This is a genomic window from Xylophilus sp. Leaf220, assembly GCF_001421705.1.
GTDB lineage: Bacteria > Pseudomonadota > Gammaproteobacteria > Burkholderiales > Burkholderiaceae_C > Xylophilus.
In genome coordinates this window covers 228,056-284,365 of the sequence record NZ_LMKO01000023.1, presented here as the reverse complement: position 1 = coordinate 284,365, position 56,310 = coordinate 228,056, and the positions used below count along the sequence as shown (strand labels likewise).

General features: G+C 70.5%; 47 protein-coding genes and 2 riboswitches (2 of these 49 only partly in view). Of the genes, 21 read left to right on the top strand and 26 right to left on the bottom strand.

What is annotated here, in order from left to right; translation table 11 throughout:
• The 3 genes in view from ASE76_RS15150 to ASE76_RS20895 are tightly spaced (at most 16 nt apart) and all read right to left on the bottom strand, a layout consistent with a single transcriptional unit that may run on beyond the window.
• Positions 1-645, bottom strand: partial view of an NHLP family bacteriocin export ABC transporter peptidase/permease/ATPase subunit gene (locus ASE76_RS15150; protein WP_055841143.1) — the 5' portion only. It extends 1,539 nt beyond the left edge of the window; the window shows 645 of its 2,184 coding nt (coding positions 1-645); its start codon is at positions 643-645; its stop codon lies beyond the left edge, outside the window.
• A 16-nt stretch (positions 646-661) separates the two neighbouring features.
• Positions 662-1,942, bottom strand: coding sequence for an NHLP bacteriocin system secretion protein (locus ASE76_RS15145; protein ID WP_055841140.1), 1,281 nt, complete (start codon positions 1,940-1,942; stop codon positions 662-664).
• Complete coding sequence (locus tag ASE76_RS20895) at positions 1,939-2,265, bottom strand: hypothetical protein (RefSeq protein ID WP_055841137.1); 327 nt, start codon at positions 2,263-2,265, stop codon at positions 1,939-1,941. Before ASE76_RS20895 ends, ASE76_RS15145 begins: the two co-directional genes overlap by 4 nt.
• Before the next feature lie 336 nt (positions 2,266-2,601).
• On the opposite strand from ASE76_RS20895, the gene ASE76_RS15135 reads away from it, so the two are divergent.
• Both ASE76_RS15135 and ASE76_RS15130 read left to right on the top strand, forming a co-directional pair.
• Positions 2,602-2,952, top strand: a complete 351-nt coding sequence (locus ASE76_RS15135) for a Nif11 family protein (RefSeq protein ID WP_055841135.1) — start codon at positions 2,602-2,604, stop codon at positions 2,950-2,952.
• A 55-nt stretch (positions 2,953-3,007) separates the two neighbouring features.
• Complete coding sequence (locus tag ASE76_RS15130; protein WP_055841132.1) at positions 3,008-3,367, top strand: Nif11 family protein; 360 nt, start codon at positions 3,008-3,010, stop codon at positions 3,365-3,367.
• 114 nt (positions 3,368-3,481) lie between these two features.
• On the opposite strand, the gene ASE76_RS15125 is transcribed toward ASE76_RS15130, so the two are convergent.
• Complete coding sequence (locus ASE76_RS15125) at positions 3,482-4,369, bottom strand: GNAT family N-acetyltransferase (RefSeq protein ID WP_055841129.1); 888 nt, start codon at positions 4,367-4,369, stop codon at positions 3,482-3,484.
• Between the two features lie 187 nt (positions 4,370-4,556).
• Positions 4,557-6,131, bottom strand: a complete 1,575-nt coding sequence (locus tag ASE76_RS15120) for an FAD-binding oxidoreductase (RefSeq protein ID WP_055841127.1) — start codon at positions 6,129-6,131, stop codon at positions 4,557-4,559.
• 273 nt (positions 6,132-6,404) lie between these two features.
• On the opposite strand from ASE76_RS15120, the gene ASE76_RS15115 reads away from it, so the two are divergent.
• A complete protein-coding gene (locus ASE76_RS15115) occupies positions 6,405-8,711 on the top strand; it encodes a bifunctional diguanylate cyclase/phosphodiesterase (RefSeq protein ID WP_055841124.1) in 2,307 nt (768 codons plus the stop codon).
• Between the two features lie 161 nt (positions 8,712-8,872).
• On the top strand, positions 8,873-10,321 hold the full coding sequence (locus ASE76_RS15110; RefSeq protein WP_055841122.1) for a sensor domain-containing diguanylate cyclase: 1,449 nt from the start codon (positions 8,873-8,875) through the stop codon (positions 10,319-10,321).
• A gap of 17 nt (positions 10,322-10,338) precedes the next feature.
• On the opposite strand, the gene ASE76_RS15105 is transcribed toward ASE76_RS15110, so the two are convergent.
• From ASE76_RS15105 to ASE76_RS15095, 3 genes are all read right to left on the bottom strand, one after another.
• Positions 10,339-11,139, bottom strand: coding sequence for an enoyl-CoA hydratase/isomerase family protein (locus ASE76_RS15105; protein WP_055841119.1), 801 nt, complete (start codon positions 11,137-11,139; stop codon positions 10,339-10,341).
• Positions 11,140-11,200: 61 nt separating this feature from the next.
• The gene (locus ASE76_RS15100; RefSeq protein WP_055841115.1) at positions 11,201-12,451 is read right to left on the bottom strand and encodes a CaiB/BaiF CoA-transferase family protein; all 1,251 of its coding nucleotides are present in this window, start codon (positions 12,449-12,451) and stop codon (positions 11,201-11,203) included.
• Complete coding sequence (locus tag ASE76_RS15095) at positions 12,448-13,428, bottom strand: tripartite tricarboxylate transporter substrate binding protein (protein WP_055841112.1); 981 nt, start codon at positions 13,426-13,428, stop codon at positions 12,448-12,450. Before ASE76_RS15095 ends, ASE76_RS15100 begins: the two co-directional genes overlap by 4 nt.
• A 170-nt stretch (positions 13,429-13,598) precedes the next feature.
• On the opposite strand from ASE76_RS15095, the gene ASE76_RS15090 reads away from it, so the two are divergent.
• Positions 13,599-14,297 (top strand): GntR family transcriptional regulator, encoded by a 699-nt coding sequence (locus tag ASE76_RS15090; protein ID WP_055841109.1) that lies wholly within the window; start codon positions 13,599-13,601, stop codon positions 14,295-14,297.
• A gap of 158 nt (positions 14,298-14,455) precedes the next feature.
• On the opposite strand, the gene ASE76_RS15085 is transcribed toward ASE76_RS15090, so the two are convergent.
• A complete protein-coding gene (locus tag ASE76_RS15085) occupies positions 14,456-15,340 on the bottom strand; it encodes a ChaN family lipoprotein (protein ID WP_082448597.1) in 885 nt (294 codons plus the stop codon).
• Between the two features lie 174 nt (positions 15,341-15,514).
• Here ASE76_RS15085 and ASE76_RS15080 point away from each other — a divergent pair, with 174 nt between their 5' ends.
• The gene (locus tag ASE76_RS15080) at positions 15,515-16,666 is read left to right on the top strand and encodes an AbrB family transcriptional regulator (RefSeq protein WP_055841101.1); all 1,152 of its coding nucleotides are present in this window, start codon (positions 15,515-15,517) and stop codon (positions 16,664-16,666) included.
• A 52-nt stretch (positions 16,667-16,718) separates the two neighbouring features.
• Here ASE76_RS15080 and ASE76_RS15075 read toward each other — a convergent pair whose 3' ends face one another.
• Together ASE76_RS15075 and ASE76_RS15070 are read right to left on the bottom strand one after the other, a co-directional pair.
• Positions 16,719-17,000: a DUF3567 domain-containing protein gene (locus tag ASE76_RS15075; RefSeq protein WP_055841097.1), complete on the bottom strand. Its 282-nt coding sequence runs from the start codon at positions 16,998-17,000 to the stop codon at positions 16,719-16,721.
• 170 nt (positions 17,001-17,170) lie between these two features.
• Positions 17,171-18,454, bottom strand: a complete 1,284-nt coding sequence (locus ASE76_RS15070; RefSeq protein ID WP_055841094.1) for a DUF3108 domain-containing protein — start codon at positions 18,452-18,454, stop codon at positions 17,171-17,173.
• On the opposite strand from ASE76_RS15070, the gene ASE76_RS15065 reads away from it, so the two are divergent.
• From ASE76_RS15065 to ASE76_RS21245, 3 genes are all read left to right on the top strand, one after another.
• Positions 18,453-19,490, top strand: coding sequence for a fumarylacetoacetate hydrolase family protein (locus ASE76_RS15065; protein ID WP_055841090.1), 1,038 nt, complete (start codon positions 18,453-18,455; stop codon positions 19,488-19,490). The genes ASE76_RS15070 and ASE76_RS15065 overlap by 2 nt on opposite strands.
• Before the next feature lie 67 nt (positions 19,491-19,557).
• Positions 19,558-20,418, top strand: a complete 861-nt coding sequence (locus ASE76_RS21250) for a helix-turn-helix domain-containing protein (protein ID WP_236698473.1) — start codon at positions 19,558-19,560, stop codon at positions 20,416-20,418.
• Positions 20,394-21,197, top strand: a complete 804-nt coding sequence (locus ASE76_RS21245) for an ATP-binding protein (protein ID WP_236698472.1) — start codon at positions 20,394-20,396, stop codon at positions 21,195-21,197. Before ASE76_RS21250 ends, ASE76_RS21245 begins: the two co-directional genes overlap by 25 nt.
• Before the next feature lie 162 nt (positions 21,198-21,359).
• On the opposite strand, the gene ASE76_RS15055 is transcribed toward ASE76_RS21245, so the two are convergent.
• Positions 21,360-22,547 (bottom strand): toxin-antitoxin system YwqK family antitoxin, encoded by a 1,188-nt coding sequence (locus tag ASE76_RS15055; RefSeq protein WP_168389264.1) that lies wholly within the window; start codon positions 22,545-22,547, stop codon positions 21,360-21,362.
• Positions 22,548-22,749: 202 nt separating this feature from the next.
• Between ASE76_RS15055 and ASE76_RS15050 the strand changes: the two genes are divergently transcribed.
• Together ASE76_RS15050 and ASE76_RS15045 are read left to right on the top strand one after the other, a co-directional pair.
• Positions 22,750-23,790 (top strand): PhaM family polyhydroxyalkanoate granule multifunctional regulatory protein, encoded by a 1,041-nt coding sequence (locus ASE76_RS15050; protein WP_055841084.1) that lies wholly within the window; start codon positions 22,750-22,752, stop codon positions 23,788-23,790.
• Positions 23,787-25,079: an FIST N-terminal domain-containing protein gene (locus ASE76_RS15045; protein WP_055841435.1), complete on the top strand. Its 1,293-nt coding sequence runs from the start codon at positions 23,787-23,789 to the stop codon at positions 25,077-25,079. Before ASE76_RS15050 ends, ASE76_RS15045 begins: the two co-directional genes overlap by 4 nt.
• A 66-nt stretch (positions 25,080-25,145) precedes the next feature.
• Here the strand turns inward: ASE76_RS15045 and ASE76_RS15040 are convergent, their stop codons facing one another.
• Positions 25,146-26,066, bottom strand: a complete 921-nt coding sequence (locus tag ASE76_RS15040; protein WP_055841081.1) for an isopenicillin N synthase family oxygenase — start codon at positions 26,064-26,066, stop codon at positions 25,146-25,148.
• Positions 26,067-26,218: 152 nt separating this feature from the next.
• Here ASE76_RS15040 and ASE76_RS15035 point away from each other — a divergent pair, with 152 nt between their 5' ends.
• The gene (locus tag ASE76_RS15035) at positions 26,219-27,685 is read left to right on the top strand and encodes a hypothetical protein (RefSeq protein ID WP_156362797.1); all 1,467 of its coding nucleotides are present in this window, start codon (positions 26,219-26,221) and stop codon (positions 27,683-27,685) included.
• On the opposite strand, the gene ASE76_RS15030 is transcribed toward ASE76_RS15035, so the two are convergent.
• Positions 27,636-28,943 (bottom strand): D-amino acid dehydrogenase, encoded by a 1,308-nt coding sequence (locus tag ASE76_RS15030; protein WP_055841075.1) that lies wholly within the window; start codon positions 28,941-28,943, stop codon positions 27,636-27,638. The two genes, ASE76_RS15035 and ASE76_RS15030, sit on opposite strands and share 50 nt — an antisense overlap.
• Positions 28,944-29,028: 85 nt before the next feature.
• Positions 29,029-29,148: riboswitch (glycine riboswitch) on the bottom strand.
• Positions 29,149-29,161: 13 nt separating this feature from the next.
• Positions 29,162-29,266, bottom strand: a riboswitch (glycine riboswitch).
• A gap of 86 nt (positions 29,267-29,352) precedes the next feature.
• Positions 29,353-30,084: a helix-turn-helix transcriptional regulator gene (locus tag ASE76_RS15025; RefSeq protein WP_055841071.1), complete on the bottom strand. Its 732-nt coding sequence runs from the start codon at positions 30,082-30,084 to the stop codon at positions 29,353-29,355.
• A 121-nt stretch (positions 30,085-30,205) separates the two neighbouring features.
• Here ASE76_RS15025 and ASE76_RS15020 point away from each other — a divergent pair, with 121 nt between their 5' ends.
• Positions 30,206-32,161, top strand: a complete 1,956-nt coding sequence (locus tag ASE76_RS15020) for an MFS transporter (RefSeq protein WP_055841066.1) — start codon at positions 30,206-30,208, stop codon at positions 32,159-32,161.
• Positions 32,162-32,185: 24 nt separating this feature from the next.
• Here the strand turns inward: ASE76_RS15020 and poxB are convergent, their stop codons facing one another.
• A complete protein-coding gene (gene poxB, locus ASE76_RS15015) occupies positions 32,186-33,925 on the bottom strand; it encodes a ubiquinone-dependent pyruvate dehydrogenase (RefSeq protein WP_055841063.1) in 1,740 nt (579 codons plus the stop codon).
• A gap of 196 nt (positions 33,926-34,121) precedes the next feature.
• On the opposite strand from poxB, the gene ASE76_RS15010 reads away from it, so the two are divergent.
• From ASE76_RS15010 to ASE76_RS14995, 4 genes are all read left to right on the top strand, one after another.
• Positions 34,122-34,628 (top strand): YiaA/YiaB family inner membrane protein, encoded by a 507-nt coding sequence (locus tag ASE76_RS15010; protein ID WP_055841060.1) that lies wholly within the window; start codon positions 34,122-34,124, stop codon positions 34,626-34,628.
• Positions 34,629-34,708: 80 nt separating this feature from the next.
• The gene (locus ASE76_RS15005) at positions 34,709-35,185 is read left to right on the top strand and encodes a hypothetical protein (protein WP_055841057.1); all 477 of its coding nucleotides are present in this window, start codon (positions 34,709-34,711) and stop codon (positions 35,183-35,185) included.
• 17 nt (positions 35,186-35,202) lie between these two features.
• Positions 35,203-36,006, top strand: coding sequence for a DUF2145 domain-containing protein (locus ASE76_RS15000; protein WP_055841055.1), 804 nt, complete (start codon positions 35,203-35,205; stop codon positions 36,004-36,006).
• Positions 36,007-36,129: 123 nt separating this feature from the next.
• Positions 36,130-37,209: a serine endopeptidase gene (locus ASE76_RS14995; RefSeq protein ID WP_055841052.1), complete on the top strand. Its 1,080-nt coding sequence runs from the start codon at positions 36,130-36,132 to the stop codon at positions 37,207-37,209.
• Between the two features lie 9 nt (positions 37,210-37,218).
• On the opposite strand, the gene ASE76_RS14990 is transcribed toward ASE76_RS14995, so the two are convergent.
• Entirely contained in the window at positions 37,219-38,385 is a 1,167-nt protein-coding gene (locus ASE76_RS14990) for an ATP-binding protein (protein WP_055841049.1), read from the bottom strand.
• Positions 38,386-38,458: 73 nt separating this feature from the next.
• Positions 38,459-39,427 carry a tripartite tricarboxylate transporter substrate binding protein gene (locus ASE76_RS14985; protein WP_055841046.1) on the bottom strand — a complete coding sequence of 323 codons (969 nt, stop codon included), beginning with the start codon at positions 39,425-39,427 and terminating at the stop codon, positions 38,459-38,461.
• A gap of 156 nt (positions 39,428-39,583) precedes the next feature.
• Here ASE76_RS14985 and ASE76_RS14980 point away from each other — a divergent pair, with 156 nt between their 5' ends.
• The 4 genes from ASE76_RS14980 (at position 39,584) to ASE76_RS14965 (ending at position 43,588) form a co-directional block, all read left to right on the top strand.
• Positions 39,584-40,570, top strand: a complete 987-nt coding sequence (locus ASE76_RS14980) for a DUF4434 domain-containing protein (protein ID WP_055841043.1) — start codon at positions 39,584-39,586, stop codon at positions 40,568-40,570.
• An 84-nt stretch (positions 40,571-40,654) separates the two neighbouring features.
• Entirely contained in the window at positions 40,655-41,827 is a 1,173-nt protein-coding gene (locus ASE76_RS14975) for an acyl-CoA dehydrogenase family protein (protein WP_082448594.1), read from the top strand.
• A 64-nt stretch (positions 41,828-41,891) separates the two neighbouring features.
• Positions 41,892-42,125, top strand: coding sequence for an acyl carrier protein (locus tag ASE76_RS14970; protein WP_055841040.1), 234 nt, complete (start codon positions 41,892-41,894; stop codon positions 42,123-42,125).
• Between the two features lie 23 nt (positions 42,126-42,148).
• Entirely contained in the window at positions 42,149-43,588 is a 1,440-nt protein-coding gene (locus ASE76_RS14965; RefSeq protein WP_055841037.1) for an AMP-binding protein, read from the top strand.
• On the opposite strand, the gene ASE76_RS14960 is transcribed toward ASE76_RS14965, so the two are convergent.
• The 8 genes in view from ASE76_RS14960 to wecB are tightly spaced (at most 52 nt apart) and all read right to left on the bottom strand, a layout consistent with a single transcriptional unit that may run on beyond the window.
• Positions 43,578-44,273, bottom strand: coding sequence for an alginate O-acetyltransferase AlgF (locus ASE76_RS14960; RefSeq protein WP_055841034.1), 696 nt, complete (start codon positions 44,271-44,273; stop codon positions 43,578-43,580). The genes ASE76_RS14965 and ASE76_RS14960 overlap by 11 nt on opposite strands.
• Positions 44,273-45,856 (bottom strand): MBOAT family protein, encoded by a 1,584-nt coding sequence (locus ASE76_RS14955; RefSeq protein WP_055841032.1) that lies wholly within the window; start codon positions 45,854-45,856, stop codon positions 44,273-44,275. The genes ASE76_RS14960 and ASE76_RS14955 overlap by 1 nt, the downstream gene beginning before the upstream one ends.
• A gap of 6 nt (positions 45,857-45,862) precedes the next feature.
• Positions 45,863-46,990, bottom strand: a complete 1,128-nt coding sequence (locus tag ASE76_RS14950; RefSeq protein WP_055841029.1) for a cell division protein FtsQ — start codon at positions 46,988-46,990, stop codon at positions 45,863-45,865.
• A 3-nt stretch (positions 46,991-46,993) separates the two neighbouring features.
• A complete protein-coding gene (locus ASE76_RS14945; RefSeq protein ID WP_055841027.1) occupies positions 46,994-47,980 on the bottom strand; it encodes a twin-arginine translocation pathway signal in 987 nt (328 codons plus the stop codon).
• A 46-nt stretch (positions 47,981-48,026) separates the two neighbouring features.
• A complete protein-coding gene (locus ASE76_RS14940; RefSeq protein WP_055841024.1) occupies positions 48,027-51,266 on the bottom strand; it encodes a hypothetical protein in 3,240 nt (1,079 codons plus the stop codon).
• Positions 51,263-52,963, bottom strand: coding sequence for a glycosyl transferase family protein (locus ASE76_RS14935; protein WP_055841021.1), 1,701 nt, complete (start codon positions 52,961-52,963; stop codon positions 51,263-51,265). The genes ASE76_RS14940 and ASE76_RS14935 overlap by 4 nt, the downstream gene beginning before the upstream one ends.
• Positions 52,964-53,005: 42 nt before the next feature.
• Positions 53,006-55,210, bottom strand: coding sequence for a cellulose biosynthesis cyclic di-GMP-binding regulatory protein BcsB (locus ASE76_RS14930; RefSeq protein ID WP_055841018.1), 2,205 nt, complete (start codon positions 55,208-55,210; stop codon positions 53,006-53,008).
• A gap of 52 nt (positions 55,211-55,262) precedes the next feature.
• Positions 55,263-56,310 carry the 3' portion of a non-hydrolyzing UDP-N-acetylglucosamine 2-epimerase gene (gene wecB, locus ASE76_RS14925; RefSeq protein WP_055841014.1) on the bottom strand. The gene runs 86 nt beyond the window's last position, so only the last 1,048 of its 1,134 coding nucleotides appear in the window; the start codon falls outside the window, past its right edge — the gene reads right to left on this strand; its stop codon occupies positions 55,263-55,265.

Sequence of the window (56,310 nt, the reverse complement as noted above, 5' to 3'; positions counted from 1 at the left end):
GGCCATGGCCACCAGGAGCCATGGCACCCAGTCCTTCTGGCCGTCGACCAGGTACTGGTCGATGAAGACGCTGGAGAAGGCCGGCACCACCACGCCGGGGATCACCAGGAAGCAGCCTGCCATGATGACAAGCGCGAGCGCGGAACGCGCGCCATCGAGCCAGCTCAGCAGCCGCTCGCGCACCGGCGGCGGCTGGCCGCCGGGTCGGAATTCGGGCTCGGGCACGAAGGTGAGCACGATGCCGGAGTAGTAGCGGTCGAACTCCGCCTCGTCCACCAGGCGGCGGCCGCCCGCGGGATCGTTGACGTGCACCTTTCCGCCGACGAATCCCTCGACCACCACGAAGTGGTTCATGTTGACGAAGGCGATCGCCGGCATCGGCACGGTGCGCAGGCGCTCCATGTCGTAGCGGTAACCCTTCGCGGCCATGCCGTAGCGCCGCGCGGCCCGCACGATGTTGCCGGCCCTGCTGCCGTCGCGCGAAACACCGCAGGCCACGCGCAGTTCGTCGAGCGGCACCCACAGCTTGTGGCCCGCGAGCACCATCGCCAGCGAGGCGGCGCCGCATTCGACCGCCTCCAGCTGCAGGATGGTGGGTGTCTTGACCCGGCGAGCCGGGGTGGAGGCGGCGGTGGTGCTCGTCATCGGGCGGGCCACCGGGTCACAGGCCGATGCGCGCGAGGATGCGCTCGGCCTGCGGGAAGACCAGGGCGATCAGCGGAATTTCGCTGGTCACGATCTTGGCCTCGGCGGTGGTGCCGTTGCCGACCGGCTGCGCCGGCCCGGTGCCCGACGACCAGCGCATGCCGGTCGGGGTGGCGGCGTCGGGCATCAGCCGCACCGTGATTTCCTGGGGTGCGCCGCTGCGCGTCAGTTGCTCGACCAGGGCCGAGTTCTTGAGCACGCGCATCATGCTTTCGCGGGTGGCCGGAATGGTCGAGACATTGGTCACCTCGCCGAAGATGTAGCCGTCGCGCTGCACCCGCACCGTCGACGGGATCACCTGCACCGACATGCCGACGCGCACCTGCTTGCCCGCGCCGGGCGGCAGGTAGATCAGCCCGACGAGGCCGGTCTGGTCGGCCGCGCCGGGCAGCATCCGCATCACCGGCGCGCCCATGCCGACGATCTCGCCCGGGTTGGCCGCCAGCTCGGCCACCAGGCCGTCGCTCGGCGCCAGCACCTCTGTCTTGCGGCCGAGCTCCTCCTTGGCCGCGCCGATTTCCCGCTCGAGTGCCGAGCGGCGGTTGTCCAGGTCGAGCAGTTCGCGTGCGGAGCGGGTCGCGTGCGTGTCGTTTTCGGAGCGCAGCCGTGTGATCGCGGTGGCGGCCTCGGCCCGGTCGGAGCGGACTTGCTGCAGTTGGTTGCGAACCTGCAGCAGCCGTTCCTGCGAGACGAAGCCCTGGCTTGCAAGACGCTCGTTGGCGGCCACCATGTCGCGCAGGGTGCGCTCCTGCTCGGTCAACGAGGCCACGCGGGCCTGCAGCATCGTGTTCTGCTCGGCATCCACCCGTGCACGGGCGCCGGCCTCCGTCTGCAGGAAGGCGCGAATGCGGCGCTGCTGGTCGTCGAGCTTGCCCAGCTCTAGGCGGCGGCCGGCCAGCTGGGCATCGAGGTCGGATTGCGCCAGCGTGGCCACCACCTGGCCTGCACGCACCCGGTCGCCCGGACGCACGGCGATGTCGACGAGCCGGCCCGATGCCGGCGCGGCTACGTCGGCCACGCCGCTGGGAGTGAGCAGGATGCCGTCGGCCTTGGCGGTCACCGGCGCGGTGGCCACGATGCTCCAGACGAGCGCTCCCGCCAGGGTGAGTCCGAGCACGCTCAAGGTGAGCCAGGAGGTCGAGGGGACCACCTGCAGCATGCTGTCGAGCTGGTCTGGGCTCGGCGGCCGGATCAGTTGCTGCGAGGCAGGTACGGCCTGCGTGGTGGTGGCGTTCATGCCGAAGCTCCGGGAAGGGGAAGGCCGGGCAGCAGCAGGTCGAGCAGCAGCGCCGGTCCGGGGTCGCCGCGACCGGCCGAGACCAGGTCGAGCGATGCGTCGTTCAATTCGCCGGCCATGCTGCCGGTGGTGCCGCGCTGCACCATGCTGCGCACGTAGCTGCGGATCTCCACCGGATTGGCGGCGATGCCGTTCTCCGCGCCGATGCGGGCCAGCGCCTCCGCCGCCGCCGACAGGTCGGCACTGCTGCGCAGCCGCTGCGCCAGTTCCGGGCGCCTCGCAAACAGCGTGCGGAACGACGTGATCACGGTTTCGGTATTCATGGTCCGCGAGGGGTGGGCGGTGGGAGGAAGGCGTCGCGCGGGCGTGCCGGGCAACCGCATGGCCGCGGTTACGGGCGGATACTAATGTAGGTTCCAGGTCCGTGTCTGCACCTGTTTTGGCGAACCCGGTGGCATTGTCTCCGGAGCACGTCAATCGGAGCATCTCAAGGAAAACCCTAGCCGGCCAGTCTGGGACGGCGCATCATGCATTTGGAACCCACGGCACAGACGGACCCCTCCGATGCCCTTACAGTTCGTTTCGCCGCGATACCGAACCCTCGGGATCGACAGCACAGTCCCTTACTCGATCGTTTCCACACATCACCAGGAATCGCCATGTCGCAAGCACACATCGAAGAGTTCTATTCCAAGGTCAGCTCGGATCCTGCCCAGATCAACGAACTGCTGAACGGCGCCAGCGGCCCGGACGAGTTCATCGACCGCGCCGTGGCCAAGGCCAAGTCGCAGGGCTACGACATCTCCCGCCCTGAAGCCGAGGCGTGGATCAACAAGCAGAAGGAAGTCGCTGCCAGCGGCGAACTGTCCGACGTGCAGCTCGAGGCGGTGGCCGGCGGCAAGTCCAGTGGCGCCAAGGCCGGCGCCAAGATCGACTCGGCTGTCGGCACGGTCTCCGGCGGCATCAACTACGCCGGCGACAAGTTCAAGGACTTCTTCTCCGGCTGGTAATTCGAACCCGCCGCACGACATTCCCGCTTTCTCCCCTCATTCAAAGGAAACCACCATGTCGCAAGCACACATCGAAGAGTTCTATTCCAAGGTCAGCTCGGACCCCGCCCAGATCAACGAACTGCTGAACGGCGCCAAGGATCCGGACGAGTTCATCGACCGCGCTGTGGCCAAGGCCAAGTCGCAGGGCTACGACATCTCCCGCCCTGAAGCCGAGGCGTGGATCAACAAGCAGAAGGAAGTCGCCGCCAGCGGTGAGCTGTCCGACGTGCAACTCGAGGCGGTGGCCGGCGGCAAGTCGGCCCAGAAGGTCGGCAGCCAGATCGATTCGGGCATCACCACCGGTGCTCACGCTGTCAACAGCGGCGTCAACTACGCCAGCGACAAGTTCAAGAACTTCTTCTCCGGCTGGTGATCGGCCGCCGGCCCCGGGCCGGCCGACCGCACCCCTTCAAAAAGCTGCCGATGGCAGCTTTTTTCGTTTCGGCACCGTCCGCGCCCGCCCGCGGTGCCGGCGGTGACGCTTCGATCAGACAGCTGCCAGCGACTTGCCAGCGCCGCGCGTCTCGTCGAACCGGGTGGCGTGCGGCGCCATCCAGCGGCGCGCGAAGTCCGCCATCCGGGGATGCCATACCGGCACGGTCCACATGCCGGTGTCGAAACCGGCGGCCGGCATCCGGGCCACCGCCGCCTGGTAGAGCAGCACGATGCGCCCGAGGCGCTGCAGACGCGGATGCATGAAGCTGCAGGTAAAGCGCAGCACGCCGTCGACCGCGTGGTTGATCACCCAGCCGACGACGTCGCCTTTCCAGACGAGGGCGCAGCTGGTGTGCGGCTCGCATCTCGCCTCATGGTCGAACGGCACCAGGTCGGGCGCGATCCAGGGGTTTTCGGCGTGCGAGGCGCGCAGGGCGGCGCGGGCCTCGGCATCCACTGCCTGCCAGGGCAGGATGCGCATGTCGGCAGGCAGCGCCTGCGGACGGATCCAGGGCGCGTCGGCGATCGACCCGAGCGTGGCCACCACCACCAGCATCCGCGGCTGCGGCGCGCTCCAGCCGGCACGGGCCAGCAGGGCCTCGACGGCGGCCGTGGTCGGCTGGCCGCTGCGCCAGGTGGCCTGCAGCGCGGTGGCGCCGCTCTGCGCGGCCTGCCGGCTCCAGTGCGCCAGCAGTGCGGTGGCGCCGCCCTGCCCGCGGTGCTCGGGCAGCACGAAGACCGAGGCCAGCGTGGCCTGCCCGTCGTCGGCCACCCATCCCAGTGCCAGCCCGGCCGAGGCGCCGTCCACCCGCAGGCCGACGGCCACCAGGCCCGGATCGGAAGGTGTATCGAGCCAGCCGCGGAAGGCGGGGAAGGTCAGTCGCCGGTACAGCCAGAAATCGTGCGGTTGCAGGACGAAGCAGTCGGCGGGAGGTGTCATGGCGGCGGCAGAAGGGAAGGGGCGATGCGCCGGATGCTAATGCGGCGGTCGGCACACCGCGCGGTCCGGGGCCGGCGCCCGGCGGTGTCTGGGACGGCCGGTGCGCAGCATGGGACGGCTGGCACAGGTGCGTCGCGTGCCCGCCCGGCCGCCGAGGGCGCCGCACCGACAGGGCCTGCCGGCGCCGCTACAGGTAGCGGCCCGGCGCCAGGATGCCGTCCGGGTCCAGCACGCCCCGCACCCCGCGCAGCACCCGCTCGAACGGCCCGTCGCGCTCGCGCAGCCAGTCCATCGACTGGATGCCCAGGCGGTAGGGCGGCAGGCCTTCGGCCAGCAGCCAGGCGAGCATCGCGTCGTGGCAGGCCATGGCGCGCGCGTCCTCGCCCTCCACGTCGCGGTCGTAGACCAGGCTGACGAACGCATGCAGCAGCCGGGGCGTGACGGCCGAGAGCCCCACCTGCATCTCCAGCCGGTGGTCGAAGCCGATCTCGCCGAGCGCCTGCAGCATCCGCGCCACGGTGGCGCCCTCGAAGGGCAGGGCCGGGCAGAGCCAGAGCACGCCGCAGCGGTCGGCCTCCGGGTCGGGGCCGGCCGCGACCGCGGCGGGCTTGCGCCAGTAGGCGGTGCGCAGGTTGACCGGGTGGGGGGTGCCGGGCACGGCGGTGGGGTCGGCCGCGCGCAGTGCGTCGTCGATCGTCTGCAGCCGCAGCGATTCGGCGCTGGCCGCCAGGCCGCGGGTCAGCGCGTCGCCCAGCGCCTCGCCGATCGCCGGCGTCGCCGCGCCCAGCAGGCCGGTGCAGAAGGCCGGCTCGGGCGCGCCCTGCGGCACCAGCCGGAACGGGGTGGCGCCGCCGGTCCTGGCCCAGGGGTAGCGGCCCTGCAGGGCCAGGTACTTGTAGACGTTCCAGACGGTGAAGCCGCAGTCGGTCAGCACCCGCTGCTGGTGGAGCGTGCGCAGCGCATCCACACCGTCGGCCAGCCGTTCCAGCGAGGCGAAGCGCGCGACGAAGCGCGCCTCCCAGGCCGCGCGCGGCGTGAGCGCCACCGCCATCCGGGTCACGATGCCCAGGTTGCTCTGCAGGAACAGGCCCTCCAGCCCGGGGCCGACGCCGCTGCGGCACAGGGCGGCGGTGCGGGCGCCGTCGAAGCGGGCGAAGCCGGTGCGCAGCACCTCGCCGCTGCCGGTCACGACCTCGAACGCGCCCGCGTACTGGCTGCGGTCGCCCAGCGGGCCGGGGCCGTCGCCCCGCTCCAGGGTGTTGCCGACGACGCTGGCTCGGTCGCTGCCGCCGATCGGCGCCAGCCAGAAGGGTGCGTCGCGCTCCGCCAGATAGTCGTGCACCTGGCGGAAGGTGGTGCCCGGCTCCAGCTCCAGCACGCCGGCGACCGGGTCGTACGACAGGATGCGGTCCATGTCGCCCAGTTCCAGCAGCACCGCCGGGCCCTGCGCCGGCACCCGGCCGCCCAGGCCCCAGTTGGTGCCGCGGCTCACCGGGTACAGGGCCACGCCGTGGCGCCGGGCGATGCGCACGCAGGCCGCGACGCCCGCCGTGTCGGCCGGCCGCAGCCGGGCCAGCACCCGCTGCCGGGTGGCGAAGGTGGTGTCTTCCGCCCGCGCCAGTGCCTCGGGGCGGGCGTCGACCCGGTCGGCCCCGAGGGCCGCGGCCCAGTCGGCGAGGGCGGCGGCGGGCAGTGCGGCAGGGCCGGCGGAAGGCGCTGGCCGGGGCGGGGCGCCGGCGTCGGGAGGGGCGGGTGCAGACATGGCGGCCGATTGTCGGGCCGACGCGGACGGGCGGCAAAAAAACCTGTCGGCCCACCGCCACGGTCGCCGGTCGGGCGGCTGCGGGCATGCACAATGGCCGCTTGCCGCATTTGTATCCGGGAGGCGCGGCGCACAGCACGATGGAGGCGCACGCCCCGCTGGGGGTGTCGACCGCCGGCGTGCCGGCCTGCCGCCTCCCCGCGCCCGAGCCCGAGCCATGACCTGCTGCCGCCTCCGACCCCGCATCCTTCCGCCACGCCCGGCCTGCCGCGCATGAAGCAGGGCCTGCGCCCGTTCGCCATCGCCGCCTTCTACGTGGCGATCGGTGCCGCCTGGATGCTCGCTTCGCACTGGCTGCAGCGCACGCTCGAGGCGACCGATCCCGCGCTGGCCGCGTGGCTGCACGGAGGCGGCGAGATCGTCTTCGTCTTCCTCACCGGCCTGCTCGGCTGGCTCCTGTTGCGCCGGGAATGGCGGGCACGCAAGACCAGCCTGCGCATCGGCAACGAGCTGGGCGGCATGGTGCAGCATGCGGGCGTGGGCATCGGCCGGGTGTCGATCGACTTCCGGCTGCTGGCGGCCAACCCCCGGCTCTGCGAGATCTTCGGCCGCACCGAGGCGGACCTGGTCGGGCGCAACATGGCCGAGCTGATGGAGTCGTTCGACGCGGCGGTGGCGCAGGAGCGGCGCGGGGTGCTGCTGCGCGGCGAAGCCCTGCACTACGAGGTCGAGCACCGCATACGCCATGCCGACGGCCTGCCGCGCTGGCTCAAGGTCAAGGTCAGCATCGTGCGCGACGAAGACGACGTGCCGGTGTACTTCGTGCCGGTGGTGGAGGACGTCACCGCCATGCGCTCGGCCCAGACGCACCTGCGGCTGGCCGACGCGATCATCGAGGAGACGGTCGAGGGCGTGATGGTCACCGATGCCGACCAGCGCATCGTCTCGGTCAACCCCGCCTTCAGCCGCGTCTCGGGCTATTCCGCGGCCGATGTGCTGGGGCAGCTGCCCCGCCTGCTGCAGTCGGGCCGCCACACGCCGGCCTTCTACGCGCAGATGTGGGCCGACCTGGACACCCACGGCCGCTGGCAGGGCGAGGTCTGGAACCGGCGCAAGAGCGGCGAGATATTCCCCGAGATGCTGGCGATCACCGCGGTGCGCGACGGTGCCGGCCAGGTCAACCACTACGTGGGCGTCTTCACCGACATCACCCTGCAGAAGGCGTCGGAGGCCAAGCTCGACTACCTGGCCCACCACGACGCCCTCACCGGCCTGCCCAACCGGCTGATGTTCCAGCTGCGGCTGGAGGAGGCGGTGCTCGAGGCCGAACGCGAGGGCGAGATGCTGGCGGTGGTGCTGTTCGACCTCGACCGCTTCAAGGACGTCAACGACAGCTACGGCCACCTGGCCGGCGACGAGCTGCTGCAGCAGGTGGCCGCGCGCCTGGGCGCCTGCCGCCGGCCCACAGACGTGCTGGCCCGCCTGGGCGGCGACGAGTTCGCGCTGCTGATGCGCAACCTGCCGACCGGCGAGGACGCGGCCAGCGGCGCCGCCAGCTGCATGGAGGCGCTGGCCCAGCCCTGGCATTCGCGCGCCGGGGTCGAGCTGGCGACCGGCATGAGCGCCGGCATCTGCCTGTTCCCGCAGCACGGCACCACGCCCGAGGCGCTGCTGCAGGGCGCCGACGCGGCGCTCTACCGCGCCAAGGGCGACGGCCGCGGCGTCTACCGCTACTTCGCCGACGAGATGACCGCCAGCGCCCGCGCCCGGCTGGAGCTGGAGGCCAAGCTGCGCCGCGCCGTCGCCCAGGGCACGCTGCAGCTGCACTACCAGCCGCAGGTCGACATCGGCAGCGGCCGCATCGTCGGTGCCGAGGCGCTGCTGCGCTGGCTCGACCCCGAGGCGGGCTGGATCCCGCCCGACCGCTTCATCCCGGTGGCCGAATCGACCGGGCTGATCGGCGCGATCGGCACCTGGGTGCTGGCCGAGACCTGCCGCCAGGGCCGCGCCTGGCGCGACGAGGGCCTGCCGCCGCTCACCCTGGCCGCCAACGTCTCGCCCCGGCAGTTCCATCTGAACGACGTGGTGGGCCAGGCCACCCAGGTGCTGCAGGCCACCGGCTTCCCGGCCGACTGCCTGGAGCTTGAGATCACCGAGGGCGTGCTGGTCGAGCGGGAAGAGGAGGCGCTCGACACGCTGGAGCAATTGCGCGCGCTCGGCGTGCGGATCGCGATCGACGACTTCGGCACCGGCTACTCGTCGCTCGCCAAGTTGAAGCGCTTCCCGATCGACGTGATCAAGATCGACCGCAGCTTCATCGGCGACATCCCCGGCAGCGCCGACGACATGGCGATCAGCGCGGCCATCATCGCGATGGCGCGCAGCCTGGGCATGCGGGTCATCGCCGAGGGCGTCGAGACGCCGGCCCAGCTCGACTTCCTGCGCGAGCGGCACTGCGACATGTACCAGGGCTTCCTGCTCAGCCGCGCCCTGCCGCCCGACGAATTCGCCGCGCTGCTGCGCCGCCAGCCGGTGCTGGCGCCGGACGGTGCGCCGTCCCAGCCGCTCGCCCGGTCGTGATCGATGGGCAGTGCGCCGCGGCGGTCCGGCGTGCGGCTTGCCGCCGCACCCGGACGTCGACCGGCGCAGGCTGCGCCACGGCACCTCTTTGCTACTGAATCGATAGCTACCGGTCGGCGGATGGCGCCGGCTGCAGGCCATTTTCATTCGATATTTCTGCCATGAACCCACCTTCCGACTCGGCCGACCTGGGCCACGCCTTCGAATTCGCGCCCGTCTCCCTGTGGCTCGAGGATTTCAGCGGCCTGAAACGGCTGCTCGACCGGCTGCGGGCCGAAGGCGTGCGCGACCTGGGCGCCTACCTGGACGCGCATCCCGAGGCGGTGCAGGAAGGCATGTCCGCCCTGCGGGTGCTGCAGGTGAACCAGCGCACGCTGCAGCTCTTCGCCGCGCCCGACCAGGCCACGCTGCTCGCGCGGCTCGGCGAGGTGTTCAGCGGCGACATGGCCGCCTCGGTCAAGTCCGAGTGGACCCAGCTCTGGCGCGGCGGCGGCGCCTTCGTCAACCAGACGGTCAACTACGCGCTCGACGGCCGGCGGCTCGACGTGGAAGTGCGCGGCCGGGTGCTGCCGGGCCACGAGGACGACTGGAGCCGGGTGATGGTCTCGCTCGACGACATCACCCAGCGGGTGCAGGCCGAGCGCCATGCCCGCGACCTGTTCGACCTGTCGCCGGTCTCGCTTTGGGTGGAGGATTTCAGCGCGGTCAAGCGGCTGCTCGACGGGGTGCGGGCGCAGGGCATCGGCGACTTCTCCACCTTTTTGAAGGTGCACCCCGAGTTCATCGCGCGCTGCATGCAGGAGATCCGGGTGATCGACGTCAACCGGCAGACGCTGCGGATGTTCGGTGCCGCCAGCAAGGACGCGCTGCTGCTGAACATCGGCCGGGTGTTCCGCGGCGAGATGCAGGACTCGTTCGCCGAGCAGCTGCAGGACCTGTGGGCCGGCAAGCTGTTCCAGCAGCGCGAGGTGGTCAACTACTCGCTCTCGGGCGACACGGTCAACATCCACATGCAGTTCGCGGTGCTCGACGCGCATGTCGACACCTGGGACCTGGTGCTGGTGTCGCTGGTCGACATCACCGCCCGCAAGAAGGCGGAGGCCTACCTGGAATACCTGGGCCAGCACGACGTGCTGACCCAGCTGCGCAACCGCTCCTACTACTCGGAGGAGCTCAACCGCCTGGCCCGCAAGGGCCCCTGGCCGTTGTCGGTGCTGGTGCTGGACATGAACGGCCTGAAGGAGGCGAACGACGCGCACGGCCATGCCGCCGGCGACGGGCTGTTGCGGCGCGTCGGCGAGGTGCTGACCAAGGCGGTCGATGCGCCGGTCCACCCCGCCCGCATCGGCGGCGACGAGTTCGCGATCCTGCTGCCCGGCACCGACCTGCACGGCGCCGAGGCGGTGCGGCAGCGGGTGGTCTCGATCCTGGAGCTGAACAACCAGTTCCACGCCGGCCAGAGCGGCCAGGTGCTGAGCCTGGCGATGGGCGTGGCTAGTTGCGCCTCGGGCGACCAGATCGAGGCGATGCTCGCCGCCGCCGACCGGGCGATGTACCAGGACAAGGAGCGCTACTACAGCGAGAGCGAGACGGACCGCCGCCGGCGCTGAGGCAGCGGCGCGGCGGGTCAGCGCCCCTGCCAGGCCGGCGGCCGGCGGGCGGTGAACGCGGCCACGCCTTCGTGGAAGTCGGCGCTGCCGTAGGCCCGCCGCACCAGGTCGTCGGCCTCGGGCAAGGCGTGCAGCGCCAGGCGGCGCAGGCCTTCCTTCGATACCGCCTGGGTCACCGGCGCCAGGGCGGCCAGCTGTTCGCAGAGCTGGGCGCCGGCGGCGGTCAGGGCGTCGGGGCCGTCGCACACCGTCTCCAGGAAACCGCAGGCCAGCGCCTCCGCGGCGGTCAGCGTCTCGGCCAGCAGCAGCATCCGGCGTACCGGCTGCGGCCCGAATGCGGCGCGCAGCCGGGCCAGGTTGGCGATCGAGAGGCAGTTGCCCAGCGTGCGGGCGATCGGCACGCCGAAGCGGGCGCCGGCACTGGCGATGCGGAAATCGCAGGCCGTGGCCAGCGCCAGCCCGCCGCCGACGGCCCAGCCGTCGACCAGCGCGACGGTCGGCATCGGCAGGCCCTCCAGCAGCGCGATGCCGGCGTCGATGCCGCGCTCGTAGGCGATGCCGTCCTCGCCGTCGGCGAAGGCCGCGAACTGCGCGATGTCGGTGCCGGCGACGAAGGCCTGGCCGCCCGCGCCGCGCAGGGTCAGCACCCGCACCGCCGGGTCGGCCGCGACGCGTTCGCAGATGCCGCCGAGTGCCTGGTACATCGCCCAGGTCATCGCGTTGCGGGCCTGCGGACGGTCGAAGGTGACGGCGGCGATGCCGCCGGCGATCCGCAGGTGCACCGCGCCGTCGGCCGGTGCGTCGGCAAGCTCGCTCATCGGGCAACCTGCGTGCTGCGCACTGCGGTGCGCGCCTGCTCGAAGCGGTTCGGCGCGGCGCTCATGCGGCGAAGGCGCCCTGGGCCTGCAGCGCCGCCCGTTCCTCGGGGCCGATGCCCATCTCGTCCAGCACCGCGTCGGTATGCTCGCCGAGCAGCGGCGGGTGGCGGCGCACCTGCGGCGGCGTGCCCGAGAACTTCACCGGAAACCCGATGTTGGGCACCGAGCCTTCCACCGGATGGTCGATCTCGATGCGCATGCGGCGGTGCTTCGCATGGTCGCTGCCGAAGGCCTGGGGATAGCTCAGGATCGGCCCGGCCGGGATGCCTGCGGCCAGCAGCGCCTCGATCCACGCTTCGCTGGTGCGGGCGGCGAAGCTCCGCTCCAGCGCCTCGACCAGCGCCAGCCGGTGGGCGAGGCGGGTGGAGACGGTGGCGAAGCGCGGATCGGCCAGCAGGTCGGGCCGCTCCAGCGTGTTGCAGAGCAGGGTCCAGAGCTTCTGGTTGGTGGCGCCCATCACGAAGTAGCCGTCCGAGGCCTTCATCGCCTGGTAGGGCGCGCTCATCCGGTTGGAGGTGCCGAGCGGCTCCGGCTCGCGGCCGGTGCCCCAGTACTCCGAGATGTCCCAGACCGAGAACGCCAGGGCCGAGTCGAACAGCGAGGCGTCGATGTACTGGCCCTGCCCGGTGGCGCGCGCGCCGATGGTGGCGGCCAGGATCGAGTACGCGGCGAAGAGCGCGCAGCCGATGTCGGCCACCGGCACGCCGGCCTTCACCGGCGGGCCGTCGGCGTAGCCGGTGACGCTCATCACGCCCGACATCGCCTGCGCCATCAGGTCGAACCCCGGCCGGTCGGACCAGGGGCCGCTCTGGCCGAAGCCCGAGATGCTGGCGTAGACCAGCCGCGGGTTCACCTCGGCGATGCGCGGGTAGTCGATGCCCAGCCGCTGCATCACGCCGGGGCGGTAGTTCTCGACCAGCACGTCGGCATCCCGGGCCATGCGCAACAGCACCGCGCGCCCGGCCTCCGACTTGAGGTTGAGCGCCACGCTGCGCTTGTTGCGGTTCATGTTGAGGAAGCCCATGCTGTCGTCGCCCTTGAGCTTGAAGCCCATGGCGCCGCGCGTCTGGTCGCCGGTGCCGGGCGGCTCGATCTTGACCACGTCGGCGCCCAGGTCGGCCAGCAGCATGCAGCAGTAGGGGCCGGCCATCACCTGGCTCACGTCGAGCACCCGGATCCCGGCCAGCGGCAGCGGGCGGGCGGCGGGGGCGGCAGTGCCGGTGCCGGCTGCGGCGGCGGTGGCGTCGGTCATGCGTCGGCCTTCACGTTGGCGTCCTTGACCACCTTGGCCCACTTCTTCGATTCGCTCTGGATGAAGCCGGCGAACTTCTCGGCCGAGCCGCCGCCGTCCTCGGCGCCGTACTGCTCGAACTTCTCGATCACGTCGGGCATCGCCAGCACCTTGTTGATGTCCTCGTTCATCCGCTGGACCATCGCCGGCGGCATCTTCGCGGGGCCCACCAGCCCGTACCAGGTGGTCGCCTCGAAGCCGGGAAAGCCCGATTCGGCCATCGTCGGCACGGTGGGGTGGCCCTTGGCGCGCTTCTCGCGCGTCTGGGCCACGGCGATCGCCTTGCCGCTCTTCACATGCGGCGTGGCGGCGGTCATGGTGTCGAAGCTGTAGTTGATCTGGCCGCCGATCAGGTCGGTGAGCATCGGGCCCGAGCCCTTGTACGGGATGTGGATCGCGTCGATGCCCGCGGCCAGCTTGAACATCTCCAGCGCCAGGTGCTGGGCCGAGCCGTTGCCGGCCGAGCCGAAGCTGATCTTGCCGGGGTTCTTCTTGCACAGCTCGACGATCTCCCTGACCGTCTTGGCCGGCTGCTGCTCGCCGCAGATCAGCAGATTGGGGGTGACGCCCACCAGGGTGATCGGGCTGAAGTCGCGCTCGGCGTTGTACGGGATCTTGGGGTAGAGCGCCGGGGCGATCGCATGGCTGTTGATGTGCGCCATCAGCAGCGCGGTGCCGTCGGCCGGCTGCTTGGCCACGTATTCGGCGGCGATCATGCCGGTGGCGCCCGCCCGGTTCTCCACGATCACCTGGTTGTTCCACATCACCGCGAGCTTCTGGCCGATGACACGGGCCAGAATGTCGGTCCCGCCGCCGGGCGAGAAACCGACGACGATGCGCACCGGCGCGGTCGGCAACGTCGGCTGCGCGTGCAGCAGCGGGGCGGCCAGGGTGGCGGCGGCCGCGCCCGCGGTACCGATGAAGGTTCTTCGATGCATCGCTTGTCTCCTGTGGTGGGGCCGCTCGCGCCGGGCTTCGGCCGGGCGCCTGCCCGGCCGGCCCGGCGTCGGGGCCAGAACCTATTTTTTGAATACAAAAACTATCGTGTCAATGGTGGCCTCCCTTGTTGCCTGCGCTTTCAATGCAATTTTTGAATACAAATAGAGCCATGACAGTCGAACTGGTCCCGGTCCCGGCCGCCGCCCTGCACCAGCAGGTGGCGCAGCGCCTGCGGCAGATGCTGATCGAGGGCGCCATCGCTCCCGGCAGCAAGCTCAACGAGCGCGAGTTGTGCGCGGCGCTGGCCGTCTCCCGCACGCCGCTGCGCGAGGCGATCAAGATGCTCGCGATCGAAGGGTTGGTGGTGCTGCTGCCCAACCGCGGCGCGGTCGCGGTGCAGCTGACGGAAGACGACGTGCGCCACACCTTCGAGGTGATGGCCGGCCTGGAGGCCCAATCGGGCGAGCTGGCCGCCCGCCGGGTGACCGATGAGGAGATCGCCGAGATCCGCGCCCTGCACTACGAGATGCTGGCCGCCTGGACCCGGCGCGACCTGCCCGGCTACTACCGGCTCAACGCGCAGATCCACCAGGCGATCAACGCCGCCGCCAAGAACCCGGTGCTGGTCGCCACCTATGTGCAGATCAACGCCCGGCTGCACGCGCTGCGCTTTCGCTCCAACCAGGACGAAACGAAGTGGGCCCGCGCGGTGGCCGACCACGAGCGGATGGTCGAGGCCCTGGCCGCCCGCGATCCGCAGGCGATGCGCGAGGTGCTGTCGCAGCACCTGGCCGCCAAGCTGGAGACGGTGCTGGCGCAACTGCGCGCCGATGGAAGCGTGCCGGCGCGCGACGCGGCTGCCGGGTGAGCCGCACGACCGCCGGGCCGCCCTCCCAGACCGGTTTATGAAAGAAAAGTGCCCCGGGCCGGTGAGGGACGCTGGCCTCTAGCTACTCTTTCGATAGCAGAGGCGCCGAAGACCGGATGGCGGGCGAACGCCTCCGGGGGGGCGACGCCCTGCCGCGCTCAGCCGCGTCGCGCCGGCGCCATGCGCTGCCGCAGGGCGGCGCAGTGGTCGACCGGCGGCATCGCCGGGCTGGTCCACACCGCATCGACCTGCCCGCCGGGCGCCGCGCCGCCCGCCACCATCGCCACGCTGCGCACCGTCAGCTGGGTGGGCAGGTGCTGCGGCACGCCCAGCTGCCGGTCGACGTGGCCGGCGCCCGCCAGCAGCACGGCCGTGCGGCCGGGCATCGCCGATTCGGCCAGCGTCAGCGCCATCGCCCGGTCGCGGCCGATCTGCACCCGTGTCATCGGGCCGATCTGGCGCTCGGGCAGCAGGCCGCAGTGGCCGGTGCGGATCGCTTCCTCCTGCGCGCGGCGCACGTCCGGCTCCAGCTGCGCGTCGAGCGACACGTCCTCCATCGCGGTGCGCATCTGGTCGGCGGGCAGGTTGGCGCCGACCACCGGCACGCCGGCCGCGAGCCCCGCCCGCACCACCGGCGCATAGCGCGCCCAGGGCCAGGCGCGCTCGTCCCAGCGCAGGGCGCGCCGCAGGGCGGCGTCGTCGGCATCGGGCGGCAGGGCGATGGTGGTGGCACCCAGCGGCGCCATCTCCAGCGCCACCGCGGCCAGGCGGCCCTGGGCGGCGAGCCGCTGCAGCTGCGCGACCACCAGTTCGGGCTGGCCCGCCGCATCGTGCGTCTCGCCGATCAGGAGGATGTCGGGCGTGGCTTCGGCGCCGGTGGTTGGGGCCCGCGCCGGTTCCGCGCCGGGCCCGGTGCCCTGCACGGCGAACGGCCCGGCGGTGCAGCCCGCCAGCACCGCGGCCAGCACCAGCATCGGGGCCATGCGGCGGGCGGTGGCCCCCGCGCGGGGCAGACGGCGTAGGGGCAGGGCGGGGGTGGTCATGCGCCGATACTATGCGGCCCGCCCGCGGGTGTCCCGGGTGTGCAACGTCTGTTGCAATCGCCGCCCCGGAGGGCGCCGCCGGTCGGTTCCGGCCCGCCGCGGGCGGTGCCGTTTCCCGGGGCGGGCGACCGCGGCCGCCTGGCGGTCCGCCCGTTTTCACTTCCTCGCTTCCCGATGCGCCGCTTCTCTTTCGCACAGCCCGATCGCACGCAGTTCGCCCGCTACCTGTTCACCCTGGCGCTCGCCTTCGCCGCGGCCGAGGCCTGCGTCCACCTGCACACGCCGCTGCCCTGGATGATCGGGCCGCTGGTCGTGGTCGCGCTGGCGGGCGTCTCGGGCGCGCCGGTCGCCAGCTTCGGGCCGGCGCGCAATGCGGCGCAGCTGACGATCGCCTCGGCGCTCGGCCTCTACTTCACGCCCGAGGTCGGCGCGCTGGTGGCCGGGCTGTGGTGGGCGATCGCGCTGTCGGTGGCCTGGGCGCTGGGCCTGGGGGCGCTGTTCGGCGCCTGGCTGCAGCGGCTGCACGGGCACCGGTTTCCCGGCCTGGCGCCGCGGCAGATGCGGGCCACCACCTATTTCGCGGGAGCGATCGGCGCCGCCTCCGAGATGACGCTGCTGGCCGAGCGCGCCGGCGCCCGCACCGACCTGGTGGCCGCCAGCCACAGCCTGCGGGTGCTGATCGTCACCCTGGTGATCCCCTTCGCGATGCAGTGGAGCGGCCTGCACGGCCTGGACGCGCTGCCGCCCGCGGTGCGCGAGGTGCGCCCCGAAGGCCTGGCGCTGCTGGTGGCGCTGGCCGGCGCGGGCGGCTGGCTGGCGGCGCGGTTGAAGCGTGCCAACCCCTGGTTCCTGGGCGCGCTGCTGGTGTCGATGGCGCTGACGCTCTCGGGCATCGGCCTGTCGGCGGTGCCGCAGGCGATGTCGAACGCGGCGCAGCTGCTGATCGGCATCAGCCTGGGGGTGCGCTTCAACCGCAGCTTCGTGCACACCGCGCCGCGCTGGCTGGGCACGGTGGCCTTCGGCACGCTGGTGCTGGTGGCGCTGTGCGCGGTCTTCGCGCTGGCGCTGTCGCACGTCGTCGGCATCCCGGCGGCCACGCTGGTGCTGGGCACTTCACCGGGCGGCATCGCCGAGATGGCGATCACCGCTAAGGTGCTGCAATTGGGGGTGCCGGTGGTCACCGCGTTCCAGGTGTGCCGGCTGATCGCGGTGCTGCTGCTGGTGGAGCCGGTCTTCCGACGGCTCTATCCACCATCTGCCGCGGCGAAAGCGGAGAAGAGCCTGCCCGCAAAGCAGGACACCACGGAAGACCGTGGCGTCGATTGAATCGTCGGTGGCTGCAGGCCGCGCGGGCCGCCTGTGAAGCCTGGGTGCGGCGTCAGTGCACGACGACCGGGTTCTGGGCCAAGCCGGCGTAGCTGTCGAGCATGTCCTCGACCTCTTCCTGCGTGGGGGTGTTGCGTTGCCAGTCGAGGATGATCTGCTGGAACATCTCGGCCCAGGAGCCGTCGAGGTAGACCTCCTTGCCCGAGCGCTTGTCCACGATCTCGAAACCGTGGCGCGCCAGCTGCGGGACTTCCACACCGGTGCTGTCGTCCTCGGCGGTGTCCGGCACCATATGGACCACCACGAAGGACTCGGAGTCATAAAGCATCTGCATGCGGTTTCCCTTTCTGCTCAGAACTCTCTGGCATTTAGCAACGTTGATGCCAGTTTCAAGTGTAGGGGACCTCGCCGGGCGTTTTTTTATCGCATTGGCGCGTAAGACACAGCGCCCTCGTCCCGACTTGGGCTGCAGGGGGCATGGCCCGCCCGCGGCGCGCCGGGACGTCAGGGCTTGCCCAGGCTGTCGAGCTTCTGGTCGACATAGTCGCCGTTCTGCTGGGTGATGCGGATGCGCACTGGCAGATAGCCCAGGGCCGGTGCGTACCAGACCTCGACCCGGGTATCGAACTCCTTGCGCGGCGCCCGCTCCAGCCGCACCGCATCCACCTTGCCCGCGGGCAGGTCCAGCGGCTCGCGGGCGGCGATGGTGAAGGTCCAGTCCTCCGCGTCGCGGGTGCCGACGGTCTGCAGCGCGATCGACGAGCCTTCGGGGTAGCGCGTCGGATCGCCCGCCAGCAGCGCGCCCAGCTGCATGAACACGCCCAGCCGGTCCTGCGCCCCGGCGTACAGCGGCGCCTCGGGCGCGTTGGAGCTGAAGACGACGCTGCCCTTGTCGCGCTCGAAATGCGCCGCCTGCTCGCTGCGCCGCGCCTTGTCGCCGAAGCGCTCGGGCACCAGGCCGGTCGCGTCGATCCGGCCGGTGCTGGTCTGCACCCGCGAGCCGACCAGGAAGGCGCTGACCTCCATCCGCGCGTCGTAGCGGTCGCCCTCCTGCTGCCAGACCAGCTCCGACTTGGCGTGCCAGGTCATGCCCTTGGCATTGCCCTCGGCGCTGTAGAGCATCCGGACGGAGGCCGGCACGCCGACCGGCGGGCTCCACGGCGGGCCTTCCAGCACGTACCGCTCGGGCGTCGCCGCCGCCGCAGTCCCCGCGGGGGCCGCCGCCACGCCCGCCGGGCCCGCTGCACCGCCGCTGCCGGATCCGCCCGTGCCCACCGACGCGCCCGCGCCGGCCGGGGCGCCCGCGGCGGCCGCCGGCCCGATGGAGGCGGAAGGTCCCACCGACGCCGACGGCCCGACGGAGGCGCTCGGCCCGACCGAGGCGGAAGGCCCGATCGAGGCGACCGGTCCGATCGACGCCGCCGCCAGCGGATCGGCCGCGGGTGGCGACGGGGCGGGTGCCGGCGGCGGCGCCGGCGCGGGAGGCGGTGCCGGCGGCGGCTTCGGCTTGGGTGCCGGCGCAGGGGCCGGCGGTGGCGCGGGCGGCGGGGCCGGCGGCTGCGGCGGAGCCACCGGCGCGGGGGGCGCTGGCGGTGCGGGGGGCGCCACCATCCGGGTGACGAAGGGCGTGGCGCTGGCGGGCGGCGGAGCGTCGGGCAGGCCCGGCGGCACCCAGCCGAGCGCAGCCAGGTGGGCCGCCAGTACGGCGGCGGTCAGGGCGGCCAGGGTGCGGACGGGAATGCCGCCCGCAGGGCTCTGCGGAACGGTTCCGGGGATACTTGCTGCCATGAAACTTGCTACCTACAAGGACGGATCGCGCGACGGCCAGTTGCTGGTCGTCTCGCGCGACCTGGCCTCGGCCCATTATGCGACCGGCATCGCCGGCCGCCTGCAGCAGGTGCTGGACGACTGGAACTTCCTCTCGCCCCAGCTGCAGGACCTGAGCGACGAGCTCAACGCCGGCCGTGTCCGCCACGCGTTCCCGTTCGAGCCCGCCCGCTGCATGGCGCCCCTGCCGCGCGCCTACCAGTGGGCCGACGGCTCGGCCTACCTGAACCATGTCGAGCTCGTGCGCCAGGCCCGGGGCGCCGAGGTGCCCGCGAGCTTCTACACCGACCCCCTCATGTACCAGGGCGGCAGCGACGATTTCGCAGGCCCCTGCGACCCGGTCGTGGTGCCGTCCGAAGCCTTCGGCATCGACTTCGAGGCCGAGATCGCCGTCGTCACCGCCGACGTGCGGATGGGCGCCACGCCCGAGCAGGCGCTGGACGGCATCCGTCTGGTGATGCTGGCCAACGACGTCAGCCTGCGCAACCTGATCCCGGCCGAGCTGGCCAAGGGCTTCGGCTTCTTCCAGAGCAAGCCCGCCACCGCCTTCAGCCCGGTGGCCGTCACCCTCGACGAGCTGGGCGAGGCCTGGCAGGGCGGCCGGCTGCACCTCACGCTGCAGAGCAGCTGGAACGGCCGCAAGGTCGGCATGTGCGACGCCGGCCCCGACATGACCTTCCACTTCGGCCAGCTGGTGGCCCACATCGCCCGGACCCGCAACGTGCGCGCCGGCAGCATCGTCGGCAGCGGCACCGTCAGCAACAAGGGCGTGGAGAAGAACGGCCGCCTGGAATGGCCCAAGGGCTACAGCTGCATCGCCGAGAAGCGCTGCATCGAGACGATCCAGGACGGCGCGCCCAAGACCGATTTCATGCGCTACGGCGACACGATCCGCATCGAGATGAAGGGACGCGACGGGCAGAGCGTCTTCGGCGCGATCGACCAGGACGTGGTGGGGGTAGAGGGTTCAGACACCTCTGCTTCCGCGGTGGCGTGAACATGGTCGCGTTCGTCATCATCGCCTAGCCGCTTGATTTTTGAATTTCCGTTTCGCCAAGACCACCATGCCCACTTCACCTGCTCAACTCCAGCAATGGATGGTCGAACCCGAAGGTCAGCGGCTTGAATTCAAAGAGGCCAAGCAGCGCTTCGACTTTGAGAATTTGTTGAAGTACTGCGTCGCCCTGGCAAACGAAGGCGGTGGTAGGGTGGTGCTGGGGGTCACCGACCAGCGACCTCGGCGCATCGTCGGTTCCTCTGCTTTCGACACGCCCGAGCGAACCGAGGCGGGCTTGCACCAACGCCTGGGCCATCGAATTCCGGTGGAGGAACTGCGGCTGCCCGAGGGGAGGGTGGTGATAGTGCACGTACCGTCGCGCTTGCCGGGCACGGCATGGCAAGTCGGTGGCTGCTATTACAAGCGGGCCGGCGACGACCTTGCACCCTTGGGACACCAGGAATTGCAGGCGATGTTCGCCGAGGCAGGGCCGGACTTCTCCGCACAGCCTTGTCCAGGCGCTACGTTGTCCGATCTGGCGCCTGCATCGATCGCCTTGTTCCGAGACCGCTGGGCGCAGAAAACAGCCGACCCGCGCAAGCGGGATGAGAGCGACGCTCAAACTCTGCGGGATGCCGAATTGCTGGTGGAAGGCGACCAGATCAGCTACGCGGCTCTGGTCCTGTTCGGCACCCGTGCCGCATTGACGCAGAGGTTGGGGCAGGCAGAGCTTGTATTCGAATACCGGTCCTCCGAAGCGGCCGGCCCGGCCGCTGATCGGGAAGAATACCGGGAAGTTTTTTTCGCTTGGCAGGACGCGTTGTGGAAAAAGATCAACCTGCGCAACGACCGGCAGAGCTACCAGGATGATTTCTTTCGCATGGACCTGCCACCTTCGACGAGGTGCCGGTGCGCGAAGCGGTATTGAATGCAGTGGCGCACCGTGACTACCGGCTCGGCGGATCGATCTTCGTACGGCAGTTCGCCAAGCGACTGGAGGTGGTGAGCCCCGGCGGCTTGCCGCCCGGCATCACACCCGAAAACATCATCGATCAGCAGAATCCGCGCAACCGCCGGCTTGCCGAGGCGCTGGCCCGTTGTGGCCTGATCGAACGCTCGGGCCAGGGTCTCAATCTCATGGTAGAGAACGCGGTACGACACGGCAAGCCGTTGCCCAGCTTCGCCGGAACCGCGGCCCATGAAGTGCGGCTGACTCTAGAAGGCGGTGTGCGCAACCCTGCTTTCGTGAGCTTCATGGAAAAGCTGGGCGATCAGGCTTTGCGCTCGCTCTCCACCGATGATTTTCTGACGCTGGATGCAGTGCATCGCGAACAACCCCTGACCTCGCGTCTGAAAGATCGACTGCCAGGTCTGGTGTCTCTGGGAGCGATTGAAGCCATCGGTCGTGGCAGAGGCGCCAAGCACTTGCTGTCGCGAGACTTCCATGCGGCGTTAGGGGCCAAGGGTGTCTACACCCGAAAAAAAGGGTTGGATCGCAACACGACCAAGGCGTTGCTGCTTCGGCATATCGACGACAGCGCCAGCAGCGGCACAAAGATGGAAGAACTGCAACAGGTGTTGCCGGCACTGCCGCGATGTCAGATACAGGTGCTGCTGCGGGAACTCAGAAAAGAAGGCGCCGTGCATTCCATCGGCGTGACAAAGGGCGCACGTTGGTACCCCGGGCCTGGTTCGATTGCAATTTAGTTGTCGAGATGCTTAGCCGGTCGGTTGCCAAATATGCATTGGCGATGCTAGTGCTTTGATTTGATTGGTATTTCTGTTGGGCGTGATTGCAATCGTATGCAATAGCGTTGCAATTGGGATCAGCAGCGCGGCTTCTACAGGCCCTCCCGCGTACAACAGTTCTTACCGAGCCAGCGCCCGACGCGAGCCTTCTTCGAGTACATCCTCGTCGCGCACTACTTGGCCGGCTTCGTCGTAGGTACGTTCGCGACTGAGCCGGCCGCGGGCGTCGTAGACCGATTCGGACTTCAGCCGGCCCTGGATGTCGAAGCGGCGGTGGGTGCCGGTGGGGATCGGTGCGTAGCGGCCGGTGTCGGTGTAGCGGCTTTCGGCCGCGAGCACGCCGTTCTCGTAGAACTCGCGTGTGTCCAGCACGCGAACGGTGCCGACGAGGTTGTACTGCGCCACGTTGCGCCGCTGGCCGTTGGGATAGAAAGTCGATTCGCCGCTGAGCTCGCCCTGCGCCCAGCGGCGCTCGCGCACCAGCACGCCGGTGTGCGAGAACTCCTGCTCGCGCTCGCGCACCGCCTTGCCGTCCGCGATGCTCCAGACCAGCTCGCGGCGCTTGGTGCCGACGGTGTCGAAGCTGCGCTCGATACGGCGGGTGGCGCTCAGTTCTTCCTGCTGCGAGACGTGGCCGTTTTCCTGCAGCGTCTCGTAGCGCACCCGCTTGCCGGCGACATAGGTGCCGCGGGAGCGCACCACGCCGGTCTCCGAATAGAAGGCGACCTGCGACGGCTTGCCCGAGAAGCCGCACAGCCGCGCGTCGTCGACCGCCGGCGCCAGCACCGGCTGGTCGGCGCAGAGCAGCCGCCGCAGGTCGCCGTGGGCGTTGAATTCGGCCGAGGCCAGCTCGCCCTTAGGGCTGCTGAAGCTGGCACGCTGCAGCTGGCCGTTGGCGTAGAAGCTGCGCGCCAGGCCGACCTGGCGGCCGTCGTCGTAGACCGCGTCCCGCAGAACCTGGCCCGACGGTGCGAACTCCCGGGCGCGTCCCTGGAGGTTGCCGCGGTCGTTCAGGACATGCTCGCGCGAGAGCCTGCTTTCGCTGAAATAGCGCACCTGGCCGATGAACTTGCCATCCTGCACTTCCTGTTCGCGGGCGAGCACGCCGGTGCTGCGCTCCCGGCAGCGGATCGTGCCGGTGCGGCCCTGGAGGCTGTCGCCGCCGATCGGGCTGACGAACTCGCCGTTCAGGTCGCAGTCCTGGACGGCCCATGCCGAACCGCAAAAGACCAGGCCCAGGCCGGCGGCGATCCAGCGGTGGAGCGGGGGCGTGCCGCAGAGCGGTGCACGGCGAGACAACAAGGACAACGGCGGCTCCAGAATCATGTCGGTCGGATACGTGTTCAAAGCCTGCGTGCGGATCGAGCTTACTCCGCGCCAGCGCTTGCGCCACGGGGCCGACGGCCGGGATTACATGCGGAAACACTGTGTTGGGCGCGGAGTGAAACACGGGCTGCTTGCGGTAAGCTGACTGCCTGTCGGCGCCACCCCACAACACCAGGAGACAGCCATGCCCGAGTCCCCCGCCTTCGGCTTCGGCCAGTACGTTCCCGGCTTCGATTTTTTGCAGACGCTGGCGGAGTCGGCCGCCAAGGGCATGCCCCGCGCCGCGCCCGCGGGCATGCCCGACTGGGCGGGGTGGGTCGCCCCCACGCTGCAGCCCGAAGAGCTCGACAAGCGCATCAAGGAACTCAAGACGGTGCAGTTCTGGCTGGAGCAGAACGCCCGCGCGCTGGCCGCCACCATCCAGGCGCTCGAGGTGCAGAAGATGTCGCTCGCCACGCTGCGCGGCATGAACGTGCAGATGGGCGATCTGGCCTCGGCCTTCCGCTTTCCGACGGCCGACGGCGCTTCGGCGGCGGCCGACCCGCCGGCGGCGCCTGCGTCCGCCCCCCGCGCCGCGGGCGCGCCGGGGCCTTACGACGACATGTACACCGCCGGCGCCGGCAGTGCCGCGCACAGGGCGGCACCCCAGCCCGAGCCGGCCGCCGCCGAGCAGGCCGCGCCAGGCGCGTCTGCTTCTGCTTCTGCGTCCGCATCCGCGCCGCAGGCCGATGCCGCGCCACCGGCCGACACGCCGCCGGCCGCCGCCGGCACTCCGGGCGCGGCGGGCGTCGCCGATCCGCTCCAGTGGTGGAATGCCCTGACCGAGCAGTTTCAGCAGATCGCCACCGCCGCGATCCAGGACGCGGCGCGCCAGCCGCCGGTCATGGCGGCCGCGGCGCCGCTGGCCGATGCGGCACGCCAGGCTTTCGATGCGGCCACCCGCATGGCCTCGGGCGTGGCCGCGGCCGCCGGCGCCGGAGCCTCGCCTGCGGGCGCAGCGCAAAAGGCGCCGTCCGCCCCGGCCCGCCCGCCGAAGACTACGCCGCGCAAGGCCGTGGCCCGCGCACCGAAGGCGCCGTCGCCCCGCGGCGCTGCCGCACCCGCCGCCCGTTGGGTCGCCCGGCCTCCCGCGCCGGCCGCTTCGTCCGCGGCACCGCGCACGGCGCGCCGCACTCCTCCACCGGCCGCGGCGCCCACCGCCCCGCGCCCCACCCGCAAACGATGAAACTTTTTCCCTACGGCCATGCGACCCACCCGCAATGGCGCATGGCGGTCGGCCTGGTGCTGGCGCAGCTGCGTGCCCAGATGGCGCTGCCCGACCATGCGTCGTCGCCCCCGCTGGCGCTGCTCTACATCACCGACCACTACGCCGCCGACGCGCAGGAAATCCTCGACGCGCTGAGCGCCGAGCTGCCCGAGGTGACCGACTGGGCCGGCACCGTCGGCGTCGGCGTGGCGGTCAACAACGCCGAGTATTTCGACGAGCCGGCGCTGGCGGTGATGCTCTGCGACCTGCCGCCCGAGCAGTACCGCGTCTTCTCCGGCGTGGCGCCGCTCGGCTCGCTGGCCACCGGCAGCTTCGACGCCTACACCGCGCTGCTGCATTCCGATGCGCAGATGCCCGACCTGAACGAGCTGATCGGCGAGCTGGCCGACCGCACCGCCACCGGCTATCTCTTCGGCGGCCTAGCCGCCAGCCGCCACGGCACGGTGCAGTTCGCCGTGGGCGGCAACGGCAACATCCGCGGGCAGGGCGCGGCCGGTGGCGTGTTTCAGGGCGGGTTGAGCGGCGTGGCCTTCGGCCCCGGCGTACAGCTGGTCTCGCGCGTCACCCAGGGCTGCCTGCCGGTGGCGCGGGGCCACGCGGTCACCGCGGCGCAGGACAACGTCATCACCCAGCTCGACGGCGAGCCGGCGCTCGAGGTGCTGCTGCGCGAGCTGGGCGTGTCGATGGACGATCCGCAGCATGCGCTGGAGAAGGTGCGGGCTACCCTGGTCGGCCTGCAGTCGCCGCAGGACGGCGGCGCCAGCGACCTGGTGGGCAGGGCGGGCAACTTCGGCGTCGACACCCGGGTGCGGCATATCGTCGGGCTCGATCCGGCGCGCCAGGGCGTGGCGGTGGCCGAGCGGGTCGAGGCCGGCATGCGCATGGCCTTCTGCCAGCGCAACGTGCAGGCGGCCCGGGCCGACCTGGTGCGCATCTGCGCCGAAATCCGCGAGGAGCTGGAGCCCGAAGAGCTGCCGCTGGTGACCGCCGAGGCGCTCTCGGCGCCCGAGGCCGAATCCCGGCCGCACCTGGCGCGCCGCATCGCGGGTGCGCTGTACGTCAGCTGCGCCGGCCGTGGCGGCCCGCACTTCGGCGGGCCGAGCGCCGAGCTGCAGATCCTGCGCCACGCGCTGGGCGACGTGCCGCTGGTGGGCTTCTTCGCCGGCGGCGAGATCGCCCGGCACCACGTCTACGGCTACACCGGCGTGCTGACGGTGTTCGTGACCGCGGAAGAGCCCGCAACCTAGTTTGCTATAGAAATGATAGCTGGTGGCAGGCGACCGACGCCGGCTGCGGGCACATTTCTTCTGAATCTACGCCTTGCCGTAGGTCGAGGCGAAGCGCTGCTGCAGGTAGTCGTGCGCGGTGATCGGCGCATGGCGCGGCGCCTGGCCGGCCGGGACGCAGCCGGGCAGGGCGCTCACCAGCGCGTCGGGGTTCGGGTCCAGGAAGAAGGCGATGGAATAGCGCTCCCGCGCCGGCGGCGCGACCCGGTGCGGCGTGGAGACGTACACGTCGTTCGTCCAGCGCATCAGGCAGTCGCCGATGTTGCAGACGAAGGCGCCCGGCACCTGCGGCGCATCCAGCCAGGTGCCGTCGCGCCGCCGCACCTGCAGGCCGGCCACGCCGTCGGTCGCGAGCAGGGTGACGTTGCCGTAGTCGGTGTGGGTGCCGGCGCCGGGCAAACCGGGCGGGGCGTCGTCGTCGAGCGCGGCCGGGTAGCGCAGCAGCCGCAGCGTCGCCAGCGGCTGGTCGATCTTGTCGGCGAAGAAATCCTCCGGCTGGCCCAGGTCGGCGGCGAAGGCGGTGTGCAGCCGCTGGCCGACCGCCAGCACCGCATCGAAGTAGGCCTGCACCCGCGCCGGCCAGCCGTCGATCGGCGGCCAGACGTTGGCCGGCCGGGTCGCGCCGCCGTCGGTCCAGATGAGGTTGAAGGCTTCCTTCAGGTCGGCGGCCGTCGTCTCGTCGAGTGCCTCCACCCCCAGGCCCACGTAGCCCCGGTTGTGCCCGTGGCGCGCGATGGCCAGCGCGCGCTTGGCGTCGTTCGGCAGCGCGAACACCTCGTGCGCTGCACGGAAGGCATCCTGCACCAGCGCATCGGGCACGCCGTGGCCGGTGACCAGGAAGAAGCCGGTGCCCCGGCAGGCCGCACCGACCGCGGCGGCCACCTTCCGGCGCTCGGCGGCGTCGGGGGACGCGAGGGGGGCGATGTCGATGACGGGGATGTCGTGCATCGGCAGATGCTGCCACGGGATCGGCCCCGGCGCCACCGCGACCGCTGCGGCCGCCTCCCTAGAATCCGCGCAAACCAAGAGGGGCGAGGAAGATGCAGAAGCGTGTCGATGGGCTGCGGTGGCTGGCGTGGTGCCTGTTCGCCGCCACGGTCGTGAAGATCGCCGCGGTGATTTTCGCGTCGCCGATGGTGGGCTATGCCAACAACTACGACTTCGTGCGTTCGTCCGAATGCACCGGCGTGTGGAGCAGCGCGAACGGCGCGGTGGCCATTCCCCACCATCGAGCGCCGCGTGCCGAGCTTCTCTACGACGGACGTACCGATGCAGAGGGGTGCATGGTGTCGTTCGACAACCTTTTCGTGCGGCTGGCCCGCCTGCCGCATGCTGTGGGCGATACCTTCGATCTGCGCGAAGTCGGTGCCTGGAAGCTGGCGCTGCTGGTCGCCGGCGTGGCGGTGTTGCTGGCGGTGGTACGGCAGTCCGCCGTGCTGCTGGCCTGCGCCGTCGTGTTCGGGCTGGTGTTCGGGGACATGTCGGTCCTGCCGTACTTCAATTCGATGTATGCCGAGTTCTCGGTCGTGGGCAGCCTGTTCTTCGCCATGGCGGCCTGTGCCTGGCTGTGCGCCGTGCCGCAGTGGCCGGGTCTGGGCCGGGTGGCGCTGCTGCTGGGGCCGGGCGTCGTGTGGCTGGGGTTCAGCAAGCAGCAGTACGGATTCTTCGCATCGGCCCTGCTCGTCTACGCCGGGCTGGTACTGGTGGCGCGGTGGCGACGCTGGCGGCTGGCCGGCGCGCTGGCGGTGTTGGCGCTGGCCATGCCGCTGAGCTTCGCAGCGCTCAATCCGTCCGATCGGGTCGTGATGCAGAGCATCGCGAAAGCCAACAAGTTCAATACCTTCTTCTGGGCGGTGCTGCCTGCGGCGAGCGACAAGGACGCCGCGCTGCAGACGCTGCGCCTGCCGGCATCGTGCCGCGGTGCCATCGGTCTGAGCTGGTTCACGCCGGGGCTCGAGGACCACAAGCCCTGTCCCGAGATCGTGCAGGCCTCGCGGCGTCGGCTCCCGCTGCTGTTCGCCCAGGATGCCGCGACGTTCCTGGTGCCGATGCGCCATGCGGTCGCCAGCACCCGCCCGCTGTATCCGGTCTACCTGGCCTGGTTCGAGCGCCCCGGCGATGCACAGCGTGGCAAGTACGTCCTCATGCGCGAAACCTCTTTCTCGCGCTGGGTGGAACGGTTGCCCGACCGTGCCTACGGCGGTGCTGCGCTGCTGCTGATGGGGCTCGGGGTGGTCATGGTGCCCGGCAGCCTGCTGCTCTGCCTGCGCCGCGGTGCAGGCGATAACCCAGGTCGCGCGGACGTGGCCTCACGCGACCGGTCCGGCCTGCGTCTGGTGGCCTGCCTGCTCGGGCTCGGGGGCATGGCCATCGTCTACTCGCTCGCATCGTCGGTCTTCGGCGACGGCTATGCCGACTTCCCCAAGCATGCGGTCGGTGCGCTGGTAGGCGCGGCTTTCGGCCTTGCGGGCCTGGTGCTGGGGTGTGCCGCACTGTGCTCGCGCGGCACGGCGGCGCTCAGGCAGTCGCCGGCGCCACCCGCGGCGCGGGCCGCTCCGTGCCGGTGAACACGTAGTCGACCTCGGGCGCCAGGCCGCTCACGATCCGGGCGATCGACTTGCCCGATCCACAGGCGTGGGTCCAGCCCAGGGTGCCGTGGCCGGTGTTGAGGAACAGGTTGCCGAGCTTGGTGCGGCCGATCAGCGGCAGGTTGCTTGGCGTGGCGGGGCGCAGGCCGGTCCAGAACTGGGCCTGCGACGCGTCGCCCGCGCCGGGAAAGAGCTGCTCCACACGGCGCACGATGGCCTCGCAGCGCACCGGGTTCAGGTTGCGGTCGTAGCCGTTGAGCTCGGCCGTGCCGGCGATGCGCAGGCGGTCGACGCCGTCGGGCGTGGTCAGGCGGGAGAAGACCAGCTTGTACTCGTCGTCGGTCAGCGAGACCTGGTGCGCGCGGGACGCGTCGGCCACCGGCATCGTGACCGAATAGCCCTTGGCCGGGTAGATCGGCAGGCGGATGCCCAGCGGCGCCGCCAGCAGCGGGCTGAAGGAGCCCATCGCCAGCACGAAGGCATCGCCCCGGATGCGCTGGAAGCGGCCGTCCGGGTCGGTCACCTCGACATGGTCGATGCGGCCGCCCACCTCGCGCAGCGCGGTGATCGTGTGGCCCATGCGGAACTGCACGCCGGCCGCTTCGGCGCGGGCGGCCAGGCCGCGGGCGAAGCGGTTGGCGTCGCCCGATTCGTCCTCCGCGGTGAAGGTGGCGCCGGCCAGCTGCGGCCGGATGTGGGCCAGGGCGGGCTCGATGCGCAGGGCCTCGTCGGCCGAGATCACGCGGCGGTCGCAGCCCAGCTCGCGCATCTGGCGTGCCGGGGCTTCGGCGCCGTCGAACTCTTTCTGGCTGGTGTAGAAGTGCAGGATGCCCTGGGTGCGCTCGGCGTATTCCAGGCCGATGTCGGCGCGCAGCTGCTGCAGCGTGTCGCGGCTGTAGGTGCCCAGGCGCACGATCTGCTCGATGTTGTGGCGGGTGCGGGCCGGGGTGCACTCGCGCAGGAACTGCAGGCCCCAGAGCCACTGGCGCATGTCGGCGCGGATGCGGAACAGCAGCGGCGCGTCCTCGCGGGCCAGCCACTGCAGCACCTTCAGCGGAGCGGAGGGGTTGGCCCAGGGCTCGGCGTGGCTGACCGAGATCTGCCCGCCGTTGGCGAAGCTGGTCTCGGCCGCGGGCGTGGGCTGGCGGTCGATGACCGTGACCTCGTGGCCGAGCTGCTGCAGGTAGTGGGCGGAGGTGAGGCCGAGGAGGCCGGAGCCGAGGACGACGACGCGCATGGCGAAATCCTTTCAGGGTTTCTGCAAGGGGCGCGCGGATGCGGTTGCCGAACGTGGTGGCGCAACCGGACGCACGCGTCCCGTTGCCGCTCCCCCTGTCCTCGGTACCTGAGAGATTCACACCGCAACGGTTGCGGGGCTTGCTCCTTCGGTGCGCCGCCAGCGGCACCGGGGTGCGCTGCGACGTCTCTCCAGACGGCTGTTCAACTAGATGTTGCAGTACCCAGGCCGTCTTGCGTGACGGCCCACCTGAGCGTTCATGGGAGTTTGCGCCTTCGGTGGAATGGGGGCGTGGCCGCCATTCGCTCTCCTGCAGGCGGGATTCTAGGCGGCGCCGGCCCCGCTGCCTAGCCGGGTGGGCGAGAAACATCGCCGACCGCGCGGGGGCGCAGCGAGGTCGCCCGGCGCCTCAGCGCCGCATCGCGGTGAAGGCCGCCAGCTCCCAGCGCCGCATCGCCAGCAGCAGGGTGTAGCTCTCCAGTGCCGCCTCGTCGAGCTTCTGGTCGGCCAGGTGCTGCTGGGCGAAATCCTGCGCAACCCGCTGCAGCCGCTCGAAGAAGGCCGGCGCCAGGGCGCTGCTGATGCTGCCGTGCACCAGCAGCAGGCCTTCGCCCGCCGCGTCGAAGCCGCCGCCGAAATAGTCGAGCACCGCATGCTCGCGGAAATAGTCCATCACCGGGCCGTGCGGCCGCCAGCGGAAGGTCTTCGAGAGCTTGAGGCGGTAGCGGTTGCCGGGCCGCAGCTCGATGATGCCGATGCGGTCGAGCTGCACCAGCGCGCGGATGCCCTCGGCTTCGGTGAGCCGGTAGGCCTCGACCACCTGCTCCAGCGTCCACTGGCTCAGCACGCAGATCGCCATCAGCAGCAGGGTGCGGTCGGCCACCACGGCGCGCTCCTGCTCCAGCGTCAGCCGCACCGTCAGCGGCTGGGCGTCGGCCACGCGGCGGGCCAGGTCGGCGAAATCGAGCTTCAGCGCGCGGCAGATCGCATCTACCCGCGACAGCGGCATGTCGCCCTTGGCCAGCATGCGCTTGACGCTCGATTCGGCCATACCCATGGCGCGCGCCAGGTCGGCATAGGTCAGGCGCGCGGCCTTCAGTTCCTGCTTCAGGGCGATGACCAGATCGGCGGTGGTGCTCATGCGGCGATTGTGTCGCGACGGGTGCGGCCGGCCGCGCGCACGGTGCCGTTTCGGCGCTCGGGCGATCCTGCACAATCCGCCGCACACGGCCCGCGGCGGGCCCGATGCCCTGGAGCCCTGCATGCCCGACACGCTTCCCGCGAACCCCGACGCGCCCGTCCACCCGAACCAGTTCGCCCTGCTGCGCCAGCGCCGCTTCGGCCCGTTCTTCTGGACGCAGTTCGCCGGCGCGGCCAACGACAACCTGTTCAAGTTCGCCTTCACCGTGCTGGTGACCTACCAGCTGTCGGTGTCGTGGATGCCGCCGGCGATGGCCGGGCTGGTGATCGGCGCGCTGTTCATCCTGCCCTTCCTGCTGTTCTCGGCCACCTCGGGCCAGCTCACCGACAAGCACGACAAGACGCAGATGATCCGGTTCGTGAAGAACCTCGAGATCGCCATCATGCTGCTGGCGGCCGCGGGTTTCGTGCTGGGCAACGTGGTGGTGCTGCTGGTCTGCACCTTCCTTATGGGCTTGCACTCCACGCTCTTCGGACCGGTGAAGTTCGCCTACCTGCCCCAGGTGCTGCACGAGCGGGAGCTGACCGGCGGCAACGGCATGGTCGAGATGGGCACCTTCGTCGCGATCCTGCTCGGCCAGGTGGCGGGCGGCCTGCTGGTGGCGGTGCCGCAGGTGGGGCACGCCTGGGTGGCGGGCGCCTGCGTGGCGCTGGCGCTGCTGGGGCGGCTGGTGGCGCAAGGCATCCCGAGCGCGCCCGCGACCGATCCGCAGCTCAGGATCAACTGGAACCCGTTCACCGAGACCTGGCGCAACCTGAAGCTGGCGCACGGCAACACGGTGGTGTTCCGCTCGCTGCTGGGCATCAGCTGGATGTGGTTCTTCGGCGCGGTGTTCCTGAGCCAGTTCCCCAACTTCGCCAAGGAGGTGCTGCACGGCGACGAGCGCGTCGCCTCGCTGCTGCTGGTGGTGTTCTCGGTGGGCATCGGCACCGGCTCCCTGCTCTGCGAGGTGCTGAGCCGCCGGCAGGTGGAGATCGGGCTGGTGCCGCTCGGCGCGATCGGCATGAGCGTGTTCGCGATCGACCTGTACTTCGCCTCGCGCGGCCTGCCGGCGGTGCCGGTGATGGGCCTCTCGGCCTTCGTGTCGCAGGCGGAGCACTGGCGGGTGATGGCCGACCTGGCGCTGCTGAGCCTGTTCGCCGGCCTCTACAGCGTGCCGATGTACGCGCTGATCCAGCTGCGCAGCCAGCCGACGCACCGGGCCCGGATCATCGCGGCCAACAACATCCTCAATGCGCTGTTCATGATCGCCAGCTCGGTGATCGCCGGCGGCCTGCTGGCGGCGGGCGCTACGGTGCCGCAGATCTTCCTGCTGACCGGCATCGCCAACGCGCTGGTGGCGGCCTACATCTTCCTGCTGGTGCCCGAGTACCTGCTGCGCTTCATCGCCTGGGTGGCCTCGCGCTTCGTCTACCGCTTCCAGATCCGGGGCGACGCGCAGATCCCGCTGCAGGGCGCGGCGGTGCTTGTCTGCAACCACGTGAGCTTCGTCGACCCGGTGTTGCTGATGGCCGCCAGCCCTCGGCCGATCCACTTCGTGATGGACCACCGCATCTTCGCCACGCCGGTGCTGGGCGCCCTGTTCCGGCTGGCCAAGGCGATCCCGATCGCGCCGCAGAAGGAAGACCCGGCCATCTACGAGGCCGCCTTCGCCCGGGTGGCGCATGCGCTGCGCGAAGGCGAGCTGGTCGCCATCTTTCCCGAGGGTGCGATCACGCAGGACGGCACGCTCCAGCCCTTCAAGGGCGGCATCATGAAGATCCTCGAGCAGGCGCGTGCCGACGGGCTGGAGGTACCGGTAGTGCCGATGGCGCTATCGAACCTGTGGGGTTCCTTCTTCAGCCGGATCGAGCTGCGCGGCGGCAAACGCCGGGCGATGGTCAAGCCGTTCCGGCGCGGCTTCTTCAACCGGGTGGGGCTGGACGTGGGTGCGCCCCTGCCGGCCGCAGAGGTACAGCCCGCGCTGCTGCAGGCGCGGGTGCAGCAACTGCTGGCCGCACCGGCCGCGAAGGTCTGAGGCGCCGGCGCCACCGCGGTTGCGTCAGCGCAGCAGGTTGGTCTTGGCCAGGTCCAGCAGGGTGCCGCCGCGGCCGTCGATCACCGCCTTCAATGCGTACAGGCCGAAGCCCTTGGCCTGGGCCGCGGTGATCTTGGGCGGGATCGACAGCTCCTGCCGCGCCACCACCACGTCGACCACCACCGGCCCGTCGTGCGCCAGCGCGCCGCGCAGGCCGGCATCGAGCTGGCCCGGATGCTCGATCCGCACGCCGTGGATGCCGGCGGCCCGCGCCATCGCGGCGAAGTCGGGGTTCTGCAGCGCCACGCCGGTCTCCAGCAGGCCGGCGGCCTTCATCTCCATCTCGACGAAGCCGAGCGAGCCGTTGTTGAAGACGACGATCTTGGCCGGCAGCTTTTCCTGCGCCAGCGTCAGCAGGTCGCCCATCAGCATGGTGAAGCCGCCGTCGCCCGCCAGCGCGATCACCTGCCGCCCCGGGAACGCCGCCTGCGCGCCGATCGCCTGCGGCATCGCACCCGCCATCGAGCCGTGCACAAAGGAGCCGATCAGCCGGCGCCGGCCGTTCATCTTCAGGTAGCGCGCGGCCCAGATGGTGGGCGTGCCCACGTCCACCGTGAAGACCGCGTCGTCGGCGGCAAGGCGGCTCAGCTCGTGCACCACCTGCTGCGGGTGGATCTGCGAGGCGGCGCCGTCGGTGGGCGGCGCGGCCAGCTCGTCCAGCCCGGCGCGGGCCTTGGAATAGTGCTTCAGGCAGGCCTCCAGGTGCCCGCGGTCGGGCTTCTGCGAGAGGCGCGGCAGCAGCGCTTCCAGCGTGGTCTTCACGTCGCCCACCAGGCCCATGTCGAGCGCGGTGCGCCGGCCCAGCTGCTCCGCGCGCAGGTCGATCTGCACCACCTTCGCCTTCTCGGGAAAGAACTGGCGGTAGGGGAAATCGGTGCCCAGCATCAGCAGCAGGTCGCACTCCATCATCGCGTGGTAGCCCGATGAGAAGCCGATCAGGCCGGTCATGCCGACGTCGAACGGGTTGTCGTATTCCACGATTTCCTTGCCGCCCAGGGCGTGGACGATGGGCGCCTGCAGCCGGCCCGCCAATTCGACCAGCCCCGCGTGCGCGCCCAGGCAGCCGCGGCCGGCCAGGATGGTGACCTTGCCGGCGCCTTCCAGCAGCGCGGCCAGCGCGGTGAGCTGCGCGTCGTCGGGCCGCACCAGCGGCGGCACCGGCAGCAGGGAGGCGCGCGACGAGATGGCGGTCTGCACCGCCGGCAGCAGGGCGATGTCGCCGGGAATGACCACCACCGCCACGCCGCGCTGGCCCACCGCCGCGCGGATCGCCAGGTCGAGGATGCGCGGCATGTGCGACGGGTCGGACACCGATTCGCAGAACACGCTGCAGTCGCGGAACAGCGCCTCGGGCCGTGTCTCCTGGAAGTAGCCCGAGCCGATCTCCTCGGTAGGGATCTGCGCCGCGATCGCCAGCACCGGCACCCGGCTGCGGTGGGCGTCGAACAGGCCGTTGATCAGGTGCAGGTTGCCCGGCCCGCAGGAGCCGGCGCAGACCGCCAGACGGCCGGTCAGGTGGGCCTCGGCCCCGGCGGCGAAGGCGGCGGTTTCCTCGTGGCGCACATGTACCCAGTCGATGTCGCCTTGGGCGCGCAGCACTTCGGTGATGCCGTTCAGGCTGTCGCCCACCACGCCGTAGATGCGCTGGACGCCGGCCTCGCGCAGGGTGTCGACGAACACTTCGGCCACGTTCGGTTGCGCCATCGGAAGCTTTCAGGAGAAGTTGCAGGGCTCCCCATTCTGAGCGCCGCACCTTGGCCGCGGGTAAGGGCCTGTAGCGCAGAAAAGTATCGGAATTCGATACCCGAGGCGTTGAAGGGCGGCATGGATGCAGGAATCCGCACCCGACACGGGGCGTGCCGCAGCACGATGGCGCCACCTCAACCAACGGAGTCTCTCCATGCAAGTTCCCCGAACCACCGCCGCCACCACTACCGCAGCTTTTGCCGCCGTCCGCCGCGATACCCGCGCCTGGCAGTTGCAGGTCTGGGTGTCGTTCGCGCTCGCCGTGTTCCTGTGCGGCACCGGCCTGGCCTGGCTGCCGGGGCAGAGCCTGGACCGTGCGTTCATGGTGATGGGCTATGTGTTCTGCCTGTCGGCGGTCTTCGTGCTGGCCAAGTTCGTGCGGGACAAGGAGGACGCCGTCGGCAGCGACACGCCGCTCTGGGGCCTGGTGGTGTGGGGCGGCTTCGCCGTCGCGATGGGCCTGACCGCCTGGGGCCTGCTGCGGATGGCGATCGATCCGACCTACAAGGCCTTCCTGGGCGTGGCTTGGTTGTTCCTGGTGTCGTCGGCCTTCACCCTGGCCAAGATGCTGCGCGACCGCCACGAAGCCGATCGGGTCGACCCGCTGGCCGGCCGCCGTATGCCGGTGGCCGAGCGTGACGATGGCCGCGACGCAGCCTGACCGTCCGCGCCCTGCAGACGTCGTTCGATCGATTTCCCAAACCGGACGGCCGGGCACCGGCGGTCCACAGGAGCCTTCACATGAACACTCTCTTCGTTTCCCTGCGCAGAAGGGCCGCACTGGCGGCGTTCGGCCTGGCGCTGGCACTTCCCGCAACCCATGCCAGCGCGCAGAGCGAGGCATCGGCCGCACTGTCGATGCTGCCGATCGCCTCGGTGGTCGGCGGTGCCTCGGTGGCCGGTGCTTCTGCCGGCGCGGTACTGGCGGTGCCGGCGGCGCTGTCGGTGGGCGGCGTGGTGCTGACCGTGGCGGCGGTGGAGTCGACCGCCCGCGGCACGGTGTACCTGCTGACCCGGGCGTCCGACGGTGCCCAGGTCAGCGTCGAGGTGGCGGGCCGCGCCGTCTCGGGCGCGGCCCGGGGCGTGGCGACCAGCGTGGGTGCCGCGGTGCTGGTCACGGTGGTCTCGACCGGCGTGGTGCTGTCGGCGGCGGGCGAGGTGCTGGCCTACGTCCCCAACGCGCTCGGCCGGGCGCTGCTGCACAACGAGCGGCTGTGAGCCGCATAGGAGCCGCGATGCACCGCATCTCTCGCCTGATACGCCCGGCGGTCGCCGCCGCCTGCCTGCTGGCCGCGATGGCGGCGGCTCCGGCCCATGCCGGCCGCCCTTGCACCGATACCAAACTGACGCCCCAGGGCATCGGCCGCAGCATGGACCTGGCGCAGCGCACCGCCGCCGCGCTGGACGCGAGCGGCGCCCAGGTGGTGGTGCTGGCCCGCGCCGGCCAGGACCTGAGCCGCTACCGGCTGCAGTGGTCGCACCTGGGCCTGGCCTGGCGCACCGACGACGGCCATTGGCGGCTGAGCCACAAGCTCAACCAGTGCGGCAGCGCCACCGCGGCGGTCTACCGGCAGGGGCTGGGGGATTTCTTCCTCGACGACCTCTGGCGCTACCAGGCCGCCTGGGTGGTGCCCACGCCCGAGATGCAGCAGAAGCTGCGGGCGCTGCTGCAGTCGCGCGAACGCACGCTCGACCTGCACGAGCCGCGCTACAGCATGACGAGCTACGCCTGGGGCCAGACCTACCAGCAATCGAACCAGTGGGCGCTGGAGACCCTGGCCGAGGCGATGGAGCCGGCCACCATCCGCAGCCGCGCGCAGGCCCAGGCCTGGCTGCGCTTCAAGGGCTATGCGCCCACCGTGCTGCAGCTGGGGCCGCTGACCCGGCTGGGCGGCCGGATGACCCGCGCCAACGTGGCCTTCGACGACCATCCGCCGCAGGACCGGTTCGCCGACCGCATCGCGACGGTGACGGTCGATTCGGTCTTCGACTGGATGGAGGCCACCGGCCTCGGCGGGCCGGTGGTCCGGCTGCAGTGACCGGCCGCGGCTTGCGGCTAGGCTCGCAGGTACCGCAGAAGGTTTTTTCGAAAGAAAAGTGCCTGTGGCCGGCGCCGTTCGCCGGCCACCAGCTATCAATTTCATAGTGTCGAGGAGTTGCAGATGGGCAAGGGTCTACGGTTGTCGGAGAAGTGGTTCCACCGCGGGTTGTGGCTGGTGGCGCTGGTGTTCGCGGGGTTCCTGATCGGCCTGGGCGGCACGGTGGTGGGCGACCTGCCGCGGGTCGAGCAGACCCGCACCGTCGAGGATTTCATGGATCCGGCGGCCACCGCGCAGCAGCGCGCCGCGCTGGGGGCCGCCGACGGCTCCCGTCGCCAGGCCGACGACGCGCTGGAACAGGCGCGGCTGCGGCTGAAGGTGGCCCGGTCGGACACCCGCAGTGCCGCCGCCACCTTCGACAACTGGCTGGCCACCCGCAGCGCCACCCAGCGCGCCGACCAGGACACCGAGCTGATCGCCCGCACCCGCGCGCTCGACGGCATCAAGGCACGCGAGCGGCAGGCCGAATCGGCGGTCGAGGCGCAGGAGCAGGCGGCCCTCGACGCACGCCAGGCCCGCGCGCGGGCCCAGGACGCCCTGGACGCGCTGGAGCGCGACGCGGTGAAGCGATTCCAGGCCGAGCAGCGCCGGGCCGAACTGCGCGTCTTCGGCTACCGGCTGGCCCTGACGCTGCCGCTGCTCGCGATCGCCGGCTGGCTCTTCATGAAGAAGCGCAAGAGCACCTGGTGGCCGTTCGTCTGGGGTTTCATCTTCTTCGCGCTGTTCGCCTTCTTCGTCGAGCTGGTGCCCTACCTGCCCAGCTACGGCGGCTATGTGCGCTACGTCGTCGGCATCGTGGTGACGGTGCTGGTGGGGCGGCAGGCGGTGATCTCGCTCAACCGCTACCTGGAGCGCCAGAAGCTCGCCGAGCAGCAGCCCGACACGGTGCGCCGAGACGAGCTGAGCTACGACACCGCGCTGACCCGCCTGGCCAAGGGCGTCTGCCCCGGCTGCGAGCGGCCGGTGGACCTGAAGAACCCGGCGATCGACTTCTGCCCGCACTGCGGCATCGGCCTGTTCGACCACTGCGGTCGCTGCGACGCACGCAAGAGCGCGTTCTCGAAGTTCTGCCACGCCTGCGGCGCGGGGCCGGGCTTCAGGAAGATGGTCGCCGCACCGCCGGAGGCGGCGGCCGGAGTCTGAGGTGTGCCGTCAGCCCCTGCCTGTCAGCAGACGACAGGCATGCGCCAACGACACGGCTTCGATGCCATGGCCCAGGGGAAAGGTGTCTTGTCCGGGATAGACGACCAGCTTGCGGGTGGGAGACAGGTCTTCGCAGGCCGCATGGAAGCCGCGTTCCACCTTGGGCGCCAGGCTCCGCTTGATCTCGATGGCCCAGAGCTCGCCGCCCGGCCATGCGACGAGCAGGTCGATCTCCGCGCCGCCCCCGGTCCGGTAGAAATAGGCCTGCGCCTCGGAGGGCGCCGTGCCGACCAGGTTCTCGATGCAGAAACCTTCCCAGCTGGCGCCGACGACCGGATGGGAAAGCAGCTGCTCGCGGCTTTCGATCTCGAGCAGGGCATGCACCAGGCCGCTGTCGCGCACATACACCTTGGGCGACTTGACGAGGCGTTTGCCGATGTTCGCGTGCCAGGGCGGCAGCCGCCGGACCAGCAGCAGATCGCACAGCAGGTCGATGTAGCCGTGGGCCGTCTTCGCGTCCACGCCCAGGTTGCGCGCCAACTGTGCGACGTTGAGCAGGCCGCCCTGGTGGTGGGCCAGCATGGTCCAGAAACGGCGCAAGGTTTCGGCGGCGATGCGCGGTCCGAATTGCGGGATGTCGCGTTCCAGGTAGGTGCGGATGAAGTTGTGTCGCCACCGCAGGCTGCGGGCATCGCCGGGTGCGGTGAGGCTGTCGGGGAATCCGCCCCGCAGCCACAGCGTGTCCGCGCTGTCATCGCCCGTCTCCGCAATGCCGAGGGGGCCGAGTTCCAGATAGGCGATGCGGCCTGCGAGGGTTTCGCCCGACTGCTGCAGCAGGTCCAGGGAAGCGGACCCGAGCAGCAAATACTGCCCGGAACGGTAGCCTAGGCGACGCGCTTGGTCGATCAGGCCGCGCAGCACCGGAAACAGCCCGGGCACCCGGTGCACTTCATCGAGGATGACGAGGCTGCCCCGGTGCTCGGGCAGGTACAGCTCGGGTTCGGCGAGCTTGGCGCGGTCGCGCTCCGACTCCAGGTCCAGGTAGAGGCTGGTGCGGTCTTGCGCGACGGCCAGGGCCAGCGTGGTCTTGCCGACCTGGCGCGGGCCCAACAGCGCCACGGCCGGTGAATGCCCGATTTCGTCGAGCAGCCGGGACTGGAGTTGCCGGTGAAACATCCTTGCAATTGTGGAGTGCGACTACCAGATTTGCAAGGATAACCAGATGGCTCGCCATTCGTCCTGCGGGGCTCTACTCCACCGTCGCGCCCGAGTTGCGCACGATGTCGCGCCACTGCAGGTAGTCGGTCTTGAGCAGTTGCGCGAAGGCGTCGGCGCTCATCGCTTTCGGCTCGGCGCCCTGCGCCTGGATCGCCGCGACCATCTCGGGCGTGGCCAGCAGGCGGTTCACCTCGTCGTGCACCCGGGCGACCGCGTCCTTCGGTGCCGCCGCCGGCATGAAGAGGCCGTACCAGGTGCTCACGTCGAAGCCCTTGTAGCCCGACTCGGCCACCGTGGGCACGTCGGGCAGCGAGCTGCTGCGCTGGGCCGAAGTGACCGCCAGCGCCCGCAGCTTGCCCGACTTGATCTGCCCGATGGCCGAGGGGACCGAAGACACCATCAGGTCGATGTTGCCGGCCAGCGCGTCCATCATCGCGGGGTTGGAGCCCTTGTAGGGCACGTGGCGGATCTGAATGCCGGCGGTTGTCTTCAGGATCTCACCCGCCAGGTGGATCGTGGTGCCGTTGCCGGGCGAGCCGTAGGTGATGCTGTCGGGCGCGGCCTTGGCCGCGGCGACCACGTCGGCCAGCGTCTTGTATTTGGAGTTGGCGGCGGTGACGATCACCACCGGCGTGTAGGCCACGTGCGCCACCGGCACCAGGTCGGTGGTCGGGTTGTAGCTCAGGCCCTTGTAGAGCCAGGGCGCGACGACCAGGTTGTCCTTCTGGCCCATCACCATCTCGTAGCCGGTGGGCGCCGCCTTCACCGCTTCGGCGATGCCGATGGTGCCGCCCGCACCGCCGCGGTTGTCGGGGATCACCGTCCACTTCGACACCTCGGTCAGCTTGTTGGCCACCAGCCGCGACAGGATGTCGGTGCCGCCGCCGGGCGGGAAGGGCACGATCAGCCGGATCGGCTTGTTGGGATAGGCCGTCTGCGCGTGGGCGCTGGCGGCGAGCAGCAGCGACAGGCAGGCGAACTGGAACTGGCGGCGGATCATGGTGGTGTCTCCTGGAGCGGTGGAATTCGGGAAGCGCAGATTGTCGGTGCCGCACGACGGGGCCGCCAGGGAGCTTTCACCAACGCGAACCCGCACGGCACCGTCGGCCCAATACGGCGAAACTAGGGCCCGACCATTTCGTTGCCGAGGCCCCGGATGCCGCAGACCACCCTGTCTTTCCCGTCGCCCGTGCCGCGGCCCTCACGACGCACCTGGCTCGGCCTGGCCGCCGCGGCGGTCCTCGCCGGCTGCACCAGCCCGCCCGAGAAGTTCCAGGGCACCTTCCTGCAGCCCTGGAAGAGCTACGAAGCGCTCTCGCTCGAGGAGTGGCGGCGGCGGCTGCGCACCACCCGCGCGCTGGGCTGCGACGAGATCGTGCTGCAGTGGAGTGCCGCCTACGGCGGCGCATCGCCCTGGGACCTGCCCGACACGCTGCTGACGTTGCTGTTCGACGAGGCCGGCCGCGAAGGCATGGGCATCCGCATGGGCCTGCCCTACGACGAGCGCTGGTGGACGGCCATGGGCTCGAAAGACCCCGCGGTGCTGCCCGCGTTCCTGGCCGACACCCAGGCCCGCAGCCTGGGCTTCATGCAGTCGGCCCGCTGGTCGCAGCAGGCGGGCTTTCGCGGCTGGTACCTGCCCTACGAACTCGACCAGTACAACTGGGCCACCGCCGAGCGCCGGCAGATGCTGGTCGCCTGGCTGCAGGCGATCGCCGCCGGCGGCGGGCGCGAGCCGCTGGCGGTCTCGACCTTCTTCAGCCGCCTGTCCACGCCCGGCACCCTGACCGGCCTGTGGTCGGACATCCTCGACCAGGTGCGGCTGCGCCCGATGCTGCAGGACGGCGTAGGCGTGGCCGGCATGGGCAACTACGCCGGGCTGGAGCCGCTGCGTGCATTGCTGCGCCGGCGCGGCGTGCCCTTCGACCTGATCGTGGAGCTGTTCGAGCAACTGCCCGCCCTGCCGGGCACCGACGATGCCTTCCGGGCCCGTGCCGCGTCGGCCGAGCGGGTCAAGGCGCAACTGCGGGTCGCACGCAGCTACGGCGCCGAGCGGATCATCGCGTTCGCGATCGATCCGTGGATGCTGGGCGATACCGCAGAGGCCCGGCAACTGCTGAAGGACTGGGGCCAGAACCGGTGAGAACACCGACGAGCCGACAATCGTCCTTGTGACCGCCGGTCGCAAGGACGAGAATGCCATACGATTTCTATAAGAAACATTTGTATGGATTTTGTAAACGCGACACCGCATGGTCCCATCGACGAGGCGGTGGCGGCCTCTGCCGCAGCCATCGCGGCAGACCATGCTGACGCGGTGGACCGCGAAGGCCGCATCCCCACCGAGGCGCTGGACTCCCTGCGGTCGGAGGGCCTGCTGGGCTTGCTGGTGCCGGCACGGTTCGGCGGCCCCGAATGGTCGATGCGCGCGGTCGCCAACCTGTGCCGCCGGTTGTCCGAAGGCTGCGCTGCCACCGGGCTGATCTTCGCGATGCACCACTCGCAGGCCGCGGTGGCGATACGCCATGCGGGCGACAGCGCATGGCACCAGTCGCTGCTGGAACGCATGGTGCGCGAGCAGTCGCTGGTGGCCTCGGCGACTACCGAGGGCGCCACCGGCGGATCGATCCGCACCAGCGCCTGCTTTCTCGACCGGCGAGACGACGGGCTGCTCCACCTGGACAAGCGCGGCTCGGTCATCTCCTACTCGATGGCGGCGGACATCTTCCTGGTCTCTGCCCGCCGCTCCGAGGACGCGGCGGCGGCCGACCAGCAACTGGTCGCGGTGCTGCGCGACCAGCTGGTGCTCGAGGGCCGGTACAAGTGGAACCCGTTGGGCATGCGCGGCGCCCGCACCGACCGCTTCGACCTCGCCGCACGCTGCCCGGTCGAGCAGGTGCTTCCGGGTCCGTTCTCGGCGGCCATGTCGCACACGATGCTGCCCAGCTCGCACATCCTGCTGGGCGCGGTCTGGCTGGGGATCGCAGTGGCAGCCCTGTCGCGCGCCCGCGATTTCCTGCGCCAGCGCAACCGGGCCGGTATGCCGCTCAACCCGATCGCCAACCTGCGGCTGGCCGAGGGCGAAAGCCTGGTGCAGCAGTTCCGTGCCATGCTCTCTGCCAATATCGCGCTGTACGAGGACGGGGCGGGCGGCACTTCGTCGATCGACCGCATGGTGAGCTACAACGCGCTGAAGGTGGGCGCCTCGGAGCTGGTGCTGCGCATCACCGACATCGCATTGCGCATCTGCGGCATCCAGGGCTACATGGAGGAGGGCGAGTTCTACCTGAGCCGCCACATCCGCGATGCGCATTCCGCGATGGTGATGGTCAACGACGACCGTATCCTCGGCAGTCTCTCCACCGTGGTGCTCGGCGTGCCGCTCACCCGCGACGTGTGAGGCGGAGCGCCCGCAGAGCCCTGTCTACGCTTTTTTGTCTTTCGCATTCCACGAGCCACTTCCCATGACCCCCTCCGAAGTCGAAGACCAACTCGCCACCATGGTCCAGGCCATCGTCCTGAAAAGAGTGGCGCCCGACACGCTGCTGCTGGAATCGGGCCTGCTCGACTCGGTGGCGGCGGTCGACCTGATGCTGTCCGTCGAAGCCCGCTTCGGCTGCACCGTGCCGATCACCGAGGTGGAGGAGCACCTCCAGTCGCTGCGCACCCTCACGGCCTACGTCGTCGCGCATACCTGAGCCACGGCCGCGGAGCCACCACGATGCATTTCGATTTCGAGGCCGGCGCGTTTCTGGACCTGCTGACGCGCCCCGACGACCTCGCCGTCATTGCGCACGACCGCAGCCTGCGCTGGCGGGAACTGCGCGAAGAAGCGCAGGCCTGGTGCGACGAGGCCCGCGCGCGCGGCTTGCGGGCCGACGCGCCGATCGTGGTCCGCGGCCACAAGGAAGCCGCGTTCATGGTCGCGCTCACCGGCGCGCTGATGCTCAAGGCGCCGTTCGTGCCGGTCGACGCGGTCTACCCGCAGGACCGTTTGCAGAGCATTGTCGACACGCTCGACGCCCACCTGCTGTACGACGCGGAAACCGGCCGGTTCCAGACCTTGCGCGAGGGCCCCGCCCCGGTGCTGGCGGAGGCGGGCCTCTGCTACATCATGTTCACCAGCGGGACCACCGGCAAGCCCAAGGGCGTGCAGATCGGCCGCGAGAGCGTGCAGGGCCTGATCGACTGGATGCGGCTGGACTTCGCGCTAGGCGAACGGCCGGTGTTCCTGGACCACACGGTGTTCAGCTTCGACGTGTCGCTCTACGATGTGTTCGGCACGCTCGCGACGGGGGGCTGCATCATGATGCTCGACCGGCAGGCGGGTGCCTCGCCACTCGAGGTCGCCGCGCTGATCCAGCGGCATGCCGTGAGCACCTGGGTATCGACCCCCTCCTTCGCGCAGCAGCAGTTGCTCAACCCGGGCTTCACCCAGGCGGCATTGCCCTCCTTGCGCACCTTTCTCTTCTGCGGCGAGCCGCTGCCGGTGCCGCTGGCGCGCCAGTTGCGCAAGCGCTTTCCCGACGTGCCGATCCTCAACACCTACGGACCGACCGAGGCCACCGTCGCCACCACGCTGCTGGTGGTCGAAGACGCCCAGCTCGCGACCGACGCGGTGATGCCGATCGGCCGCGCCAAGCGCGACACGCAGGTCTATGTGGACGGCGGCGAGCTCTGCATCGTCGGACCGCACGTGATGCGCGGCTACATCAACCGGCCCGACCTGAACCAGACGCGCATGTTCGTGCGCGACGGCCAGCGCGGTTTCCGCACCGGCGACCTGGGGGCGGAGGACGGCAGCGGCATGCTGTTCTGCCACGGCCGGATCGACGACCAGATCAAGCTCAACGGCTACCGGCTGGAATTGCTGGAGGTCGACGCGGCGCTGTCGACCCTGCCCGGCGCACGGGCGGCCGCCACCGTCGCGCTGCGGCGGCCGAACGGCGCGGTCGCGCGCCTGGTGGCTTTCGTGGAAACCGGCGAGTCGGGCACCGTCCTGCCTCCCGAACTAGCCGACTGGAAGGCGCGCCTCGCCGCGCGCCTGCCCCACTACATGCTGCCGACCGAACTGCTGGCGTGCGAGCGCATGCCGGTCTCGGTCAACTACAAGATCGACCGGGCGAAGCTCGCCGAGATGTACCAGGCGCTCAACGGGTGAAGGGGTCGGTGCGGCTCGGCTGGGCCGAAAGCACCGGCTTGTCGGCGCTGCCGGTCAGGAACAGGCTCAGGTGGTCGCCGGGCTGCATCGGCGGCAAGGGCAGCGCGGGGCTGGCGGCCTCTCCGCACCGGCCCGCGACGGTGGCGCGCACCGGATTCACCGCACGGGCGGCCGACGCGCCAGCGGCGACATCGCGCAGCACCGGCGTGCCGGCAGGCGACAGCACCAGCTGGGCCGACGCGCAGGCGGCCGCCAGGTTGTAGAAGCGCAGTTCCGCCTTGAGCGCGTCTTGCGTATCGGTGGTGTCGTCGATCGTGGTGAAGGCATAGCCGGCGCCCTCGGCCCGCAGCACCAGTGTGCTGAAGCTGTCGGGCCGCACGTCGAGCGTGGCGGCCGGCTTGCCGCCGACCTGTACCGCGAAGCTGCGGCCGCCGCGCACGATCGCATAGCTGCTGGCCGGCGTGGCCGCGCCGATGCTCTGCACCGGGCCATCGGCGATGCGCACCCGCAGCGCGGTCGGCAGCGGATTGACCACCCGCACGAACGACGAGCCGGCCGGCGGTCGCGCCGCATAGAGCTGGGAGAGCGCGCCCTCCTGCGCCGCGCTGCCGGCTGCGGCCGACAGCATCGCCAGCAGGGTCAGCGCCGGGCGGAGGCGGGAGGTGCGGAGGTGATAAGCGCGCATCAGAACTGGAAGTAGAGGAACCGGGTTTCCCGGTGCAGATGGGTCAGGCACAGGAACAGTAGCACGAGCGTGACAGCCAGCCAGGCGATGCTCGGCCGCCACCGCAGCCAGCGTTGCGGCGCTTCCTGCACCTTCGCGAGGGCCGGCGAGAAGCGGCCCAGGATCTGGTGCGAGTTGGGTGCCAGCCACACGATGGCCAGCAACAGCACCAGGTGCAGCGCCTGCAGGTGGCGCCCGATCGCCAGGTGCCACGCGCCGAGGGCGTCGGCCGCGTGCAATGCCTGCAGCGAAGCGTCGATGTCGGCGAAGCCGTGCAATCCCAGCATGCCGCGCAGCAGCGCCGATGCGTCGGGCACGGTGGCCGCGCGGAAAAAGGCGAACGCCACCATCACCGCGACCAGCGTCAGCAGCACGCAGGTGCTGCGCCAGAGCCACCGGGCCCACGGCCGGGTCGGCGCGGTGCGGCCGGCGGTCAGGATGCGCCAGGCGTGGTTCACGCACAGGTAGCCGGCGTGCAGCAGGCCGTAGAGGAGGAACTGCAGGCCCGCGCCGTGCCAGATGCCGGCCAGCCCCATGGTGTAGACGGTCGGCAGCGCGATCATCAGCGCGAAGCCGCCCGCCGTGCGGCTGCCGGCGGTGCCCACCGGCAGGCCGCGGCGGCTGCGCCACCGCGAGACGCGCATGGCCATCGGGTAGTAGAGGTAGGCCGTCAGGTAGCGGGTCAGCGTCATGTGCCAACGCGCCCAGTACTCGATGATCGAAGGCGCCTTGTACGGCGAGTTGAAGTTGAGCGGGAACCGGATGCCGAACATCTTCGACAGGCCCAGCGCCATGTCGGAATAGCCCGAGAAGTCGAAGTAGAGCTGCATCGCATACGACAGGCTGGCGGCCCAGGCCCCCCAAAAATCCAGGTCGCCCGGCGCCGCGAAGCCGGCGTCGGCATACGGCGCGATGCTGTCGGCCAGCAGCACTTTCTTGGCCAAGCCGATCACGAAGAGCGCGCCGCCGATCGACAGGTTCTCGGCCTTGAAGCGGTAGTTCTGCGGCTCGGCGAACTGCGGCATCATCTCCTTGTGGTGCAGTACCGGGCCTGCGATCAGGTGCGGGAAGAAGGTGACGAAGAGGGTGTGGTTCAGCAGGTCGGGCTTCTTCACCGTGCCGGCACTGCAGTCGAGCAGGTAGCCGATCTGGGTGAAGGTGAAGAACGAGATGCCCAGCGGCAGCAGGATGTCGTCGACCTTGCCGTGGCCCAGGCCCCAGCCCTGCAGCACGTCGAGCAGGGTGGCGAAGTACTTGTAGTAGAACAGCAGCGCCAGGTTGCAGCCGATGCCGATCGCCACGGCCCACCACTGTCGGCGGGGCCGGCCGGCCCAGCCCACGACGAGCAGGCTTACCAGGTAGTTGAACAGGATCGAGCCCGCCAGCAGCACCACGAAACGCGGGTTCCACCAGCCGTAGAAGACGAAGGACACCCCGCACAGCCACAGCGCGGCCCAGCGCAGACGCAAGGCGCCCAGCAGGTAGTAGCCACCCAGCGCGACGGGCAGGAACAGCAGCAGGAAGAGATACGAATTGAAGAGCATGGCGCGTCAGCGGGCGGTGGGCGCGAGTGCGGCCAGCGCGCGTCGTTCGTCGTCGCTCAGCGGCAGCGACAGCGACAGTTCGGAGAACTGCCACACCACCAGCTTCAGGCTGGCGGGCCAGCGGCCCTGGCGCGCCAGCGCGGCGAGCATCGCCCCGGCGAAGTAGCCGCCGTCCTGGCTCTGGTTCCATACTTCGCGGCCGAGCCGCCGGCCCAGCCGTTCGGCGAACGCGCTGCGCAGGCCGTTCGAGTCGCCGAGCAGAACCACCTCGGCGGGCGGACCGTCGTCGAGCAGGCCACCGGCGTGCGCCGCGGTAATCATCTCGGGCACGATGTCTTCGATCGCCGGGCGCCAGCCCTCGGGCGCCGCGTCCAGACCCGCCAGCACGATCAGGTCGCCCATCCGCGGGACAGGCGCATCGCCGCGCCGGCTGTCGAACCGCTGCGCACCCGGACCACCGAGCAGCGGCAGTGCGGCCGCGGCCGCGGCGTCGGCGGCGGCCTCCGCGCCCTCCGGTGTCATGTGCACGTCGGTGCGGTAGTAGGCCTGCGGCAGCGCGGCCAGCGGCGGGCGCAGATCCGCGAACGGAATGCCGGCGGTCCTCAGAGCGTGCTGGAACGTCTCCAGCCGGAACTGCATCGGCAGCGACACCGGCAGGCCGCACAGATGCTCGGACTCGATGCGGGATTTGTCGGGTACCACCGCGACGACGGTACGTACGCCGGCCTGCCGCAACCGATCGGTCCACTGCCGCATCAGCACCAGCCGTTGCGCGAAGGCCTCGGCATGGCCGGGCCGGGGGCGCAGCCCGTCGCGGTAGAAAAGCCAGCCCGGGCAGCCTTCGGCCACCTGCGGGCCCAGGTCGCCGAACAGGCGGTAGCGCAACGCTGCGCCGGCCCGGTCGATCGCGCCCTGGCCCGGCAGCACGCCGAGCGCCTTGTTGAACTGCTGGCCGGCCTGCCCGTCGACCCAGGTCGTCGGGGTCCAGTCGGCCGCCGCGACAGACAGTTGGGCGATGCGCCAGGCGCCCCAGGCAAAGCCGACCGCCAGGGCCACGCCGATCGCCAGCGCGAAGGTCCTGTGCCCTTTCGCGTCCGGCCCGGCAGGCGCCGCGGAAGACGACGGCGTCGCCACGACTCAGGCGAGCGCCGCTTTGACCCGTCGGCTCCAGTCGCTCTCGGTGACGATGGAGGCCGCATCCCACAGGCCGCGCGCTTCGGGACCCAGGTGGAAGTTGGGCTCGAACAGCTGCCAGACCAGCACCTGCGGCGGCTGCTTGCGAAAGCCGGCGGATTCGATGTAGTCGAGCAGCACGATCCAGAAGCCGACGTCCCCCGGCTTCCAGTTCACCGTCACCGGGCGGTCGATCAGGTTCGACAGCTTCTGCGGGTAGCCGAAGTACGGCTGCACCATGCTGTTGCCGGTCACGTGCACCGGCGCCAGGGCGTCGCCCAGCAGGTTGTCGGATTCGGAGGTGCGGCGCACGGTGAAGGTCTCGCGTCCTACGGCCCGGCGCTGTTCAGGCGTCAGGAAGCGCTCGGCCAGGTCGCCGAACCGCCGCTCGTTGGACACGGTGCCCAAGGCCAGGCCGGTACCGGGCGCGCCGGCCAGGGTCGGCACCAGGCGGCGGATCACGTCGGCGGTGCCCTGCGCCATCGCGTCGGCACCGGCCTGCGTCCAGTGCTGGTCGGTCTTGTAATAGACCGGCTGGCCGGCGGCCTGGACCGCGCGCAAGGTCGCCGCTCCGTCGAAGGTGGGGATGTCGGCCGCCTGCATGCGGCCGAGGATGCCGGCGTAGCGGGCGCGCGTCTCGACGGTGATGGCCTTGCCTTCGGGCAGCTTATCCTCGTGGAAGGACATCTTGTCGGGCAGCACCGGCACCACCAGCGTGGTGCCGCGCGCGGCGAGCAGCCGGCGCACCTCGGCCACCCGCGCCACGGTCGCGTCGATGCCCTTGTCGTCGGGCGGGCCGCTGTTGCCCCAGCCGGCGAAGATGTAGTTGTCTTTGCCGACGATGGCCAGGGTTTCGACCTGTGCGGCGGCCATGCCGGGCAGCGCCAGGGCGGCGGGCCAGCAGAGCAGGGTGCGACGGCGCGGTGAGAAGACGGAGGCGGGAATCGGCATGGCGCTGGGATGGTGAAGCGAAGGGGAAGAACGGCGGCCGCGCGTTTCAGTACGCGACCGAGAAGCTCAGGAACACGCCCTTGGCGCGATCGGCCTGGCCGCCCAGGCTGGTACGGTATTGCAGGCTCGTGTCGACATGGGAGCGCTGCGCGTTGTAGCGGTCTTCGTTGAGCCAGTAGCGCAGGTTGACGCCCACGCCGGCGCCGGCCGACCAGGTCGATCCGTTGTCCGCCAGGCCGAACGAATTGAAGCCGGCGATCGGCGCTCCGCTCACCCGGTTGCGGTTGGAAAACGCGTCCGCGGCCACCGAGACGTGCGGGAAGAACACCAGGCGGTCGCTGTAGTCGGAGACGAAGCTGCGCCCGATGCGCACCTCCCCGGCGGCGAAGCCCTGGCCGCGCTTGAGCTTGCCGTCGCTGGTGCCGAGCACGTTGCCGGACGCGTCGCGCAGGCGGTAGGCCACCGGCGTGTCCAGCATCGTGTAGCCCGCCTGCAGGTAGCCTTCCATCGTGAACCAGCTGGTGGTGTCCAGGCGCAGGCCGGTGCCCTCGTAGAAGCCGTACAGCACGTAGGCCTGCCAGCCACCCGAGCCGGCGTCAGTCTTGTAGTCGAGCGCCGCGGCTTGATTGTTGAGCTGGCAGCGCAGGTCGGCAGGCCCCGGCGTGACCGAGCCGGACCGCGCCGCCGTGCCCAGCAGGAACTGCCGCTCCAGGCCGAAGGTGAGGTTGGTCTCGGTGTCCGGCGTGTAACGCACGCCGAGGGCGCCGGTGGTCGAGGGCAGGCCGGCGATGCCGCGGCCACGCTGTTCCGCCACCGAAATCGTGCCGCCGCAGGGGTTGTCCACGGTCTGCGGGCCGGTGACGTTGGTGCCGGCATGGAGCGCGTTGGACAGGCGGCCGTAGACGTCGAAGGTGGTCGAGGTCGAATTGAGGAAATCCGACGGACGCCAGAAGACCTCGGTCGTGCTGAACACCGCGTTGCCCGGCACCGAGACCGGCTGGCCCACGAGGCCGTTGGACGCCGAGCGCGCCCCGCGGTAGCTGACGGTCGCGTTGACGCCCCAGTCGCGCGAATAGTTGGCGATGGCGCTGCGCGTGTCGAAGCGCTGCTGCGGGTCCAGCGCGAGCTTGCCCGCGTCGGCGTCGTCGATCGCCTGGCGCAGCATCGCCGCGGCGGCGGGGCGGTTGCCGGTGCCGGCGGTGGCGTAGGCCTCGTCGAGCACGTTGGTCGGCGGCGCGTCTCCGGTGGCGCGCGCGGCGACGAAATCCTGCAGCGCGAGCGCCGGCTGCTTGTTGGCGATCTGCAGGTAGCCCCGCTGGCGCAGCAGCGTCGCGTCCGCCGGCTTGGCGGCCAGCGCCACGTTCAGGCGCTCCAGCGATTCCCGGCGTTCGAAGGGCGTGCCCGATGCGAGCGCGGTGGTCAGCAGGTTCTGGTTGGCTTCGTTGTCGGGTTGCTCGGCCACGGCCTTGCGGGCGAGCGCGATTGCCTCCGGGTAGCGCTGCTGTCCATAGGCCGCATAGGCGCGGGCCGAGGGGTTGTCGGTGCCCGGCGCATCCCAGGGTTCGAGTTCGCAGGCGGTGCCGTAGGGCGTGTCGCGGCAGATCTGCATCGGCGCATAAGCGGTGACCGCCAGCACCGCCGGGGCACTCCACCAGCCGGTGGCGCCGCCGGCCTGCTTGCGCCGCGCCTGCGCCTGCGGGTCGTCTGGTGGCAACGGCGCCAGCAGGGCCAGCGCACGGGCCGGGTTGCGCGCGGCCAGCGCCATGTCGGCACCGATCAGGCGGGCGTTGCGGCGCTGCGCCTCGTCGACCCAGTCGTGGCCGAGCACCGCATCGATGTCCTGCTGGGCGCCGTCGGAGCGGCCCAGCAGCTGGCGCAGGTAGGCTCGGTGGACCTGGATGGCGGTCGCCTCGCTGTCGATCTCGAGCGCCTCGGTCGCGGCCTGTTCGGCGCCGGCCAGGTCCTGCGTCGCCTGCAGCACGCTGATCAGCAGCAGCTGATGGCTGCCGACGTCCGGTGCCAGGCGCACCGCCTCGCGAGCGTCCTTCACCGCTTCCTGCGGCCGGTTCCGGGTCATGGCCTGGTAGGCGGCCTGTGCGTGCTGCACCGCGATGGACTGGCGCGCCAAGCGCATGCGCGCCATGATCTCGTCCTTGTTCGGCGCGCCGAGGGCGAGCGCCACCGCACCCGCCTGGATCAGGTCCTGGTAGCGCTGCTGGTTCTCCAGCGCGTTGAACCACAGCAGCACCCAGGTACCCTGGCTGGGATCGGTGCGCACCGCCTTCTCGGCGGTGATCGCCGCGGCGGCGTACTGTGCGTCGTTGTATTCGACGTAGGCCTGCGTCGCGATCGGGAAACCCTTGCGGTAGGCCTCGGTGGTCTGCACGCCGGCAGCGTCGGTGGTGATCGGGCGCAGGTTGACCAGCGCCTCGCGCAGCTCCGGGCTGGTGTAGCCCTGGTCGATGGCGCGCTCTGCGGTGAGCGCGGCTTCGTCCAGGCGGCCCAGCTTCTGCAGCGCATAGACGCGCAACTGGTGGAGCCGCGCCACGTCGGGCCGCAGGCGCAGGGCCGCGTCGGCACGGGCCAGCGCGGTCTTGAAGTCGTTGCGGTTGTAGGCCTTGTAGCCCTGGTCCGCCAATTGCCACGCCCTGCCGCGCAGCACCGGCACGGAGCGCGGCTGCATCGCCAGGCGCGCCGCGCGCTGGTCGTCGGCACGGGTGTCGCGCGGCGCCTGCTCGATGCGCAGCGGCGGTGCCGGTCCGCGGGCCGGCACCGGTGCCGCCGGCAGCGGATACAAAGCCACGGAGAGCAGCGGCAGCCGCTCGTCCGCCGCGTTCACGACCGCATCGGCCGGGCCGGTGCCCCAGGTGCCCGCATCCGGATGTGCAGGCGAGGCGGCGACGGCACGTGGCGGCGGCGCGAGGGAGGTCGAGGGCCGCAGCGCCGGCGACGGCGGCAGGAAGGCCGACAGGTCCGGCACCGGCGGAAGCTGGTCGGGCCGCGCGTTCAGCACCGATGCGGCCTCGCTGCTGCGGCTTTCCCGGCCGACGGGCTCGCGTGGAAGCTGTGCGACTGGCGCGGGCTCCTGCGGCGTGCTCGGCGCCGGCACCGGCGGGGCCGGCATCGTCATGCGGTAGCTGAGGGCCAGCCGCAACGGCGGGTCCTGGTCCTGTGACCCGTCGCGCGGCTGCAGGCCGTGCTGGCTGGCGGCCGCGAAGGCCGGCGCCACCGGCCATACCGCCGCGAGTGCGATCGCGAGAATCGTGCGCTTGCTCAATCGCGTCATGCTGCTGTGGCCTCGTGCTGGCTGTGGGGCGCGGAGTCCGCGAAGGCCGAATCGTGGATCTGGAACGAGACGGCCTCGTCCAGCGTGCCCCGGTCGAGATAGCCCTGCTCGAGCAGGATCCTGCCGAGCGGCTTGCGCGAGGATCGCTGCAGCATCAGCGCATTGTTGAGCTGGTCCTCCTCGATGGCGCGCCACGACAGCAGCACCTCGCCCAGGCGCTGGCGCTGCTGGATGAGCTGGTCGGCCGAAGGGAAGTCGTGCATGGTCTTGTCCCAGACCAGCCGGTTGCCGAAGAGCTTGTGCCCCAGGAACAGGCGCCACGCCCGGCCGGCGGCCATCGCGTTGATGAAGTTCCCGATGACCATGCGCGGGATGGACAGCAGGCCGTGCTCCCATCCGTACATGGCCGTCACGAAGTACACGCGCTGCACGATGCGCAGCGTCAAGGCCACCGCGTTCAACCCCATCAGGGTCATGAGCCAGCCACCCACCTGGAACACCGGCGGGTAGTACACCGTCCACCAGCCCATCAGGTCGGCGATGAAGAACAACAGGAAGTTGAGCATCAGCAGGTAGCCCAGGATCGCGACGAACGCGGTCACCAGGCCCTTGCGGTCGCGGAACAGCAGGTACTTGGTGGCGAGCGAGCCCGACCAGCCCATCTGTTCCCAGCCCTGCAGGCCGATGCCGATCGTCCAGCGCGCCTTCTGCCGATACGCTGTGCGGAATGTGTCGGGGAAGTATTCGCGCACGCCCAGCGGCATCTGGATCGCGCCGAGCTTCTCGCGGCCCATGCCGAACCACGAGATGCGGCGCGTGATGTATTCGACATCGAACTTGCCGAAGATCTGCTTCATGCCGAGGCGACCCAGGCGCGCCCCGATGTCGTAGTCCTCGGTCAGGCTGTCGACGTTGAACGGTTCGTTGTGCATGCTCTCGGCCAGCGTGCGCAACGCACGGTGCGAGAAGCAGGTGCCCACGCCGGCAGACGGCACCATGTGCGACAGGCTCTCGCGGACCACCAGGTCCTTGCTGTGCCATTCCGCGAACTCGTCCATGTAGGTGCCCGCCACCAGTTCGAACCAGCTGCGTTCGAGCGACGTGACCGGCAACTGGATGAAGTCCATCCGCGGCAGCAGGTAGTTGTAGTACTTGAGCTCCAGCGGGTGGAGCACGTCTTCGCTGTCGTGCAGCACGATGCCGGCGAAGGGCTCCGGCATCTTCTGCTCGTGCTGGAACAGGGCCTGCACCGTCCAGTTCAGGCAGTCGGCCTTGCAGGTGGGGCCGTCGTGCGGCACTTCCACCCGCACCAGCTGCCGGTAGCGCCGGCGCATGCGCTCCACCTCGGCGATGGTGCGCGCGTCGTTGCGGTAGGTGCCGACGAAGATGGTGTAGTTCTTGTACTCCAGCGTCGACACCATGTTGCTCAGCATCGGCGCGATCACGTCGTACTCGAGCCAGGCCGGCACCATGATGGCGATCGGCTGTTCGACCGGTTCCCGCAGCTGGGCGGCCGTCAGGCGCTTGTGCTTGCGGCGCACCGTGAGGGAGCGGTACCCCTCCCGGATCCAGTACCAGGCATCGACGAACAGGTCGTCGAGGCTCGACAGCAGGATGACGACGCCGACGACCGCCGTCAGGATCTCCAGACCGCGGTAGTAGTCCGCGAAAAGATAGGGCCAGTAGAGCGTGAACATGCGGGGTCAGTCGATCGGTCGGTCAGGAAGGAGGGCCGCGTCTCAGAGAGGCTTGTGCGCTTGGCGGCGCTTGGCGCGGTACGCCCAGACCATCAGCAGCAGGATCAGCAGCAATGCGATGCTGACGATGGGCACGCCCCACGAGAGGTAGCGGCGCCATTCGTAGAAGGCGCTTTCGCCGGCGCGCGGCGGGTAGCTGGCCGAGGGGTTGCTGCTGTCGATCCAGCTGCTCGGGCCGTCGGCGCCGATCATCGCGATGTCGCCGCGGTTGAGCACGAACGGCTTTTGCGGCAGGGCGGTCTGCGCACCGAGCGGTTGCCACAGCAGACCGTCGTGGCCGTTCGCCCGGCTCACCTCGACGGTGCTGAGCTGCGACAGGCCGTCGATGTCGACCCACGGGAACTTCTGGCCGTTGATGCGCAGGTGGGCATCCTTGACCTCGACCTTGGAGCTTGCGCCGTCGATCGCCGCCTGCATCGCGAGGAAGGGCTTGGTCGGGGAGAAGGCGCCGTTCTGCGCCACGACGAGCTCTGCCCGCACCGGGGTGACGCCGGCGGCGACGGCGATGCGCACCACGCGCATCAGCGTTGCCGGTGCATCGGCCAGGTAGGCCTGCGGCACGACGACCTGCGGCGTGCCCGACATCAGGGGCAGCAGGCCCACGAAGGTTCCGTCCGGTGCCGCGTCGCCGCCCCGCACGTAGCTGGTGGGCAGCACGTTGACCGGGAAGCCCTGCGGCGTCTCGTTGCAATCGTTCGAATACGGCTGGCGCTGGAAGGACACCCGCACGACGTTGCTCAGGCCCAGAGCGTAGCCGGGCACCCGTGCGTCCAGGCGCTCGGGGCGGCCGTCGGCCTCCAGGCGCTTGGCCGAGAGCAGCACGTTGTTCCAGAAGACCGAGGCCACAGGCCGGGTGGAGGACGCGCCCGGGGCGGCGGCCACGTCGATCACCAGGTCCGACGGCATCCGGCCGTTGACCGCCACGGCTCCCAGCGGCAGCGTCGCCGTCCAGTCGCCGCGGGAGACGACGTCGAAGCTCGCGTCGCTGCCGCCGAGGTTGGTCAGGCGGATCACGGAGCGGTCGGACACGTCCGGCGTGTCGGCCGCGTTGACGGTGACCTTGCGCGACGCCAGCAGGTTGCGCCAGACGTCGGCGAAGATGCCGGCGGCCTGGGCGCCGGCCTTTTCTGCCACTAGGATCACCGGGCGGGCGCCGAGCGTCGCCAGGCGGATCTGGTTGGCCGGTGCGGCGCCGTCCGCGATCGCGGTCTGCAAGGTGCGCCAGGTGGCGAACACCCGCGTCGCCTCCGGGTCCGAGGCGAACTGGGCCGCCAGTGCGTCCAGCGCCTTGTTGATCTGCGCCTGCAGGGCCGCGTCGGAAACCGCGATGTCGCCGGTGGCGGCGGACGAGCCAAGCACCACCAGCGCGCCGATCTCGGCCGTGTCCTTGAGGACGTAGCGCGGGTTGCCGGCGGCCAGGCCCGAGAACGCCGGCAGCGCGGCCAGCCCGGGAGCCACCTGCCAGCCGGTGGTGTCGATGGTGTCGCCGGGCACCGGGAACGCCTTGACCTGGACCCGCCGGTTGGCCTGCTCCAGGGCTACGCCGATGCGCCAGGCCGTGTCGTAGGTGTCCTTCGAGACCTCGCGCGACGCGACCAGCAGCGTCGGGCGTGCCGGCAGCGTGATCCACGCGTCGGACAGGCTGGTCAGGTCACCGCTGCTGAAGCGGTAGTTGAAGCGCGTGTCGGGCGAAACCGACAGCACGTTGCCGGTCGCACGGTCCACCTCGCAGATGCGGCGGGATACGTTGTTGTTCCAGTTCACGCCCAGACGCACGAAGTTCGTGGAGCGGGTGCCGGTGTCGACCTTGATGCTGTAGCTGGCATCGCCTTCGGGTGCTTCGATGCGGCGCGAGTGCACCGGCTTGCCGTTGACGAACAGCAGCATCGCGGTGCGGCCTTCCTCTGCCTTGTAGTAGCGGCCGCTGAAGTCGATGGTGGCGTTGGACAGCGGCAGCGTGCGCGGCACCGGCAGGTAGAACTCCTGGCGGCTGTCGTAGCCGCTGAGCAGCACCGCCTCGGTGATGCCGATGTCCGACAGCGCGAAGCTGCGGTTGATCCAGGTGTCGCCCTGCAGGCGCTGCAACGCGTCGCTGGCGGGGCTGGCCATCGCGAGCAGGGGAAGGCTCAGGCCGGCCAGGGCCATCAGCCGGAAGGGGCGCCGGGGGCGCAGGAGGCAAGGGACCATGGGAAGACTCCGGAATGACACGGGATGGAAAGAGAAAAGAGTCGCGGCCATGTCAGCCTGCGAACTCGGTGAAAGGCCGCGTGCACAGCGCATCCACGATGCGCCGGCTGGCATGCCCGTCGCCGTAGGGATTGCTGCGGCGGCAGAAATCGGCATAGGTCGCCGGGTCGTCCAGCAGGCGGTTCGTCTCGCCGACGATGCGTTCGCGCGACGTGCCCACCAGGCGCACCGTGCCGGCGGTCACGGCCTCGGGCCGCTCGGTGACGTCGCGCATAACCAGTACCGGCTTGCCCAGGTAGGGCGCCTCTTCCTGCACGCCGCCCGAATCGGTCAGGATCAGGTGGGCGCGCTGCATGAACCAGACGAAGTCGAGGTATTCGAGGGGCGCGACGAGGTGGACGTTGGACAGGCCGGAGAGCTCGGCGGTGACGACGTCGCGTACCTGGGGGTTCAGGTGGACGGGATAGACGATCTGCACGTCGCTGCGCTGCGCCAGGGTGTGCAGCGCCGTGCAGATGTTGCGGAAACCTTCGCCGAAGTTCTCGCGCCGGTGCCCGGTGACCAGCACCAGCCGGCGGCCGGCATCGACCCAGTCGTAGCGTTCGGCCAGCGTGCGTGCCAGTGCGGCATCGGCCTGCAGGCGTGCGACGGTGGCCGCCAGCGCGTCGATCACCGTGTTGCCGGTGACCCAGATGCGGCCGGGCAGGTTCTCTCGCAGCAGGGCGTCGCGCGAAGACGGCGTGGGTGCGAACAGCCAGGTGCTCACCGAGTCGACGAACCGCCGGTTCATCTCCTCGGGGAAGGGCGAGCGGATATCCCCGCTGCGCAGGCCGGCTTCCACATGGCCGACCGGAATCTGCCGATGGAAGGCCGCCAGCGCGCAAGCCGCAGCCGTGGTGGTGTCGCCGTGCACCAGGACGCAGTCGGGGCGGGCGGTCTGTAGCAGGCCGTCGACCCCGGCGACCACGCGCGCATGCAGGCCGTTGAGCGTCTGGTCGGGACGCATGACGTCCAGGTCGTGGTCGGCCTTCAGGTCGAACAGCGCCATGACCTGGGCGAGCATTTCCCGATGCTGTCCGGTGATGCACACCGTGCTGCGC

Excerpts from the sequence above, each read along its gene's own strand:
- ASE76_RS14945 (WP_055841027.1), bottom strand. The coding sequence starts at position 47,980 with ATGCCGATTCCCGCCTCCGTCTTCTCACCGCGCCGTCGCACCCTGCTC.
- ASE76_RS15120 (WP_055841127.1), bottom strand. The coding sequence starts at position 6,131 with ATGTCTGCACCCGCCCCTCCCGACGCCGGCGCCCCGCCCCGGCCAGCG.
- ASE76_RS14935 (WP_055841021.1), bottom strand. The coding sequence starts at position 52,963 with ATGTTCACGCTCTACTGGCCCTATCTTTTCGCGGACTACTACCGCGGT.
- ASE76_RS15050 (WP_055841084.1), top strand. The coding sequence starts at position 22,750 with ATGCCCGAGTCCCCCGCCTTCGGCTTCGGCCAGTACGTTCCCGGCTTC.
- ASE76_RS14930 (WP_055841018.1), bottom strand. The coding sequence starts at position 55,210 with ATGGTCCCTTGCCTCCTGCGCCCCCGGCGCCCCTTCCGGCTGATGGCC.
- ASE76_RS15025 (WP_055841071.1), bottom strand. The coding sequence starts at position 30,084 with ATGAGCACCACCGCCGATCTGGTCATCGCCCTGAAGCAGGAACTGAAG.
- ASE76_RS15085 (WP_082448597.1), bottom strand. The coding sequence starts at position 15,340 with ATGACCACCCCCGCCCTGCCCCTACGCCGTCTGCCCCGCGCGGGGGCC.
- ASE76_RS14995 (WP_055841052.1), top strand. The coding sequence starts at position 36,130 with ATGGGCAAGGGTCTACGGTTGTCGGAGAAGTGGTTCCACCGCGGGTTG.
- poxB (WP_055841063.1), bottom strand. The coding sequence starts at position 33,925 with ATGGCGCAACCGAACGTGGCCGAAGTGTTCGTCGACACCCTGCGCGAG.
- ASE76_RS15030 (WP_055841075.1), bottom strand. The coding sequence starts at position 28,943 with ATGCGCGTCGTCGTCCTCGGCTCCGGCCTCCTCGGCCTCACCTCCGCC.
- ASE76_RS14975 (WP_082448594.1), top strand. The coding sequence starts at position 40,655 with ATGGATTTTGTAAACGCGACACCGCATGGTCCCATCGACGAGGCGGTG.
- ASE76_RS15075 (WP_055841097.1), bottom strand. The coding sequence starts at position 17,000 with ATGCAGATGCTTTATGACTCCGAGTCCTTCGTGGTGGTCCATATGGTG.
- ASE76_RS15135 (WP_055841135.1), top strand. The coding sequence starts at position 2,602 with ATGTCGCAAGCACACATCGAAGAGTTCTATTCCAAGGTCAGCTCGGAT.
- ASE76_RS15100 (WP_055841115.1), bottom strand. The coding sequence starts at position 12,451 with ATGACCGACGCCACCGCCGCCGCAGCCGGCACCGGCACTGCCGCCCCC.
- ASE76_RS15095 (WP_055841112.1), bottom strand. The coding sequence starts at position 13,428 with ATGCATCGAAGAACCTTCATCGGTACCGCGGGCGCGGCCGCCGCCACC.
- ASE76_RS15110 (WP_055841122.1), top strand. The coding sequence starts at position 8,873 with ATGAACCCACCTTCCGACTCGGCCGACCTGGGCCACGCCTTCGAATTC.
- ASE76_RS15000 (WP_055841055.1), top strand. The coding sequence starts at position 35,203 with ATGCACCGCATCTCTCGCCTGATACGCCCGGCGGTCGCCGCCGCCTGC.
- ASE76_RS15080 (WP_055841101.1), top strand. The coding sequence starts at position 15,515 with ATGCGCCGCTTCTCTTTCGCACAGCCCGATCGCACGCAGTTCGCCCGC.
- ASE76_RS15115 (WP_055841124.1), top strand. The coding sequence starts at position 6,405 with ATGAAGCAGGGCCTGCGCCCGTTCGCCATCGCCGCCTTCTACGTGGCG.
- ASE76_RS14980 (WP_055841043.1), top strand. The coding sequence starts at position 39,584 with ATGCCGCAGACCACCCTGTCTTTCCCGTCGCCCGTGCCGCGGCCCTCA.
- ASE76_RS15090 (WP_055841109.1), top strand. The coding sequence starts at position 13,599 with ATGACAGTCGAACTGGTCCCGGTCCCGGCCGCCGCCCTGCACCAGCAG.
- ASE76_RS14970 (WP_055841040.1), top strand. The coding sequence starts at position 41,892 with ATGACCCCCTCCGAAGTCGAAGACCAACTCGCCACCATGGTCCAGGCC.
- ASE76_RS15065 (WP_055841090.1), top strand. The coding sequence starts at position 18,453 with ATGAAACTTGCTACCTACAAGGACGGATCGCGCGACGGCCAGTTGCTG.
- ASE76_RS15005 (WP_055841057.1), top strand. The coding sequence starts at position 34,709 with ATGAACACTCTCTTCGTTTCCCTGCGCAGAAGGGCCGCACTGGCGGCG.
- ASE76_RS14985 (WP_055841046.1), bottom strand. The coding sequence starts at position 39,427 with ATGATCCGCCGCCAGTTCCAGTTCGCCTGCCTGTCGCTGCTGCTCGCC.
- ASE76_RS15045 (WP_055841435.1), top strand. The coding sequence starts at position 23,787 with ATGAAACTTTTTCCCTACGGCCATGCGACCCACCCGCAATGGCGCATG.
- ASE76_RS15010 (WP_055841060.1), top strand. The coding sequence starts at position 34,122 with ATGCAAGTTCCCCGAACCACCGCCGCCACCACTACCGCAGCTTTTGCC.
- ASE76_RS14965 (WP_055841037.1), top strand. The coding sequence starts at position 42,149 with ATGCATTTCGATTTCGAGGCCGGCGCGTTTCTGGACCTGCTGACGCGC.
- ASE76_RS15040 (WP_055841081.1), bottom strand. The coding sequence starts at position 26,066 with ATGCACGACATCCCCGTCATCGACATCGCCCCCCTCGCGTCCCCCGAC.
- ASE76_RS15145 (WP_055841140.1), bottom strand. The coding sequence starts at position 1,942 with ATGAACGCCACCACCACGCAGGCCGTACCTGCCTCGCAGCAACTGATC.
- ASE76_RS14990 (WP_055841049.1), bottom strand. The coding sequence starts at position 38,385 with ATGTTTCACCGGCAACTCCAGTCCCGGCTGCTCGACGAAATCGGGCAT.
- ASE76_RS15020 (WP_055841066.1), top strand. The coding sequence starts at position 30,206 with ATGCCCGACACGCTTCCCGCGAACCCCGACGCGCCCGTCCACCCGAAC.
- ASE76_RS14940 (WP_055841024.1), bottom strand. The coding sequence starts at position 51,266 with ATGACGCGATTGAGCAAGCGCACGATTCTCGCGATCGCACTCGCGGCG.
- ASE76_RS14960 (WP_055841034.1), bottom strand. The coding sequence starts at position 44,273 with ATGCGCGCTTATCACCTCCGCACCTCCCGCCTCCGCCCGGCGCTGACC.
- ASE76_RS15070 (WP_055841094.1), bottom strand. The coding sequence starts at position 18,454 with ATGGCAGCAAGTATCCCCGGAACCGTTCCGCAGAGCCCTGCGGGCGGC.
- ASE76_RS15130 (WP_055841132.1), top strand. The coding sequence starts at position 3,008 with ATGTCGCAAGCACACATCGAAGAGTTCTATTCCAAGGTCAGCTCGGAC.
- ASE76_RS20895 (WP_055841137.1), bottom strand. The coding sequence starts at position 2,265 with ATGAATACCGAAACCGTGATCACGTCGTTCCGCACGCTGTTTGCGAGG.
- ASE76_RS15105 (WP_055841119.1), bottom strand. The coding sequence starts at position 11,139 with ATGAGCGAGCTTGCCGACGCACCGGCCGACGGCGCGGTGCACCTGCGG.
- ASE76_RS21250 (WP_236698473.1), top strand. The coding sequence starts at position 19,558 with ATGCCCACTTCACCTGCTCAACTCCAGCAATGGATGGTCGAACCCGAA.
- ASE76_RS14955 (WP_055841032.1), bottom strand. The coding sequence starts at position 45,856 with ATGCTCTTCAATTCGTATCTCTTCCTGCTGCTGTTCCTGCCCGTCGCG.
- ASE76_RS15125 (WP_055841129.1), bottom strand. The coding sequence starts at position 4,369 with ATGACACCTCCCGCCGACTGCTTCGTCCTGCAACCGCACGATTTCTGG.